We start from the raw sequence: 57,671 nt of genomic DNA, 5'->3' as shown, positions 1-57,671 counted from the left end.
CTTGAATAGCTAAAGAAGCACCTGGTCCAGGATAACTTTTTGGCAGAGTCGTTGCTCCTGTTTGATTAACAGTCCAGTTTCCTGATAAACCTGTTATTGTTATGCTTCCTAAAGTATTACATGCAGCATCGTTATTTTTTGCAATTGTTGGGGCTGTAGGTGTTGCATTAACTGACAATGTTACATCACTTGTAAATGCTGAGCTACAATTTGGAGTCGAACTTGTTGTTGTAATCTGAGTTATGCGTAAAGTTTGCCCATTATTCGCATAAGTCAATACTGGTGTGGTAAAGCTAGCCGTTCCTCCAGCAGTTGCTACAACAGAGGTAATTGGAGTTTGCGTTACACTATTTATCGAATATGAGATTGTTGATGTACTTCCTGCCAATAATCCAGTCAAATTGATTGTTGCTGCAGACCCTGTACACACTGAAAGTGGTTGACTAGCACCTGTTAATGTTGGTGTAGGATTAACTGATAATGTCACATTTGTTGAGAATGACAAGCTACAGTTCGGAGTTGAACTTGTAGTTGTTACTCCTGTTATCTGTAAAGTGTGTCCGTTATTTGCAGTAGTTAATGCTGGAGTAGTAAAACTAGCCGTTCCTCCAGAAGTTGCTACAAGAGAAGTAATTGGAGTTTGTGCTACACTATTTATCGAATATGAGATTGTTGATGTGCTTCCTGCCAATAATCCAGTCAAATTTATCGTTGCTGCAGATCCTGAACAAACTGAAGCTGATTGAGATGCACCTGTCAATGTTGGTGAAGGATTAACTTTTATCAAAACAACCGCAGAAACATTCGGGCATGTACCACCTGAAGTTACCGTTCTTCTGAACCAAGTATCTCTAGTCACTTGAACTGTTGGAATATAATTCTGAGTATTATTTGTTCCTGGAGCTGCACTAAATCCTGAAGTCGAACTTGTTGTGCTAATCTCCCATAAATAAGCATAAGTTCCGCCTCCTGTAGGTGCACTTCCTGAAATTTGTCCCGGTATTGTACCAGCACAAATTGGCTCTGAATATCTCGCAACAGCTTTGTAAGCTTTAAAAGTACCAACACATGGATCGTCAAAATTCTCGTTATTAGCTACAACATTAATGGTTCCTGTATTTCCTAAAAGACTACTTTCTGTGTAAGACTGACTTTTTACAGCAGAGTGACATACATAATTAATTTGAAATGCCCCACAAGATCCGGTCGGAGAACCATAACTCGCAAAACTTATTGTGTTAAAATAAGTTCCAGCAGGAGCTGTAAAGATGGCTGTTTGATTTTCATCTACAGCCACACAAACCGAATTAGAATTACCATTATTGTATGTTATGATATTATTGCCTATTCCAACAGTTATGGTTCCAGTTGTGGTTGCTGTTGTACAAGAATTACCTGTTGTGGTAACATTATAGTTGAATATGCCTATTGCAATTGGATTTCCGCTAATTGTTAAAGTATTTCCAGTAACTGAACTTGTTACTCCAGAAGGAAGACCAGTGACAACCGCATCTGTTGCGCCACCACTCAATGTCAATGCTATCGGTGTCATTGCATTATTTTGACAAACGCTTCGATTTGCTCCTGCAGAAATAGTGTGTACTGGATTTACTGTTAGCAGTTTAGAACTTGAATTAACTGCACATAAACCATTGTACACTACACATCTTACTCTATAACCATTCCAAGCAACTGGCGTATTGTTCAAGCTTAATACCCGAGTAGTATATCCGGACAAGTTAGCTGATAATGAAGCATCAATATTTGTCCAACTTGTACCATTTAACGAATACTGCCATTGATAACTAACTCCTGTAGTGTTAGATGTTACTGAAAAAGTACCTGATGTGTTTTCGCAAATTGTTAAATCATTAGGTTGTACTGTAATAGTAGGAGAAGTACAAGTATTATTTATAATTCCACTAGCCGTAGAAACAAAGTAAGTATCATTTTTATTTGCCGCAGCAGAACCTGTCGAACCCCAAGTCCCTGGAATCATTACTGCCCCTCCAAGTATAAGTGTTGCTGTACTATGAGTAAATGTATTCAAGTTAGCAATAGATCCTCCTAAAACTGAAAAATTCTTACTAACAGTTGTTGCTTGACTCAATGTTACTCCTGAAGAATGCGTATTGCTTATTGTAAGATTATTTACCGTTGAAGGTAAACCTGTGCTGGTCACCTGAAAAACTGTTCCATTAAAAGTATAGTCAGCTGCTGTACTAAAAGTACGTGTCATAGATCCAGAAACTGGCACTGCTCCATTTATACCATTAGCATTTGCTGTAATTAAGGTGGCGCCTGAATTTAACACAAATTTTGCTGTTCCTGAGCCGTTTCCTCTTCCTCCCGATGGTACAATTTTAAAAGTTCCTAAATCGATTGTTCCACTTACATTAAGCTCTCCCATCCAAGGGTCTGTATCACTAGTTAAAGCTGTATTTAATGTAAGGTCTGAAGCCAATTTTAAAGTACTTCCACTATTGACCTTATATTTAACCCAGATTGCAGCAGCATCAGTTGGCATATTTAATGTTTGTATACCTGTACCGTTAAAATTAAAAATTCCGTTTTGTACTGCTCCAATTGTTGTTATAGAACCTGCTCCTGTTGTATTTGTGAAATTACCTGCTATATTCACATTACTTACACCAGAAGTACCTCCGTTAAAATCAAAAACACCACCTGTCTGTGTGTAATTACCTAATATGGAATGCGTAAAACTTGTTGCATTATTAGCTACAAAAGTTCCACTAGTTAAAGTAAAATCATTATTAATTGTAAGGCTTCCTGTTGCTGTTTTTGATCCGCTTCCTGAGATAATAAGATTAGAATATGTCGCATTACGTACAGTCTGATTTCCACCATTATACTCAATCGTAAATCCTGACGGAAATGAAGCTGGTGCAAAAGAATAATTTCCACCCCAAGTTCCGGCACCAACTCGTAATGTTCCCGCTACCAAGTTGTTTGTTGTAGCCGTTAAAAGAAATGTTTTTGCATCAAATATTCCGGAGGTATTAGTAAATGTCCCTATAGTAATATTACTCCCAAGAGTAACAGATCCTCCTGTCTTATTAATTCTTAACTCTCCACCAGTAGTAGTTATTTTATTTGATAAAGTCTGATTATTTGTACCTGTAAAAACAGCTGTCGCACCGCTACCTGTAGATGTACCATTAAATGTCCAGTTTCCTGTAAGAGAAATAATCATTGAACCCGCCGCTGTTGTCCAATTCCCGTTTCCTGCGACATTTCCGTTGACAGTAAGGATTTCATTATTAACCATCGTAAGCCTCCCTGTAATTGTTAATCCTGCACATGTCTGATTTCCACTAGTAGAAACATTAGCTCCATTGGCAATAATAACAATATCTGTAGGCAAAGGAACAACGCCTCCAGACCAAGTTGATCCTAAATTCCAATTCCCTCCGGTTGAAGTACTTGTTATTGTCGCAGCATTTACAAAAGAAACAACAAAAAACATTCCAACACAAAGTAATCCTAAACTTGGTGTATTTAATCTTTTGAGCAAAGATTTAGAAGAAATGAAAAATAAAAACGAGTAAAGTAATTTTCTCATCATATAACAGTAGGTATTTGTTTTAAATTTGTTTTTGGTTGCTTAAAGCAAAAAGGCATTTCTTTCAAAAAGAACAATGTTCTTTAGGTAATTCACTGAACCCTAAAATGTTAAATTCTGGCATTTTAGGCCGAAACTTAAAATGTTAAAATTCCGTACAAAAATATTTAAATTAGCCTAATACGCAAGGTTATAATTTATTTCTTTTTATAAAATATTAACAAATTTCAGAATTATTTTATAACAAATCGAGCATTACTCAATTTAAACGTTAAAACGCATGAAAAACCCGACGAACAGCACTTTCACCATCAAGGAAGCTTTACAAAAGTTAGAGCACTTTTGTGCTTACCAAGAGCGCTGTCATGATGAAGTTGTGGCTAAATTATACAGCCTAAAAATGACTCGTGATGAAATTGATATTGTTGTGGTACAGCTAATTGAAGGGAATTTCTTGAACGAAACTCGCTTTGCTTGCAGTTTCGCAAGAGGCAAACACAGAATTAAACATTGGGGAAAAATCAGAATTACCAATGAATTGAAAGCAAGAAATATTTCTTCAACCAATATTACTTTAGCCCTGAAAGAAATTTCTTCTGAAGAATATTTTGAAACTTTTGAAAATCTTGCAGAAAGATGTTGGAATTCTATTTCCGAAACCAATCTGCTCAAAAAACGTAAAAAATTTTGCGACTATATGCTCCGAAGAGGTTATGAAAGTAATTTAGTTTACGAAAAAGCAAAAGAATTAGAAGAAAACTAAGTTCGTTTTCAGCACTACAAAAAAAGAATATCTGCAACTTTCTTAAAATTTCTCTACCTCTTTTAAAGGCTTAAAAACTCACATTCTCTTAAGTTATAAATTATTCCGTTTTTGAAGAATTTATACCAAATCTGACGTTTTTTAGTCAAAAAACTCAAAAAACAGTCTTTAAAAACCTCATATTTTGCGAATATTCTTATAATATTTTCCGTTATTTTATAAGAATATTTGCCGAACATTAAAATTTTTAATGTAGTTCATCGACTATTTTAACAATTCATCGATTAAATGAGGGTTCCCAAAACCCTATCAAATTGTAGCTCGTAGATGTGTATATCTTTGCGCGGTTCGAAAAGTCTTATGCCAGCATAACAAATTGATAGAAAACATTTAACATGAAAAAAACTTTACTTTTATTCTTATTATTGCCTTTTTTTGGATTTGCTCAAACTGCTTTAGTAAAATGGGATGCTTCAAATTCTGGAAATAGATACGCTCCAGTTTCAGCAGAAACAATCAATGGGGATGTATTATCAGGAACAGTATCTAATCAATACATATTTGAAAATACTACCGATACTTTTTTCAGCAGTTTAGACTGGCCAACTCCTCAAAGCAAAGGAGGCTTATATGACTCTACAAAGTATATTCAATTTGCATTATCGCCTAAAACAGGAAAAAAAGTAGATTTAAGCACTTTTACTTTCGAATGTCGCGGAGCTGATGCTCAAAAGTTCATAATTAAATACTCTAAAAAATCAGATTTTTCCTCTGGCGTGTTTGATCTTTTAACAGAAACATCAAATACAAGTAGTTTTAAACAACATATATTAAATTTTTCGGAAGAAATAAATCCTGTTTTACCTACTGAAACTGTATACGTTAGAATTTACGCATATTACACTAATAATGCATTTCAAATAAGAACAGGAAGCACGAATTATGTTCCAACTATCAATGGTACAGTTTCAAATTTTGATTCTACTAAAATCTTAGCGATTAATGATTATATTACAACTACAAAAGATTTAGCTGTCAACATAAATCCGCTAAGTAATGATGTTAACAAAGCCAATGTAAATTCTTTAGTTATTACCACACCTCCAAATGCTGCTCAGGGAAGCGTAATAATTAATCCTGATAATACCCTAACTTTTAATCCTACAGCAGGATTTACTGGCACTTCTTCTTTTAATTATTCAATTTCAAACGGAACAGAAACATCTACTGGAACTATAAAAGTAACTGTAAATGAAGACACCACTAATTTCCTATCACTTTGGAATGGGGCAGATCGTAGCTTTAATCCAGTCGTAAAACAATATGTAGATGCGAACTCTCCAATTACAAAGGCAGGTTCGAATATAGGACTAGTATACGTATTTGAGAATCCAGAAAATGCCTTTTTTCAAAGTACCGGTTGGCCTAATCCATCTTATAATCCAAGTATCCCAGATAAGGCAGATGAAACTAAATACATCCAATTTAAAATAGCCCCCGATTCTAAACATAAATTAAATCTTAAACAATTTAACTTTACTTATAGAGCAAATGGCCAAAAATTTTTAGTAAAATATTCTAAGAACTCAGATTTTAGCAGTGGCGCACAAACTTTAATTCCGGACAGCAATGTCGCTTCTTCATGGACACCGGTAACTAATAATATTGCATCTGGTCTAAACACACTGTCTCCTGGAGAAACGCTATATATTAGATTTTATGTTTACGCTAGTAACAATACCTTTGAAATAAAAAATGGAAATGGAAATAGCGAAGGACCAGTAATTACTGGAACAATTGACGATGTTTTCACTTTAAGAGCTAAAAATGATTTTGTTTCAACTCCGTCAAATAAAGCGGTAACCATTCCAATTTTAGATAACGATGTTATTGGTGGTTATCCGTTACAAACCATAACCGTAACTCAGCCAACGAATGGTACTGTAACAGTAAATGGTCTTAATAATATTACTTTTACACCATCCGCAAGTTTCACTGGATCTGCTACATTCACTTACACTCTTAGAAATACTAATTCCGATTATTCTTCTGCTACTGTTACCATTAATGCTACAGCTCCTCTTTGTACTCCAACTGGAGATCAAACTTCTTTTGGATCTAATGCTTGGATTGGCTATGTTTATAAAATGGCAAATAATGCTGCCATGCCTCCAAATGTTTCATATCCAGCTTTACCAAATACTAGTATTGCAACGTACATAGGAATTGTAACTGAAAACAAAAACTTTGATAGAAATATTGGAGGTGGTTCTGTTACTGGACAGACTTCAAATTTTGCTTGTGACGCTGCTCCTTCTGACCGATTCTTTGTGCGATATAAAATGCTTGCTGATATTACTGAAGCTGGCGTATATAGTTTTGATGTTGGAAGCGACGATGGAGTAAGACTTTACATCGATGATGCAGCTGTTCCAGTTATAACAAGATGGAATGGTCACGGTTTTACTATGGATTACGCTACACAAAATTTAACTGTAGGCCAACATAAATTTGTTCTAGAGTATTATGAAGACGGTGGAGATTCAAGAGTTTCTTTTTTCATTGGCATACAAAAAGGAAATCCTACTGAATATGGAGACAAAGTATGGAACGTTTATGGTTATGTTAACAACGATATAACCTTACAAAATGTTAGATATGCTGGCTATTATGTTGATCCTCATTTAAATCCTGATTCAACAAATTATTGGCCAAAAGACAAATCACCTTCGTCTGCAACCATCTGGCAAGGTTCTCAAGTACCAGACAACAATTTTACTGTGGTTTACAAACGCAAAGGTTTCGATTGTGGATTATATCAGTTAAAACATATGAACCATGATGATGCTGTTCAGCTTTATATCGATGATAAATTAATCTTTTCTAGAGATGGGTGGGACAATACAACTTATTTAATTAACGGAGGAGACCTTTACCCTTTAAACAGTGAGTCTAGAGTAGAAATACGTTTAAGAGAAGATGGTGGTGATGCTAATCTTGGAATTAATTTTACCAAAACGGATATTGTATACAATGGAACTGGCACTATTCCGAATGGTAGCTCTTTAGTGATAAGTGCAAATACAGAACTAAAGTCAGATATTACAGTTTGTTCTTGTACTGTAAATCCGAATATCACATTAACAGTTCCAAAAGATGTTACTTTAACTGTTGATGAAAATGTAAACGTTGGTACAGGAGGAAAGCTTTTAATTTTAGACGGAGGATCATTTCTTCAAACTTCTACAAGTAAAAATATGTTTACAGGAAGCAATACTGCTTTTGAAATTCAGAGAATAACCGAAATTCGTCGTTTTGATTTAACGTATTGGTCATCACCAGTAGACAATCCAGATTTTAAAATGAGTACTTTGTCTCCTGAAACTTTATTTGATAAATTTTTCTATTGGACTTCTGATTTCAAATGGGCAACGGATTTGTACGGGAAAAAGACAATGGAACCTGGAAAAGGATACAGCATTAGAGGTCCACAGTCTTTTGATACTCAAAATCCTTCTAACTTTACTGGAAAATTCTATGGAAAACCAAACAATGGAAATATTTTGATTCCGATTACGCCTGATAAATACCATTTTGTTGGAAACCCTTACCCATCTGCTATTGATGCTCGAAAATTCATTAGAGATAACGGAGAAGTTGGACCTTTATACTTTTGGACACACGTTTCGCCTCCAAAAAAAGAGAATGGCAGCAATACTTACACCTACAGCAGTCCAGATTATGCAGTACTAACATTACTGGGATCTACAAAAGCGACAACGGGAGGAGAAGAGCCTTCAGGATATATTGGAGTAGGACAAGGTTTCTTTATTAAACCAAGAGTTACTTCGGTAACCTTTACTAATGAGCAACGTGTAAAAGCACAAAACACACAATTTTATAAAACGACGGCTAAAGAAACTGAAGTTGAAGTAAATCGTTTGTGGTTAAATTTAAGTAATACCGAAGACGCCTTTAAACAACTTCTAGTGGGTTATGCAGAAGGAGCATCAAACAGTTATGATCATAACTATGATGCAACTACAATGTCAGGTAATTCTTTTATCGATTTTTACACCATAAATGAAGCTAAAAAACTTACTGTTCAAGCAAGAGCTTTACCTTTTGATAATACAGATACTGTTCCTCTTGGCTATAAAACAACTGTTAGTAGCGAACTTACAATCTCGATAGATCATGCAGATGGATTTTTTAACAAACAAGCGGTTTATCTAGAAGATAAAACAACAGGAACAATAACAGATCTTCGCGCTTCAAATTATACTTTCAAAACAGCTGCAGGAACTTTTACAGAGCGTTTTGTATTACGTTACACCAATAAAACATTAGGCACAGATGATTTTGAAAATGTAGAAAATGGAGTTTTAGTTTCGATAAAATCAAAAGTAATAAATGCCGTTAGCGGAACTGAAAACATTAAAGAAGTACAGATTTATACTATAGGCGGACAATTGCTTTACAACAAAAGCAAAATAGATGCAAAAGAATTAGAGATTACAAATTTACATTCTAGTAATCAAGTTTTACTAGTAAAAGTAATTCTAGAAAATGGTCATGTAGTCACAAAGAAAATCATATTTAATTAAAAAACAAGAAACCCATCAGTAATGATGGGTTTCTTGTTTTTATTCTTCTTTCAACTCGTCAATTACTTTCTTTATCTCTTTGGCGTATTTTCCATAAAACTTTTGGACCCACCATTCTAAAGAAATTCCCATAGAAAGTATCGTAAATACAATGATAGCAAAAAAACCAAATAATTGTCCGTTAGTAAATTCGTGATTTAATAAACCTGATTTTTCAGAAAGCCCATAAAAATAAAAGCCCAATAAGTAAACAACTATAAAAGGAGTCAAAGAGAAGCCAAATGTTTTGTACAATTCCATATTCAGTCTAATATCAAAATACGTCTCATACAAACTGTCTTTTGTTTTCAATGTTGTTGCGTTCAATCTTTTAAAAAAGAAATATAATTTTACTAAATAATAAACGCAAACAGCCAAAAACAAGCTATAGATTAAATAGTATAAAAAAATCATCTGTTCATTAAAGTGACAAATTATCGGAATTGCTGCCATAGAAATTATCGATAAAATTTGATAGACAAATTCATTTTTTAGATTTGTTCTGATTTTGTCTAAGGGCGTATTAGCAGATTGAATCTTTTCTAAGTTTGATGGCAGAACAACATTTTCAGTTTTTTCGTTATTCCATGCATTTTGTATATCGTTAAAATCCATATCCTTGTTTTTTAATAATTTCTTTTAATTTTTCTTTAGCTCTATTCAGTTTCACTCTAGCATTTCCTTCAGATATTCCTAGATTCTCTCCTATTTCTTTATGAGAGAAACCTTCCAGTTGGTAGAAAATGATAGCTTTATCTATTTTTTCGAGTTTCTGTACTGCTTTGTAAAAATGATCCAACTGACTTTCTTTTATATGAGAATCTCCTTCATCCTCTTTGACATTCTCTGAAGCGATTTCATATCTGTCTACCTTCCGTTTTTCTTTCCTCAAAAAGACAATTGCCGTATTTACTGCTACTCTGTACATCCATGTCGAAAACTGGCTTTCGTTCCGAAAAGATTCATATGATTTCCAGAGTTGGCATACAATCTCCTGAAACAAATCCTGCTGATCATCAGAATTATCCATATACATCTTAGAAACTTTATACAAAATTCCTTTATGGCTTTCTATTCGATTTAAAAACTCTTGTTCCTTCTCTCTCAAAGCAGATTTAGTTCATTACAGGTTTTACAGTATATCCTTCTTTTCTCAATAAATTAATAACTCCATACTCACCTCCTAAATGCGCTGCGCCAACAGCTATGAAAACACTATTTTGCTTCAGTAACTCCGGCATTTGTTTTACCCAGTTTAGATTTCTATCATCAAGAATCTGCTTTTTAGTTTTATCACTTGTAAATCGCTTATCTGTACTAAATGCATACATCGCTTCAAGGTTTTCTTTTTTGTAGGCATCTACTAATTCGACTGTTTCTTCAGGAGTTGATTCTTCCAAAAGCGCCAGCATCTCATCATTAGAATAAGCATTTTCAAGAATTTCGAATTGAGCTTTAACAGATTCTAATCCCGAAATAGAAACATTCTTTTTTTGGGCTGCATCTGAAAACTCCATTTCATAAAACTTCAAATCTGTACAACCAAAACTTTTCATAGAAATTAGGCTCAAAACAGTCAAAAGACTAAAACTGTCTACTTGCTGTATCGACATTCCGGTACTCTTTTTTAAAATAGAATCTAATTTTGTAAGTTGTTCTGGTGTTAGCTTTTTACTCAAAGGTTCTTTTCCCATTGCCAATTGCTGCATTTGGCTCATTTCGTTCGGATCTGTAAAGTTGATTTCTAAAAACAATTTGTCCGATTTCTCAAAAGCATTTTTGGCTTTTTCAGATAAAAAATAATCTTTTGAACAGATCATATGAATCGTTCCGTATAAATAAGAAGATTTTTGAAGTCCTTTTCCTGAAACTTCCCAAAGAAGAGAATTTTCCAGTTTTGAAGTTTTGCTTTGAGCTGAAATGTCATTACAAACAAAAAAGAAGAATATAAGTAAAGTTGCTATAAATTGAAATCTGGTTTTCATGATTTAATATCGTTTATTTGATTACAGTGTGTAAGTAATCGAAAAAACAAAACGTTACAAAAAACTTTACTCTTTTTTCAAATTTAAGTCTTGAAAAATCAGAATCTAAAAAACAAAATCTCTAACCAATTCCAAAACCTGATTAATTTCTTCCTGCGAATTATAACTGTGAATACAAAAACGAAGTCGTTCCTGATTTTCTGGAACAATTGGCGAAACAATTGACTGCACATCGAATCCTTTATTCTGAAGTTCTTCTGCCAATTTTTTGACATTTTCATTGCCTGGAACAATTGCAGAATGTATGGGTGATTTACTGTGAACGAACATTGGTTTTAAACCCAGCAAATTTTTCTGCTGATTAAAAAACACAATATTCTGGCGAAGCTTTTCGATAGTCTCTTTTTCGATTTCTAGTTGCTGATAAGCCATAAAAATTGCTGCCACAGCATGAGGAGACAAAGCGGTTGTAAAAATAAAACTGTGTGCAAAATTGATTAAATATTCTCTAAGATCAACACTTCCTAAAATTGCCGCTCCTTGAGATCCTAAACCTTTACCAAAAGTTACGATTCGAGCAAAAAATTTATCATGTAACTGCAGATACTGAGTTAGTCCTTCGCCTTTTTCTCCAAAAACACCCAAAGCGTGCGCTTCATCAACAATTAAATAACAATTGTATTTTTCTGAAAGCTGTATCAACTCTTCTAAATTCGGACTATCTCCATCCATAGAAAAAACAGTTTCGGTTACAATATAAATTGTGGCATCTGGAAATTTAAGAATGTAGTTTTCTAAATCTTCAAAATCATTGTGAATATAATGATGTGAATTTGCTCGAGACATCGCGATACCATCCTTTATAGAAGCGTGACATAATTCATCATACAAAACAACATCATTCTCTTGCGGTACAGCGCTAAAAAATCCTAAATTGGCATTGTATCCCGAATTGAAAATTAAAGACGCTTCTGCTTCATGAAATTGAGCTATAAAGCTTTCTGCAATTGGATAAAGAGAATGGTTTCCTGAAGTTAATCTAGAACCTGTAGCTCCATTTTGAAAAATCTCATTTTCTAGCAAATAAGCATGAATGTGTTTGAATAAAGTTTCCGATTTAGAAAATCCGATGTAATCATTAGAAGAAAAATCAATGAGATTATTAAACACAGGAAGTTTTCGAAAACTATTTTCCTGTTTACAATTTTCTAATTTACGATTAAGATTTTCTGGCAGCTTCATAAAACCAAAGTTAAGCAATTCATTTTAGAATTAACAAAACAGCGGATTATATGAAATCCGCTGTTTTTCTAAATTTAAATGGTACTAATAAAAGGCGATTGCCTACTATAGTTTGACTCGATCATTTCTTTTATCATAAATTTCGAAATATCAAAAGCAGAAATTTTTTCGCCCAAGCAATCTTCAAGATTTACACCGATTTCAGAACTGTCATCAGAAAAAACAATAAAAGGAACACGAACCTGTGTCCAATCTATCTTACTATCAACCAAAAGATCATAGGTTAATTGTCGGTCTTTTTGGATTTCAGGAAAATTCGTCTTCATCCAATCGGTTGCCATAATGGTCTTTAGGCTCTTCTTATCAAATGGAGTATCTATATTTAACCCCGCCAATAAAACATACCGCTCAATACCGTTACGTTTCATGACATTCAAAACATTCCTCGTTGCCTGACTGGCAACCATAGGCTCTCCTGGTCTTTGACCAATTGTGCTGAGCACTGCTTGACAATCTTTAAGCAATAAGTTTATTGATTCTTCATTAATAGCATCACCTTTAATGATTTCTATTTTTGAGTTTTTAATGGTAAAATCGTCCGGATTTCTCAATAGAAGTTTTACACTAAATCCGTTTTCTAATAACTGGTTTACAAGATATTTTCCAGTTCTTCCGCCGCCGCCAAGAACAGCAACTTTTAATATATTTTTCATATATATTCTTTATAAAATTTGACATAAGAAATGTTGCTTCATTGTCTAATTATGAAGCAAAACCGCAAAAGCTTACTGAGCTTTTACTATTGATCAAATATTTTATAAAGAGATTCTGATACTTCAAAAGTAATAAAATAAAAAAAGCCAGACAATACTGTCTGGCTTTTCTGCTTATTTTGAAAAAATTGTCTTAGTCAACTAAAACAATTATCTTATTGTTTTTCATTTCGATTGTTCCTGACTTAATCTCTAAAGTATAAGTTTGGTCATTAACTCTCGTAAATTTATCAGCAGCCTCTTTAGAAAAATTGAAGCTTGGAGCTGCAATTTTAATTGTTCCCTCTTCTAAGATAGAAACAATTGGCGCGTGATGATTTAAAATCTGAAAACTTCCATTAACTCCTGGCAAAGTAACCGATGTTACCTCCCCTGAAAATAATTTCGCTTCTGGTGATACTATTTCTAAAATCATATTTTTTAAGTTAGAAGTTATTTGTTAAAAGTTAAAAGTTACAAAACGTACAACCTTTAACTTCTAACTTTTAACTTTATTTTTATGCTTCAGCTAACATTTTCTCTCCAGCCTCGATTGCATCTTGAATAGAACCTTTCAAGTTGAAAGCTGCTTCTGGAAGGTGATCTAACTCACCATCGATAATCATGTTAAATCCTTTGATAGTATCTTTAATATCAACTAATACACCTGGGATACCTGTAAATTGCTCTGCTACGTGGAATGGCTGAGACAAGAAACGTTGTACACGACGTGCTCTTGCTACTGAAAGTTTATCCTCTTCAGATAACTCTTCCATACCAAGGATAGCAATGATATCTTGTAATTGTTTGTATTTTTGAAGAATCTCTTTAACTCTTTGCGCACAGTCGTAGTGCTCGTTTCCTAAAATTTGAGGAGTTAAGATTCTAGAAGTAGAATCTAACGGGTCAACCGCAGGGTAGATACCTAACTCAGCAATTTTACGTGACAATACCGTTGTTGCATCTAAGTGGGCGAAAGTTGTAGCTGGCGCCGGGTCAGTTAAGTCATCCGCAGGAACGTAAACCGCTTGTACAGATGTAATAGATCCTTTGTTTGTAGATGTAATACGCTCTTGCATTGCACCCATTTCAGTTGCCAATGTTGGTTGGTAACCTACCGCAGATGGCATACGACCTAAAAGTGCCGATACCTCAGAACCTGCTTGAGTAAAACGGAAGATATTATCAACGAAGAATAATACGTCTTTACCTTGGTCAGATCCAGCTCCATCACGGAAATACTCAGCGATAGATAATCCTGAAAGTGCTACACGTGCACGAGCTCCAGGTGGCTCATTCATTTGTCCAAAAACGAAAGTAGCTTTAGACTCTCTCATTCCTGGCATATCTACTTTAGATAAATCCCATCCTCCATTTTCCATAGAGTGCATGAAATCATCACCGTATTTAATAATTCCTGACTCTAACATCTCACGAAGCAAGTCATTTCCTTCACGTGTTCTTTCACCTACTCCTGCGAATACAGAAAGTCCACCGTGACCTTTTGCGATATTGTTGATCAACTCCTGAATCAATACTGTTTTACCAACACCAGCACCACCGAACAATCCAATTTTACCCCCTTTTGCGTAAGGCTCGATCAAATCGATTACTTTAATACCTGTGAATAAAACTTCAGATGAAGTTGATAAATCTTCGAATTTTGGAGCTTGTCTGTGAATTGGCAAACCGTTTTCTCCAGTTTTTGGCAAATCACCTAAACCATCAATTGCATCTCCAACAACATTAAATAATCTTCCATATACATCTGGACCGATTGGCATTTGGATTGGATTTCCAGTTCCAACTACTTCATATCCTCTAGACAAACCGTCTGTAGAGTCCATAGAGATTGTACGAACAGTGTTTTCCCCAATGTGAGATTGTACTTCTAGAACTAAGATAGTTCCGTCTTTTTTAGTGACTTCTAGTGAATCATAAATTTTTGGAAGTTCAACATCTTTACCGTTGAAAACTACGTCAACTACTGGTCCAATGATTTGAGCAACTTTTCCTATTACTTTTGACATTACTTATGTATTTATTAAATAGCTATTTAGGTTTATCGAAAATACCTCTTTTTTCAGAGCGCAAAGATAATTTTTTAAAATATAAAATCAATTTTTTTTTCATAAAAAATAGCATGATTTTGTTTGATTCATAAAACTTGGCTAAAAAATAACAAAAACAGCATTTTTTTATTAAATGAAAAAAACCGCTTCATTGGTAAAATGAGCGGTTTTAAGGTTAAAAATAGTTATACATTATAATGTAGCCGGAAATAGAACTTGATAATTACCAATATCTACACCTTTTAAGTTAGAACCATATTTAGCATTAATCGCTTGGATAAACTTATTAGCAATAAAAGCATATCCTCTTGGAGATGGATGAACGCCATCTAAAGAAAACATACCGCCAGTAACAAATGTCGCTTTTAATGTAAAGCTGTTCATTGTAACTCCGCTTGGTTTGTTTAGATCATCCATAATGTTTTTAGCATCAACCATTGCCAAGCCATTTGCTTCAGCCACTGCTTTAATTACAGAATTATATGCTGTAGTAGCCACTTCAATCTCTGTCACTTCAGAAGGCAATAAAACATATCTGTCTGGTAATGGAAAAGTAATTCCTAATTGAGAGAGTGAAGCAGAAGGAGAAGCGATTCCGTCAGCAGCTACCGATGGCGCTTTTCCAATTCTTGATGAAGCTCCTAAAACAATTAAATCTGTAGGAAGCGCTTGTCTTGCTCTTCCAAAAATCATTCCCATTGCCGTAGCAGTATTAACATCTAATCCGCCACCCATTAGCACTGCTTTTAAATTGGCCGACAAATCTGGTAACGTTTCATCTACTATTAGCAACGGATTATTTCCTGTTGCAGACAAAAGTTTAATCCTATCCCCTTGCCCTAAAAATTTCAATGCATTACTCAATGGCCCATACAATTGTGCATTTAAAGTACCAACCATACTCGCTCCTCCAACTGTTAAATTAGCCTGAGTAAGCTGATTGTATGCTATCACATGAAAATGAGGAAGAGTGGTAATATTTGGCAAATTAGCTATAACTCCTTTTCTTCCGCCTGCAACAAGCTGAGCGACTAAGCCTTTATAAGCTGCCTCAAAAGTCGCTGGGGGCGTTAATGGATTTACAGTAGGATCTCCACCTGCAGTAGCATACCCCAACTCATCATTCCCTCCAATCCATAAAGAAAAGAAAGTTGGATTTTGACTTAAAGCATCAGCCAAAACAGTTGTTGTCGCGCTAGATGCAAAACGAGCAAAATAAGGATTTGCCGTTCCTGTAGCAACACCTGCAACATTACCATAACCAGGAGCAAGCAAATGGAAGCTTTTTGCTCCAGGAACTCCTAAATTATTAAATGTTCCTGACAAATGAGCCGTAACCTCAGTTGTTGGCACTCCCGTAACCGGCACAGGTGTTCCATTAAAATACAAACGCGGTCCAGCAACAACATTTCCTCCTAAAAGCAAACCGCCGATATTATCATTTGCAAAAGGCGTTTTGAATTCGCCACCGCCCACTAGAGCGAATTGCTGCGCTAAAATATTCGGATAGGCTCCCTCTTGACCTTTAATAAACAAAGCATTATCACTAAATCCTGCCGCAAAAGAATCTCCTAAAGCAACATATTTGGCAAAATCAGCACTTCCAGAAGTCAAAGGCTTACCATCAGACGACTCTACTGGAGGAGTCACATCATCATCACTATTACAAGCCATAAAGGTTAACGAAACCAATAAAAGCCATTTGAAATTTTTTATCATAATTTGTAATTTTTTATAATTATCTGTTTCCAAATCTGCATCGAGAAACATAAATAATGAATTTGAATAAGAGTTAATAATCAATTACGGATTAATAGTCCAAGAAGCAAAATACTGCTGTCCGATTAATCCAGCTCCAATTACTTGATAGTATTCTTTACCACCAATATTAGCAGCTCCTAATTTTACTACCGATTTCAATTTCGGAATTCCATAATTAATCTGAGCATCAATTACAGTTGCCTCTTTAATTATACCATCAGCAAAACCAGCCTGCCATAAATATTCACTATTCCATCTTCCGCTAACATTAAATCCGAAATTCTTAAACAGCTTATCATTTCCAATTGACATTTTAATTCTATGTTTTGGCGTATTAAATCCAGGCTCAAAACTTGGATCTTTTGCTTGATCAAAATCAAACTGAGCATAGTTATAGTTCACTCCCAACTCAAAGTTTGAAATAATTTTTCTAGAAAGTCCAACTCCAAATCCCAATGAATTTATTTCTACATCTGAATTTGTATACAATTGATATGTTCTATATTCTCCATTTTGAAGCGCTCTAATTGACTGAACTCCTGGATCAGAAGTTCCCGCAGCAATGTTAGGATTATCTTGAGCAGTTCCGTAGAAAGGAGAAACTACATTTAAATTTCCAATAAAATTGTTGTAAATATTGTAGTATCCATTAATATCTATTGATGTACCTTCAAAAACAGAACGGTATCCTAACTCAAAAGCTTTTACTTCTTCTGGCTTAACATAATTAGCTCTAGATTTTTTCAACAGCGCAGCAGCACCTACTGGATCTGTTCCTGCCATTGCAGAAAATGCAGTTACCGAACTTGCTATATAAGAGTTCCCATAAGCATCATTACCATTCATAACTTTTGTTGGACTTCCAGTATAAAGCTGGCCTTCTGCACTTAAATTGAATGTTTCGTTAAATCTAGTTAAGTTATCAGGAGCAGAACCCAACAATACTGCATTTCCAATATTAAATCCTATGTATTGATCTTGAGTTGTTGGATTTCTAAAACCTGTTTGGAAAGATCCTCTGAAATTATGATTTCTTTTTTCACCTGCAGAATACACAAGAGATAAACGTGGAGAGAAATTGCCATCAAAGTTTTTAGATTTATCGTAACGAATAGATCCCGTAAACTTCAATCTGTCGTCCATAAATTTTTTCATCAATTGTGCATATGCACCATATTCATTATAATTTATCTGACTATTAGCATCTGTATAGATTCTTCCGTGAGAGTTTAATTCATACGCTCTAAAAGAACCTCCAACTTGAATTTCAGCAAATTTTATTACATCTCTAAAATTATAATTTGCATCTGAGTGATACATTTTTGAATTATCAACCAATCTTGATCCAGTTAAAACGTCTGGATCATTTATAACCTGATTGAACGCATTGTTAAACTGAGGCGTTCCTGGTAAAAAACGGCCTGTATCTGCTGTAGATCTAGCCGCTGCATGTGCTTGCTGCGGATTCATTCCTGCCAAAGTTCCTTGTATGAAAGCCCCAGCATATTGACCAAACCAAGTATTATCGTCTTTCCATTTTCTATTTACATTAATACCGGTAAAAATCATATCATAAGAATTTCCTCCATCCTCTCCAGTCATATAACCTCTTACAAAAAAGTTTTTCCCTTTAAGCTCTAATTTATTCTGATACATAAAAAAGTTATTCAAATAATACCTGTTTGCCCCTTGATAAACAGCATTACCAGTACCAATTTTACTCTGCCAGATAACTTCCAACCTTTCATCTCCAAAAGGTCTTGCATGCAAAGAGAAATCAACTTTCATATTCGCCGCTTTATTATCTGTCAAATCAATTTCATTATACCCTGTTCTACTAACCATAGAATTCGGCAAAAGATTAGATGCCCCAGCTGGAATCAAACCCATTGCTTCTAACTTCTGACCAACACCTTTAATATTTGTAGCCGCTTCATCTCCATACACGTTAATTCCATCATAACTAGGGTTCGTTCTATCAACACCTCCCCTAGTCTTGTCATTATAATTTGTAGCATACCAATCAGTAGCCTGCATGTAAGTAATGTTTGCTTTAGCCGCAATATATTTATTAAAAGCACGAGCAAATCGAACACCAAAATCATAATAGCCATTTGTGCCTGCAGCCTCTTGAGAAGTTACCCCATACTTTAAATAAGCCGAAACTCCCTGATCTACAAACGGGCTTTTACTAGTCATAAACAAAATCCCATTAAAAGCATTAGCCCCGTATAGAGCAGATGATGCTCCTGGAAGCAACTCCACACTTTGAACATCAATTTCCGAAACCCCAATCATGTTTCCTAAAACAAAATTCAATAACGGAGACGAATTATCCATTCCATCTACTAGCTGCATAAAACGAGTATTCGCTACAGTAGCAAACCCCCTAGTATTTATCGACTTGAACGACATACTACTTGTGTTCATCTGCACTTCTTTCATATTTTCTAAACCATCATAAAAAGAAGGAGAAGCTGTCTTTTTGATTTCCTGAACCCCCATTCTCTCAATGGTTACAGGAGACTCCAGAACTCTTTCTGGCGTTCTTGATGCAGAAACTACAATTTCATCCAATTTTGTTTCTTCATCTTTTAAAATCACATTTACTTTTTGATTTGCAGCTGTTACGCTTATCGTTTTAGTCTCAAATCCTACTGCCGAAACCTTTATCGAAAAAGGTGGCTTAGCATTAGTAGTCAATTTAAACGATCCATCGAAATCAGTAGAAGCACCACTATTTTCTCCGACAACAACAACATTAGCACCAGGGATAGATTGCTTATTAGCATCTGTAACCGAACCAGTAATTGTATTCTGCGCAAAGGACACTCCGCTGAATAACAACATAATTAGCAAGTAGACTCTCATTTTGGGTTAGTTTTTCGTTAGTATATATAGCCAAAATAAGAAAATATTTTAATATGTATAAAAAAACGTTAAATAAAATCAATATTTACCATCAAATTATACAATATTTTAACTATTTATTAATTCAATTTATTATAATAAAAACAAATAAAATGACAAGAAAAACCAATATACTATGCATACATATAAATTTTAATGAAAAAACTGAAAATTTCACAAAAATACATATGCCTAAAAAAATTATTGACAATAAAAAAAAGCGAGACCTAAATCTCGCTTTTTTAACATATTAATATTTAATAGAATTTTTATTCTACTGTAACCGACTTTGCTAAGTTACGTGGTTGGTCAACATTACAACCTCTCATTACAGCAATGTAATAAGAAAGTAATTGCAACGGAATTGTTGTAACTAACGGTGATAATGCATCTGAAGTTTCTGGAATTTCGATTACGTAATCTGCCAATTCGCGCACTTGAGTATCTCCTTTTGTAACCACAGCGATAATTTTACCACTTCTTGATTTAATTTCCTGAATGTTACTTACAATTTTATCGTAGTGCCCTTGTTTTGGAGCAATTACAATAACCGGCATAAATTCGTCAATTAAAGCAATCGGACCGTGCTTCATTTCTGCAGCTGGATATCCTTCTGCGTGGATGTATGAAATCTCTTTTAATTTTAATGCACCTTCTAAAGCAACAGGGAAATTATATCCTCTACCTAAATAAAGACAGTTTGGTGAATCTTTAAAAGCAGCGGCAATTTCTTTTGCTTTATCATTAGTTTCTAACGCTTCAGCAACTTTCTCAGGAATAATTTCTAATTCTTGAAGATACGTATGGAAATCTGTGTTTGACAATGTTCCTTTTGCTTTTCCTAAACGTAAAGCAATCATCGTCAGAACAGTAATTTGAGTAGTAAATGCTTTTGTAGAAGCTACTCCAATTTCTGGACCTGCGTGTGTATAAGCGCCTGCATGACTTTCTCTAGAAATAGAAGAACCCACTACGTTACAAACTCCAAATACAAATGCTCCGTTTTCTTTAGCTAATTTAATAGCCGCCATAGTATCTGCAGTTTCACCAGATTGCGAAATAGCGATAACTACATCATCTTTGTTGATGATTGGGTTTCTGTATCTAAATTCAGAAGCATATTCAACCTCTACAGGAATACGGGTAAATTCCTCAAAGATATATTCTGCCACTAAACCTGCATGCCAAGAAGTTCCGCACGCTACAATTAAAATACGTTTTGCGTTTAAGAATTTCTCTAAATTATCTTCAACACCAGCCATTTGAACAATTCCTTCATTGGCGTGAAGTCTTCCTCTGTAAGTATCTTTAATGACACTTGGCTGCTCGTAGATTTCTTTCAACATGAAATGATCATATCCTCCTTTTTCAATCTGCTCCAAATTCATTTGAAGTTCTTGAATATATGGATCTACTAAAGAGTCATCTTGGATTTTTCTAATTTTAATTGGCTTATGCAATCTAATATTTGCCATTTCGCCATCTTCTAAATAAACTGCATTAGAAGTATATTCAATAAATGGCGAAGCATCAGAAGCAATAAAATATTCTCCTTCTCCAACACCAATTGCTAACGGACTTCCTAATCTAGCCGCAACAAGTTCATTCGGATTTTTTTTATCAAAAACAGCAATTGCATACGCACCAACAACTTGGTTTAATGCAACTTGAACAGCTTTACCTAATTTAAGATTTTCTTTCTTTTGAACCTCTTCTATTAAATTAACTAAAACTTCAGTATCTGTATCTGACTTAAAAGTATAACCTCTTTTGATAAGCTCCTCTTTTAAAGGTGCATAATTCTCTATAATTCCGTTATGAATAATTGCTAAATCACCAGAATTAGAAAGATGAGGGTGCGAATTCACATCATTTGGAACCCCGTGAGTAGCCCAACGAGTGTGTCCAATTCCAATATTACCGTTTATAGTAAAACCTTCATCGGCTTTAGCTTCAAGATCTGAAACTTTACCTTTTGTTTTGCAAACTTTAATGCCCGACTCGTTGTCATACAACATAACGCCGGCACTATCATATCCTCTGTACTCCAGACGCTTTAATCCCTTTATTACAATAGGATAAGCATCTCGATGACCGATATATCCAACAATTCCACACATATATATTTATTAATTTGGTTTCGTATAGTACACCTCAAGTTTCAATCTTTTATCTTCTGGAGTAGAAGCAGAGACTTTTCCTCCATATATGATTGTCCCAAGAGGATTTAATAATGATGTCCTCGGCACTACCGGAGTAATAGCATTTTTCTCCTTAAGCGCATTAAACGCAACTGTAGTTGGGCTTAGAGAAACAACCAAGCCTAAATCAACATTTTTAACTGTAGCATCTTTTACTAAATTACGAATATGGCTCGTGATTCTAATTTTATAGCTTTTACCTCTTTTATCAGTACCTTTACTAATTACTCCACCATAAGCAGATACAGCATCTGTAGAGTAATCTGCCAAAATGGTATTATCTGTCAAATTGTACAAATACACTCTATTTGGCTCTTGTGCACCAGCCATTTTATCAGCATCGATATAGAAAACCAAATTAGCTTCGTTTACTTTCCAATTCTTAATAGTAACATTACTTCTAATTTCGTCCAATTGGTCAGAAACTCCATTCGCTCCATTTACTACCGCACCATTAGAATCATAACTTAAAACATCTGTTGGATTAAAAAGTTTTATCACCGCCAAAGAGCCTACTCCACCTTTTAAATAAAGCCTTTCATCTCCATCTGTTTTATTTACGTTTGTTGTTATAGCACTTTGGTAATCTGCATTTCTAGTATCTTGTAGAAAATTAGCCGTGGTTGTAGAAGTACCTTTCAAGTTCAAAAGAATCTCCTTGTCTTCGGTAGCTTCTGGATCATCTGTAGTTGAGCTAGTTTTTGCTTTATATTTAATTGTAATAACACCTTTAGAAAAATCCATCAGTGCCAAACTACTCGGATTAGATCCCGATTTCTCAACATTAAAGTACAAACCTCTAAAATATTCTTGAAAAACATCTTCTGCAGCAAGCTTTGAAGCATCTGCATTTAATATCCTATCTTGAAAAAACTGCTTGTCAAGCTGCAGTGTCATTTGAGGCGCTTTTCTTGTAGTTGTTTCTACTTTAGTAGTAGGATCTGTTGTTTTTATTACAATTTCTTTTGCATCAAAAAAGAATTCATCATTTTGCAAAACATCTCCATCATTCAATCTTGACCCAACTTTTTTACTCTCAAATTCACTGTTTTGATCTGTATAATAAAACTGTGGTAACTGGGTACCACCACTTAAATAACTGCTTCTCATCTGGATTCCAGACTCAAAAACACTTAATTTAATTTTTCCGTTTTTGTCTCCATAAATAGAATCTAATACATAAGTGGTATTTCCTTCATTATCTGTAGCTGTTGCATGACTGAAATATGGAATTTCAAGCACAACACTTTGAATTACTGGAGAATCCCCAACTTTTATAGGATAACTAGAAAGTCCTACCTGAGTTACAAAATTTGCCGTAGTGCTTGCAAAAAGCGGATTGTCTAAAATACCAAGAGCATTTGGTGTCATGGTATTGGACTGAATAGGGGTAACTTCTTGATTAAATGCTACAACATCGTATTTTTCAGCTTCAAGTCCAAAATGATCATCTCCAATCAAACCATCACCAATCGCATTAAAATCTTTGTCACAAGAATATAGAAAAACAGCCATTACAGCCAAAAGAGCTTTCTTAATAAAAGAAGTTTTATACATGTCAAAAAATAAAATTAAAATTTAAAGTCCAAATGTTCTATAGAAATTTGTATAAGCGTCAGCAAATGCATCTTTCGTGGCGAAAGGTAAAAAAGGTTTTCCTGAAGATTCTATAAATTTTGTTAAACTTGGAGAAACATTCTCTGATGCAATGATTACACCATCTGAATGTAAAATACTAGCTTTTAAAACATTCTCATAATTTGGCACTTCCAAATCTGACACTGCTTCATGAGGGACACCGTCAAATTTAACTTTATTTATCATTTCTAAATCTAGGTTCTCATCAAATGACTGCCCATAAACAGAAGTAATAATTTTCGTTTCAGAAAATAGGGCTTCGTGTTTATAATAATGCTTCATATAAATGGGTAGCATTGCCGCAAGCCAACCGTGAACATGTATGATATCTGGAACCCAGTTTAATTTTTTCACAGTCTCTACAACGCCTTTTGCAAAGAAAATTGCTCTTTCGTCATTATCTGGATATAAAGCGCCCTCTTCATCTGTAAAAGTGGCTTTACGTTTGAAATATTCATCGTTATCAATAAAATAAACCTGGATTCTTTCTTTCGGAATGGAAGCTACTTTAATAATCAACGGCATATCTAAGTCATTCACTACCAAATTCATCCCTGAAAGTCTAATCACTTCATGCAATTGGTGTCTTCTCTCATTGATATTTCCATATCTTGGCATGAAAATTCTTATCTGACCGCCTTGGTCATTAATCATTTTCGGAACGTCATAAGACATTAAAGAAACCTCATTTTCAGCCAAGTAAGGCACGACTTCAGATGATACATATAATATCCTCTTATCTTTCATAATAGTATTTTACTTAATTTTGGTAATAAAAACGTCGCAAAATTACAAAAATTTATGCAGTTTATAACTAATATATTATGTTTGCATAAATTTTAATAATACCTCAATGCATATTTTCTACAGTAAAGCAGCGTTGATAGCTTATCTTAAAACTATCAAAACCGCAAATTCTACTATCGGATTTGTACCCACAATGGGCGCTTTACACCAAGGACATTTGGCTTTAATGCAACGTTCGTTAAAAGAAAACAACGATACAGTAGTAAGTATTTTTGTCAACCCAACTCAATTTAACAACGCCGAAGATTTAGCAAAATATCCTAGGACACTAGAAGAAGATGTTAAGAAAATGCGTACATTAAGCGATAAAATTATTTTATATGCACCTTCAGTCGAAGATATTTACGAAGGAAATACTGTTTCGCAGACTTTTGATTTTGACGGATTAGAAAACCAGATGGAAGGAAAATTCAGACCTGGACATTTTAATGGTGTTGGAACAATTGTAAAACGTCTTTTTGAAATCGTCACTCCAACAAATGCGTATTTTGGAGAAAAAGATTTTCAGCAGCTTCAAATTGTAAAAAAATTAGTTGAAAAAACTGATTTACCAGTAAATATTGTTGGTTGTCCTATTTTTAGAGAAGAAAATGAACTTGCTATGAGTTCAAGAAACGAACGTCTAACTCCGCAAGAAAGAAAAGATGCTTCTATTATTTACAAAGTTTTGACCGAAGCAAAAGAGATTTTCCAAAATCACTCTCCGCAAGAAACAATTGAATTTGTAGAAAATTCCTTCAAAGACAACAAAGAGTTCGAACTGGAGTATTTTGTTATTGCTGACGAATCTACACTTTTGTCTATCGATAAGAAAGAGAATGATAAAAAATATCGCGCATTTATAGCGGTATTTGTTAATTCTATAAGACTGATTGACACCATTTCATTAAATTAATCTAACTTTGCAGCATGCAAATTCAAGTTATAAAATCAAAAATTCATCGAGTTAAAGTAACTGGAGCCGATTTAAATTACATTGGAAGTATTACTATTGATGAAACCCTACTAGAGGCTTCAAATATTATTGAAGGCGAAAAAGTATCTATTGTTAACATTAATAATGGCGAACGTTTTGAGACTTACGCTATTAAAGGTGAAAAAAATTCAGGAGAAATTACTTTAAATGGTCCTGCAGCTAGAAAAGTGCAAAAAGATGATATCATCATTATCATTTCTTATGCTACTTTGGATTTTGAAGAAGCAAAAACCTTCAAACCATGGATTATTTTCCCAAATGAAAACGACAATTCTTTAACCTAGGATTTTCTTTTTCTTACCGAATTCCCCTACTTTGTCAAAAGTCAATTTTGCACAAAAAAACTTTCTTTTGTCTTAATCCAAAATGATTTTGACGCTAAAATACTGTGCTTCAAATTTTAACCTCATTAACAAAGAAGCAAATAAAATAGTATATTGCTACACTATTTTCAATACTTTTTAATTTACTGAAATGCCACAAATCATGAAAAAAGTTTACCTACTATTTTTATTAATTTCGTTTTCGTCGTTTGCCCAAAAAACGTTCGATAACATTAAATCGGAAAAACTCGGAGAAGAGCGTAGAATTACAATTGGACTTCCTGCTTCTTACGAAACCAACAAAGACAAAAAATATCCTGTTCTTTATTTATTGGATGGCGATTATTTGTTTGATCCTTTTTCTGGAGCTGTAAGCTACGGAACTTATTGGGATGATATTCCAGAAATGATCATTATCGGAATTCATCAAAACAAAGATGAAGAACGTTATGACGACACAACTATTGATCAAAACGAAGGTCTTCCTTTTGAAAAAGGAGCAAAATTTTTTGAATTTATTGGAGCAGAATTAATTCCTTATATCGAAAAAAAATATCGCACTTCCCCTTTCAGACTTATTGCAGGTCATGATGTAACAGCAAGTTTTGCCAATTTTTATTTGTACAAAGAAATCCCGCTTTTTAATGCCTACATCTGTTTAAGTCCAGAGCTAGCCCCAAAAATGGAAGTGCGTATTGCAGAGAAATTTGCTAAAATAAAAAGCCCTATCTTCTATTATCTTTCTGCAGGAGAAGGAGATATTAAAAAAATTAAAGAGCCAATAGAAAAATTAAACAGTAATATTAAAATCGCCAATAATCCGTTAGTGAATTATAAATATGATGTATTTAAAGGCGCAACACATTATACAGAAGTATTACATTCTATACCAAGTGCATTATATCAGATTTTTGAAGTATACCGTCCTATAAATTCTGCCGAATACAACGACAAAATTGCGGTTCTTCAAACAGGTTATGCAGAATATTTAGAAAAAAAATACGCTACAATGTCTGAAGTTTTAGGAGTTCAAATTCCAGTTCGAATGAGCGATTTTAAAGTAATGGAAAACCTTATTCTAAAAAGAAACGCCTACGATGAATTAGGAAAAATGGCTGAAATTGGAAATGTAAATTACCCTAAAGCCATGTTGGGAGAATATGAATTAGGTTTGATGTACGAAAAAATGGGCGATCCTAAACATGCTTCAAAAAAATACCAAAACGCTTCACAAATGGAACCAATTGGTGATTTGAACAAAGACTTGATGTATGAGAAAATTGACGAAATGAATACACTTGCTAAAAAAAGTAAATAATGTCAAAAGTTAAAACTTCCTTTTTCTGCCAAAACTGCGGAACCCAATATGCTAAATGGCAAGGGCAATGCAACGCGTGCAAAGAATGGAATACGATTGCCGAAGAAATCATTCAAAAACAAGATAAGGTCGCTTGGAAAAGTGAACCTACTCCAACAAGCAAAGCACCAAAACCTTTAAAAATTAACGAAATTGATTCTACACAGGAAGTCCGAATGGACACTACTGATAGCGAATTGAATCGTGTTTTAGGTGGCGGACTTGTCCCTGGATCTTTGACTCTTTTGGGCGGTGAGCCTGGTATCGGAAAAAGTACACTTTTACTTCAAGTATCATTAAAGTTACCTTATAAAACATTATATGTTTCTGGAGAAGAAAGCCAGAAACAAATTAAAATGCGTGCCGAAAGAATTACGCCAAACAGCGACAACTGTTATATTTTTACTGAAACCAAAACGCAGAATATATTTAAGCAAATTGAAACCATTCAGCCTGAAGTAGTCATAATCGACTCGATTCAAACTTTACATACCGATTATATCGAATCTACTGCAGGAAGTATTTCTCAAATCCGCGAAACTACTGCCGAACTAATCAAATTTGCTAAAGAAAGTAATATTCCTGTAATCTTAATTGGCCATATTACCAAAGACGGAAACATCGCTGGACCAAAAATCTTAGAACACATGGTTGATACTGTTCTTCAATTTGAAGGCGATAGAAATCATATTTATCGAATTTTGCGTTCGCTTAAAAACCGTTTTGGATCTACATCAGAACTTGGAATTTATGAAATGTTGGGAAGCGGATTGCGAGAAGTTAGCAATCCTTCTGAAATTCTGATTTCTCATAAAGACGAAGAATTATCCGGAACTGCAATTGCGACAACTTTAGAAGGTATGCGTCCGTTGATGATCGAAATACAATCTTTGGTGAGTACCGCTGTTTATGGAACACCACAAAGAAGTACTACAGGTTACAACGCAAAAAGGCTAAACATGATTTTAGCTGTTTTAGAAAAAAGAGCTGGATTTCGCTTAGGTGCAAAAGACGTTTTCTTGAATGTAACTGGCGGAATTTCTGTTGATGATCCTGCAATTGACTTGGCCGTTGTCGCTGCGATTTTATCTTCTAATGAAGATATTCCTGTTGGAAAAGGATTCTGTTTTGCTGGCGAAGTTGGACTTTCTGGCGAAATTCGTCCTGTAAACCGTGTAGATCAACGCATTCAGGAAGCTGAAAAACTAGGTTTCGATACTATTTTTGTTTCTAAATACAACAAAATTGCTTTAAAAAATACCGGAATTAAGATTGAGCTTGTAGCAAAAATTGAAGATGTTGCTAGCATTCTTTTTGGATAATTTTTAGGGTATCAATATAAAAAATCCTGCTCGTGAGTATAATATACCTCATTTGCAGGATTTATTTATAGCATTTTTAAATTCTTACCATTTTATAATTCTAAAACTTCCTTCAGTAACTGTAAATGTTTTTCCTTTTGAAGTTCCTGAAAAATTAAAAGTCCCTTCAATTTTTTTATCATCATTGGCAGTGATATTTATAGTTCCAGATGTAGCCTCGGTATTGTTTATTTCTGGCATAAAACTAAAAGTAGCCTGATAAGTTGTTGTAAGATTTGACAAATCATAAACTATTGGATGATTTCCTGTCGTAATATTTAAAGGAGCCCATAAAGAGATTTTTTTATAATTGTCATCACTTCCCGAGCTTCCCATTATATTTACACTTCCTGAAGTAATTAAAGCCGGTTCAGAAAACGTATATTCTTTTTCATTATACTTAAATTTCATAAATCCTTCCTGACTGCTCGGAGTATCTGTATCATCAGACGAATTATCACTACTGCATGAAGACAACACTAATGCACCAATTGCAAAAGACAAAAACATAATTTTCTTTAAAATTTTCATTTTATTATTTTTTAATATTTAACTCGATAAATATATAAGATAAATACTATAAACCATTACGGTTTTCCATAAATTAAAAAAAAACTGCATTGAAAAACTTAAATCACTCTACAAAAAATACATTTACTTAATTTTACACAAGCCCTTTACATGCGTCACTCAAAAATTAAAAGAAAAATTGTACATGCTTATAATTTTAAATTTAAATTTATCCTAGATTTGAAAACTGAATAATTTCGACGCAAACTAATTTTATGAATTTCCCAAAACAAAAAATATACAAAGCATTAAAAATACTAGGAATAGTAATCGTAGTGCTTTGCATCGGACTTTACTACTTTCGTGATTCCCTTTTAAAACAAGCCATTGCAAAAGTTACCCATAAAATGGCTGTTCGGTATAACAGTAATTTTTCAGTAGAATCGGCTTCATTTGATGGTTTATCGACTATAAAATTGACAGATGTTGTTTTAGCTCCAATAAATGCTGACACGCTTGTCAAAATAAAGAATGTAGAAACTAGCATCAGTTTAAGTAATTTACTTATTGGAGACGTTCAGCTTGGAACTTTAAAAGTTGATAGCGGCTATATTCAATTAGTCAAAAAAGGCAAAAAACGAAATTTTGATGCCTTTTTAAAAAGAGACAAAGAAGAAACAGAATCGAACGAAAAACGTAAGTATGCTGCTTTTGCATACAGAATCATTTCAAAGGTCCTGAATTTGGTTCCAACCGATATGGATTTGAAAAACTTCAAATTCAAAATCGACGACAACGGAAAACAGACCAATATCGCGGTAGATAAATTAGTTTTAAGCAACAAACAGCTCGAGACCAATCTTCATGTCCAAGCCAAAGATTTTGATCAACGCTGGAACATTAAAGGATTTGCTGATCCTAGAAATAAAAAAGCAGATATTCGTTTTTTCAATTTAGATACTGGCGCGATTCGCGTTCCGTATTTAGATGAACGTTATAACTTAAAAGCAAGTTTTGATTCCATTCGATTGAATGTTCAAAACATTGATAAAAGCGGAAGCGAATTGCATATCGACGGTTACACTTCGATTGCCAATCTTAAAATCAATCACCCAAAAATTGCCAGCAAAGATGTCGTAATAAAAAATGCTCGTTTTGATTACCGATTTTTATTGGGAGATAGTTTTATTTCTATTGACAGTTCTTCGACTATGCAGTTGAATAAAATCAAAGTTCGCCCTTATATTTCTTACGACACTGAAAAAGATACAGTTTATACTTTGAAAGTTGATATTCCGAAAATGAAAGCGCAGGATTTTATCGTTTCGCTTCCTGATGGATTATTTACACATTTTCAAGGAATGCAGGCAACTGGGAATTTTGATTATAAACTGGATTTCAAATTCAATAAAAACAAACCGAATACACTTGTTTTTGACAGTAAGCTGAACAAAGAAGATTTACGAATTACCAAATACGGAGAAGCCGATTTAAATAAACTAAACGGCGAATTTGTATATCGTGCGATTATTCAAAATGTATTACAAAGACCTGTTTTGGTTGGAAACGCAAATCCGAATTATACGCCTTTAGATCAAATTTCTCCTTATTTGAGAAAATGTGTTTTAACGACCGAAGATCCTTCTTTCTTCTCGCATCGCGGATTCATCAATGAAGCTTTCAAACAGTCGATTCTAAAGAATATCAGAACTAAAAAATTCTCTCGCGGTGCCAGTACAATTAGCATGCAGTTGATTAAAAATGTTTTTTTAACTAGAGAAAAAACGCTTTCGCGAAAGCTTGAAGAAATTCTACTAGTTTACATTTTAGAAAACAACCGAATTGTAAGCAAAGAAAGAATGCTTGAGGTGTATTTCAACATCATTGAATGGGGACCAAATATATACGGAATTGGCGAAGCGAGTCATTTTTACTTCCAGAAAAGCCCTTCGGCTCTAAATGTTGATGAATGTTTGTACTTGGCAACGATTATTCCGAAACCAAGAAAATTCATGTATCAGTTTAATGATGAAGGTAATTTGAAAGACTACGCCATTAAAAACCAGAAATTCTTGAAGAATTTAATGTTTAGGAGAGGGCTTTTAGTTCCTGAAGATACAATCGGATTATTGCCGGTTTACATTTCTGGAAATGCGCGTTCTTTAATCAAAATTAAAGTCCCTGACTCGACAGCTATTAAAACTGATTCTTTGGCTGTCGATGATGAATTTGATTTATAGTTTTTTTTCTGCCACGAAGGCGGTAAGACACTAGGTTTTTTTGTTTTTAATCTCGCAAAGACGCAGAGTCGCAAAGTTTAATCTATTAAATTCAATAGCATCCAGCTTTAGCTGGATGAAAATATAAACGCAAAAAAAGGGCTTTAGCCAAACTTTATTAGTTTGGCTAAAGCCCTTTTCCATTTCGATCCTATTCCCCTAGCTTAAGCTAGGGGCTATTGAAAAACTTTGCGACTCCGCGTCTTTGCGAGATTAAAAAACCTTCGTGTCTTAGTGCCTTCGTGGCAAAAAAACTTAAGGCGCAGGATCTGGAATTATAGCCTGAACTGCATCAATTTCTGCTAAGATTTGTTTAGAAAGAACCACATCAATAGTAGCAATGTTTTCTTTTAATTGTTCCGTAGTTGTCGCTCCGATAATAGCGCTTGTCAAAAACGGCTGTTGCAAAACAAATCCCATTGCCAATTGTGTTAACGTTAAACCATGTTTTTTAGCGATTTCCAGATACAATTTAGTCGCTTCAGTACATTGCTCACTATTGTAACGTTTGTACTGCGGAAAAAGATTAATTCTCGCTTTTGGATGACTTTCTCCAGTTAAAAATTTTCCAGTCAAAACTCCAAATGCTAAAGGCGAATATCCTAATAAACCAACATTTTCATATTTTGAAACTTCTGCAGAATTCACTTCAAACAAACGGTTCAATAAAGAATACGGATTTTGAACTGTTTTGATTCTTGGCAGATTGTTGTATTTGCTTTCTTCCAAAAGACGCATCATTCCCCAGGCATTTTCATTAGAAACCCCAATGTGTTTGATCTTACCTTCTTTGATTAATCCATCAAAAGTTTCAAGGATTTCTCTAAAGTTATCTTCCCAAACATCATCATGTCCGTGAAAAGCGCGCTGTCCGAAATTATTCGTTTTTCTTTCTGGCCAGTGCATTTGGTACAAATCGATATAATCAGTTTGGAGTCTTTTCAAACTGTTTTCAACTGCATACTTAATACTTGCAGGAGAAAAATCCAATTTCTCACGCATATATCCAAAATTCGGATTCGGACCTGCAATTTTAGATGCTAAAACCACTTTGTCTCTATTTCCTGATTTTTTAAACCAAGTTCCAATAATTTTTTCTGTACTTCCGTAAGTCGCTTCACTCGCAGGAACCGAGTACATTTCGGCAGTATCAAAGAAATTAACTCCTCTTTCAAGAGCATAATCCATTTGTTCGTGCCCTTCTGCTTCTGTATTCTGCTGCCCGAAAGTCATTGTTCCAAGGCATATTTTACTAACTTTTATATCGGTGTTGGGTAATGTAGTGTATTTCATTTTTCTTAAAGATACTGAGTTGCTAAGATTCTAAGGTTCTAAGTTTTTTCCCTTTTTTAATAATAAGTCTTCAAAGATACGAACCGATTTTTCAAATCTAAAAACGAGAAAGGTTAAAAAAAGTACAAGATTTATTTTGAGAGCCTAAGGTTCTAAGGAAATAAGATACTAAGTTTAGATTTCAATTAATAAAAAAAGGTTGAAGTAAAACTTCAACCCTTTTTAAAATCTTAGAAACTTAGTATCTCAGAACCTTAGCCTCTTAATTTATACTATTAAGCATCTCCGCAATCTCATCTAATCTTGGAGTTAAGATAATTTCGATTCTACGGTTTTTCGCTTTTCCTTCTGGAGTTGCGTTGCTTGCCAAAGGGGAAAACTCGCTTCTTCCTGCTGCTGTTAGTTTTTGTTTATTGATTTTTGGATTTTCGGTTAAAATCGCTACGATTGCTGTTGCTCTTTTAGTAGATAAATCCCAATTGTTTGCGATTGCCCCCGAACCAGCGTACGGATCGTCGTCTGTATGTCCTTCAATTAAAACAGAAAGATCTGGATTATCACCTAAAACTTTTCCAAGTTCAACAACCGCTTTTCTACCTTCTGTTCCAACAGCCCAACTTCCTGAATTGAAAAGCAATTTGTTTTCCATAGAAACATAAACTTTTCCGTTTTTATGTTCTACTGTCAAACCTTTACCTTCAAAACCAGTCAAGGCTTTAGACAAAGTTTCTTTTAACTTACGCATTGCTTCTTCTTTCGCCGCAATCATATCTTCCAATTCTTTTAGACGATTAGCTGTTTTGTCCAGACGAGCTTGTTCCTCTGCAAGAGCTTTACCTTTTGCTTCCAATTGCGCCAACAATTCGCGGTTTTTAGCCATGTTTTTCTCTAGTGCATCGTTGCTGTTTTTCTCCAATGCATTATATGAGTCTTGTAAAACTTTGTATTTATTTTGAGCCGCCGCTAAATCTGCTTTTTGTTTTGCCAAATCATCATTAGCAGTTGCTAAATCTTTAACAAGTTTATCACGATCGGTTTCCAATTGATTCTTTGCTTTCTTCAAATTTTCATTTTCATCAGCAATAGAACGATTTTCTTTTTTCAAATCTGAATATTTTGTTTCTAGATCATTGTAAATTTTCTTAGAAACACACGACGTTGTGGACAAAGCTAATGCTAGTAATCCGATGGAGGCTTTTTTAATCATCTTTAATCAGTTTTTATTTTAGGCATTTACTAATTTAATTTCAAAATTCAATGCCAATTGCAATATCAATTTTAAAATTTAAATCTTTTTCAGCAAGAACAATACCAAAAATTAATCAATCTCAACTAAAATCGGACAATGATCTGAATGCATAGCATCTGGAAGTATAACCGCTCTTTTTAATCTGTCTTCTAATGCGTTACTTACCAAATTATAATCGATACGCCAACCCTTATTGTTTCCTCTTGCTCCTGCACGGTAACTCCACCAAGAATAATGATGCGGTTCTTTATTGAAATGACGGAAACTATCTATAAATCCAGATTTCATAAAAGTATCCAACCAAGCGCGCTCTGCCGGAAGAAATCCAGAAACTGTTTTGTTACGAACTGGATCGTGAATGTCAATTGCTTCGTGACAGATATTATAATCTCCGCAGATGATCAGATTCGGAATCGTAAGTTTTAATTCATTGACATAATTCTGAAAATCATCCATAAACATAAACTTATGATCCAGCCTTTCAATGTTTGTTCCAGATGGAAGATACAAGCTCATTACAGAAACATCATCAAAATCTGCACGAAGATTTCTACCCTCAAAATCCATATGATGAATTCCCGTACCGTAAACAATATTGTTTGGTTTAGTTTTAGAAAGAATAGCTACTCCGCTATACCCTTTTTTGGTTGCAGGATAGTAGTATTGAAACGGATAACCTGCTGCTGTTATATCATCTACCGGAATTTGATCTTGTGTTGCTTTTATTTCCTGAAGGCATATTACATCAGGATTTGCTTGTTGCAACCACTCAATAAACCCTTTGTTTATTGCTGCTCTAATTCCGTTTACATTATAAGAAATAATTTTCATCAGTGATTTTTTTAGGATTTCAAATGTAATAAAAAAGTGCAAAGTTTGTCTTGGAAACAACGAAAAGTAGACTTTTTTGTTATCTTTGTTCGCTGTTCTAATAAATTAAAAGTAGTACATGGGGTTAGTTACCGCGAAAGAAGTTGCAAAGGCAATAAATGTTGAAAAGTACGGAGTTTTCGGTACCTTTTCTGGCTGGATTCTTATGAAGGTTCTTAAGATCTCGACCCTTAATAAAATTTACGATCGTAATAAACATTTGGAAGACCTTGCATTTTTGAATGGAATTTTGGACGAAATGGAAATTAAGTTCGAAATCCCAGAAGAAGATTTAAAACGTCTACCAAAAGATGGTGCGTATATTACCATTTCAAATCATCCGCTTGGCGGAATTGACGGAATTTTGCTTTTGAAATTAATGCTTGAAAGAGAGCCAAATTTCAAAATCATTGCCAATTTCTTATTACACAGAATTGTTCCGATGAAAAAATACATTATGCCGGTTAATCCTTTTGAAAACCATAAGGATGCAAAATCGAGCGTAATTGGAATTAAAGAAACGTTACGTCATTTAAGCGACGGAAAACCACTGGGTATTTTTCCTGCCGGTGAAGTTTCAACTTATAAAGATGGCAAATTAGTAGTGGATAAACCTTGGGAAGAAGGCGCGCTGAAATTAATCAGAAAAGCAAAAGTTCCTGTAGTTCCGATTTATTTTCATGCCAAAAACAGTAAATTATTCTACTGGCTTTCTAAAATTGACGATACTTTACGTACTGCAAAATTACCTTCAGAATTGCTTACGCAAAAAGATCGTGTAATTAAAGTTCGTATTGGAAAACCAATTTCTGTATCTGAACAAAACGAAATTGAATCTTTTGAAGAATACTCAGAATTCTTGAGAAAGAAAACCTATATGCTAGCCAATCCGTTTGAAAAAGACACCAAACTGATTGATACAGCAAGTCTTAAAATACCAAAAGCACCTAAAAAAATTGTAACAGCTGCAAGCGAATCAAAATTGATTGATGAAGTTCAGGCATTGCGTGATAATGACAGCAGATTTTTACAAAGCAAAAACTATGAGGTTTTCTTTGCAAGTGCAAAAGAGATTCCGAACATTTTACATGAAATAGGGCGTCTTCGTGAAATTACTTTTCGTGAAGTAGGAGAAGGAACAAATGAATCTATTGACTTAGATGAATATGACCAATATTATCACCATATGTTTTTATGGGATGATGAAACCAAAAAAATCGCTGGTGCTTACCGTATGGGATTAGGTTCTGAAATCTATCCTAAATACGGAATTGAAGGTTTCTACTTAACGGATCTTTTCAGGTTTGAACCAGAACTTCATGATATGATGCACAAATCGATCGAAATGGGTCGTGCATTTATTGTAAAAGATTATCAGCAAAAACCAATGCCTTTGTTCTTATTGTGGAAAGGTATTATTCACACCACTTTGCGCCATCCAGAACACAAATATTTAGTTGGAGGTGTAAGTATCAGTAATCAGTTTTCAGATTTCTCTAAATCATTGATGATTGAGTTCATGAAATCGAACTATTACGATCCGTATATCGCACAATACATTCACCCGAAAAAAGCGTACAAAGTAAAACTAAAAGACGCCGATAAAGATTTCATTTTCGACGAAGCAGAATCTGACTTGAATAAGTTTGATAAAATCATTGACGAATTGGAACCAGGGAACTTACGTTTGCCCGTTTTAATCAAAAAATACATCAAACAAAATGCAAGAGTTGTAGCTTTTAACGTTGACCCATTATTCAACAATGCAATTGATGGTTTAATGTACATTAGAATTGCAGATATTCCAGAAAGCACAATGAAACCTGTTATTGAAGAGTTTCAGATTGAATTGGAACGTAAATTATCTGAGAAGGAAGATTAAGTTTTCTCTTTTGATATAAAATAGAAAATCCCATTTGCTTAAAATAAGTAAATGGGATTTTTTTTAATTTAACTCAACTAAAATTATTTGTTTTTCTCTTATAACTGCAATTATATAAGTTTCACCAACTTCATTACCGTAAGCTATTTGAATATTAGGAATATCACATTTCTCCTCAAAAAACAGGGAAAATGAGATTATGTAAAGATTTTTAAAGACAATAATATCAGCATCAATAGGCAACTTATCTTGGATACCTAGCTTGATATTATCTACGTTTTGTTCAAGCCATGATAAATTTTCTTGGATGGAGAAAAATACTTGGGTAAAATATTCATTACTACATTTTTCTTTAAAAAAAACACCAGATCTATATGTAACATCTTTTAATGCATAATTAAACCCAAAAAAATTATCATAAAGTCTATCAAAATCCTCTATTGTTATCATATCTAATTGTATTACTTTATTTTGAGTTCGACAGCGCGGATTTGCAATCCGTGCCCGCAAAGAGTGTCACAATAAATTGGAACGGGAACGGATTGCAAATCCGCGTGTGTTTTACATCAATATTCCTTAAACCACTTCATTTCGCTCTAAATTGAATATTTCCTCTCCTATACTGTCAAGTTTACTTAGTACAGCTGGTGAGCCAGATTCTTTCATTACCTCCAGTTCTCTTTCCGAAACTGGCACAATCCATAAAAAAGATATATTTGATTTGGCATAACTAGTTAAGTTCATTTGAGGCAAAACTTTTAATTTATTAGTAAGTACCGCATACTTAAATTTTTCGCTAATACTTGTTTGAAATTCTACCGTATGTCCTTCAGCTAAAAATGTAATATAGTCCCATGGAATCATTGTAATTCCACTTACTAGACCCGCAATGTCATTTACTTGCTCATTTGTCATTCCTGACTTTAAAATAACTCCAAGTTCAATCCTATTCACTTCATTAGGATTTTCACAATACATTTCTACTTTTGGCTGTGGACGTAATGATACTGCTACAGTTGCAAAAACAGTCTTTTCTTTTCCTTCAAACACATACAAACCTTTTGGAGGTCCTTCTGGTCCATCAATTGCGAAATATTTTTCACTTTTACCGAATATTTCATCGTAGTAATTTAAGATTTCTGGCTGTACCAATTGAAAAGGATTAGGCTGTTTATCCCATGATTCAAAAAATTCAATGGCATTCTCGATACGTTTGCGCATTTCATTATCTTCTGAAAACTCCCATGCAAAATCCCCTGTACCGTTGCAATCACGTGCATATCCATAAAATCCTCCATCGCCACCCCAACTAGGAATTACGCATAAAATCTCTCCATTTTCCAATAATGCTGCCCCATCCCCTTCTTCCAACCAAACAATTTCCAAATTATCAGAACTAAGTGCCTCTTGACCTTTCGGGAATTTGCAAAACTCTTTGGTTAACATAGGAGGAACACCTTTTTCCATCAGTTTTGTTTCTATTTTTTCTGGTGCTTCAGTTAAATTTCGAATCCAGCAGCTTTTCATACCAAAATCTTCGTTATCACCAAACAAATAAAAATAAGCTGTTCTATTGTCTTGTTCTACAACCGCTGTTATTGGACAATTTGGACTTCGAAGTTCAAGAAGAACTTCAGGCTTTTCAATCTTATTGTTTCTACTAAATAATACCATATTTTACATTAAAATTTAATTACAATGAAGTAACGTTTTTTATTTAGTAAAAGAAAATTTTTATTCTAATGTCTTACGTTAAAATCATTCTTCGGGAGAAAATTCAAAAAAAATCCCATTTTCATTTAATAAATGAAATGGGATTTACTTTTAATTACAATTTAAACCGGAAAAGCTATTCTTTCCCAATTTCATTGATTTCCTCTAACTGATTCTTAGGATCTGCACCATATTGATTAGGTCCTTTTTCACCATCGATACAGCACAGGTATAGATTATAATATGGAATAAGGCTATACCAGCCGCTTTTACCAACATCATGCATTCTTCTAATTGTTACCGCAATGGTAGGAATTAAAATTGCAATTAAAAAAACAACGAGTAATAATCCCCCAATCATTTCTGGCAATAAAGATCCAATAAAAACCAATGCAAATATTATTAAATAATACGCTAAAATAAACATCCAATATTCCTTTCTTCTTGCTCTTCCATCAAAATTCGCATAATTTTCAAAAACTACTTTTTTAAACATTTCAATCATAATAAATTCATTTAGATTCCCTACTCTTTATGGATTTTCAGTTACTCCATTACTCTCTTCTATCAGAGTGCAAGATTAGTCACTTTAAAAATCTTCTAAAGCCATTAAAAGTTTTTAAAATATCACGAAAAGACATTTCTTAGACATGAAAAAATCCCATTCATTTCTGAATGGGATTCCTAATATTATATGTGTTTTTCTCTTAAAACCAGCCTTTTTTACCAACTTGGTATGTTTGGTAAAAATCTTCATCTGATTTTGTCAAGTAGATGATTCCTTCAATAAATCCAATTATACTACCAACTCCGCAAGTTACGATTGTAATTACAATTTGGATGATTCCTTCTTGAGTGTATCCTAAGATAAATTTATGAATACCTAAGTATCCAAAAATAATTCCCATAATTCCTGCTAATACTTTTTTATTCTCTTGTCTAGGTTGAGATGGTGTATTCCAGCTTTCTGGTTTTGTAGTTTCCATTTTTATATTATTTAGTTAATTATTAATTCCGATTTCATCAATTTCTTCAATGGTGCTTTTAGGATCTGGACCATAATAGTTTTCGCCATGCTCCCCTTCTGTTATTAACAAAACTAATATCCAGATAGGCCCTGCTAAGGGAATTAAAGATACCAAAACTGTCCAGCCACTTTTGCCAATATCATGCATTCTTCTAACTGTAACAGCTAAAGATGGAATGATAGAAGCTATCGCATAAAGGCAAAACAATCCTACTGCAATTGAAAAACCTGCTATTGTACCTAAAACTGCAGTTAGTATCCCTCCTAAAAAAATAAACACAAAAAATAAAAGTGCTGTTGTGAGACGAAAATACCAGTATTCACTTCTTCTAGCTCTTCCGCTAAAATTCGAATAGTTCTGGAACATGGCAATTTTATACCATTCAATCATACTTAGGATAATTTGTTTTTGAACCTACTCTTGGGATTTTCGGTTTTCTCCGAACTTAAAAAAAGAATCTATTTAGACTCATTCTTTTAAATTCGGAAACAATATTATTAAAAATTAACAAATAAAACTAATCTTGCCAAATAAAATTTACAAGAAAAACCTCGTTATTAAAATCTAAAGCCTGTGTGCTATTTTTTACCATAAACTGCTTTGATTTTATCAACAATTACCTGAGCCAAACGTTCGTGACTTTCAAAAGTCCAACCGGCAATATGAGGCGTTAGCAATACATTTTTTGCCTCCATAAGATATTGAAGTGCTTCTGGTGTATTATTTTCTTGGAATAAAGTTTCAAACGAAAGTTTTTCATATTCCAAAACATCCAAACCTGCACCTAAAACTTTTTTAGACTTCATAGCTTCAACCAAATCGGCTGTAACAATATTTTTACCGCGAGAAGTATTGATGATCCAAAAAGGCTTTTTAAAGGCATTTATAAAGTCGCTATCAACCATTTTATCTGTTTCTGGTGTCCAAGGAAGGTGAAGGCTTAAAACGTCTGTTTTTTCACGTAATTCTTCCAACGAAACTTGTTTGGCATTTTCATCACCAACGTTATCCAAAATATCATAACATAAAACTTCTGCATCAAAACCTCTCAGTTTTTTAGCAAAAGCTTTTCCCATATTTCCGTACCCGATAATTCCGACTGTTTTTAAATCCAATTCATGGCCGCGATTGCTTTCGCGATTCCATTGTCCGGCCTTTACTTCTGCATCAGCTTGGTTTAGATTGTTAAATAAAGATAAAATTACACCAAGCGAATGTTCTGCAACAGCGTTGCGGTTTCCTTCTGGAGCGGCGATAAGATGAATTTCTTTTGAAGAAGCATACTCACAGTCAATACTTTCCAGACCTGCGCCTACTCTTGCAATAAATTGCAACTTTGTTGCAGCATCTAAAAAAGTCTTATCAATCTTGAAACGGCTACGAATTACGATTCCGTTATAGTCTTGGATTTTCGCTTCAATTTCTTCTTTTGAAGATTTAAAATCGGCGTGATTTTCGAAACCCGCTTCTTCCAATTGATTCCATAAAATTGGATTATTGCTGTCGATATGAAGAATTTTTATACTCATTTTTTCTGAATTTTATAAAAAACAAAAATACGGTTAATTTGATCTCGTAAAGTCACAAAGCCCCAAAGTTTTTCCTATTACAAAAAACTTTGAACCTCTGAATCTTTGCGCCTTTGCTCCTAAACTTTTTATTGGTCAGATTTTTTTTTTAACTTTGAAAGAATAAAGATTTTACAATCTATCATATAAATCTTCAGAAAATCTTCCCAATGAAATTAACCAAGACTTTTAAAGCCTTTTTTGAAAACGAAAAATCAGGGGGAATTATCTTGCTCGTGGTCACGATTTTATCTCTTTTTCTCGCTAACTCTTCGATTCAAATTCCGTATGTTTCTTTTTGGGAAAAAGAATTTTCAGGGCATTCTGTAACCGATTGGATCAATGACGGATTGATGACCATCTTCTTTCTTTTGATTGGTTTAGAACTGGAACGCGAGATTTATCATGGTGAATTATCCAATATTAAAAATGCTTCTTTGCCGATAATGGCTGCTTTTGGCGGAATGCTGGTTCCTGCAGCAATCTTTTTGGTTTTAAATTACGGAACAACAACACAAAACGGAGCAGGTATTCCAATGGCGACCGATATTGCTTTTGCGATCGGAATTTTATCGCTTCTAGGAAAAAGGGTTCCCACATCTTTGAAAGTTTTTTTAACTGCTTTAGCTGTTATTGATGATTTAGGCGCTATTATCGTTATTGCCGTTTTTTATACCACATCAATCTCTTTTCTAAATCTCGGAATTGCACTAGGAATTTGGGGCTTATTATTCATCTTAAATCGAATGAAAATCCATAATCTTATTCCGTATCTCATTGGCGGAGTCATAATGTGGTATTTTATGCTTAATTCTGGAGTTCATGCCACAATAACGGGTGTAATTTTAGCATTTGTGATTCCGTTTGGAGATGGTGGCGAAAAAACGTCTTCATACAGGTTACAGCATTTTTTACACCAGCCTGTTGCTTTTTTCATTTTACCTTTGTTTGCCATTGCCAATACTGCTCTAACGATTACCGAAAACTGGCACGAAGGCTTAAATCACGCCAACACTTACGGAATCATTCTCGGACTAGTAGTCGGAAAACCACTTGGAATTTTACTTTTCTCTTCTGTTGGTGTAACGGCAGGTTTGTGCACTTTGCCGAAAAATTTAAAATGGGCGCATATTTTAGGCGCAGGAATGCTCGGCGGAATCGGTTTTACCATGTCGATTTTCATTACCGTTCTTGCTTTTAAAAATCCTGAAATTATTGTTTTTTCTAAAATAGCGATTCTAATTGCTTCTTTCTTAGCGGGACTTATGGGATTTGTTTATTTGAAATACACGCTAAACAGATTGAAGTAAAATTCCAATTTCCTTAAGCTTCCTAAATGAAAAGAATCAGGCAGATACTTGCGATATCAATATCACTCATACTATTGCTTGTTGGTATTATTATTTATCAAATAAAATATACTCCTCCAAACCCTAACTTAAATCCTCAAATACCCGTTTCGTTTTGCGGAACCCAAGCTTTTGAATTAACAGGAAATCTATACAAAGGAAAAGAGATTTTTAATTCGAATTGTGCTGCCTGTCACAAATTAGACTCCAAAAGCACTGGACCTGCACTTCGTGATGTAGATTCTTTAATTCTTGTAAAATGGATGCTTAGAAAAAATCACAAAATCGACAGTACAAAAATCGAGAACTTAGGAATCGATTACCATCGAACAATGTTTAAAGATGTTTTGAATGAAGACAATCTTCCTTTCTTATTTGAGTACTGCTCAGAAAGACGTTATTAAATATTAAAGGCAAAAATCACAAATTCCAATCTAAACAATAAAATCTAGTATTCTGTTTGTCTTCCTGAGCGAAGTCGAAGGACTTTACAGCATATAAGGTCTTCGACTTCGCTCAGACTGACAATCGTTGCTCGTGAAAAAATTCTAAATCTCAAATTTCAATCTAAACAATAACAATCTTGTATCCTGTTTGTCTTCCTGAGCGAAGTCGAAGGATTTTACAGCGTGTAAGGTCTTCGACTTCGCTCAGACTGAAAATAGTTATCAATAAAAAAAATTCCAAACCCCAACAAAAATTGGAATTTGGAATTTAAAACTATTTGGAATTTCTTTAAAAACCTAACCTTTGATTTGTTTCAAAGAAGTCTTAATCCCTTTAATTAATGATGAACTGAAACCATTATGCTCCATTTCATTTAAACCTACAATTGTACAACCTTGTGGTGTTGTCACACGGTCGATTAATTGTTCTGGATGCACTTTTTCTTCTAAAAGCATTTTTGCTGCTCCTTTTACGGTTTGCGCCGCAATTGCTAAGGCGGTATTAGAATCAAAACCAATTTCGATTCCTGCCTGCATAGACGCGCGAATATAACGCAATGCATACGCAGTTCCACAAGCACCTAAAACGGTTGCTGCATCCATCAATTTTTCGTCGATTACAGGAGCAGTTCCTAAATCTTGGAATAAATCAACAATTGGCGAAGCATTTGCTGCATATTTTTCTGGAAAAGAAATACAAGTTGCCGACTCTCCAAACTGTGCTGCAATATTTGGCATAATGCGAACAACTGGATATTCGTAGTTTGTTTTGGTTTGAAGCACATCCAAAGACAATCCGCTTACTGCTGAAGCAATTGTTTTGTTTTGAATAACGGGCAAAATTTCGGCCAAAACAGTATCTACCTGATACGGTTTTATAGTTAGAATTACAACATCGGCATCTTGAATGTTGTGTTTATTATCGTTAGAAACAGCAATTCCATATTCAGATAAATATTGAATGCTTGCTATGTTCCTTCTTGTGACAGTAACTTGGTTGTTTTTCGAGAATTTAGCAATTCCCAAGGCAATAGAAACCCCAAGGTTTCCTCCTCCAATTATGTGTACTTTCATTCTGGTTGGCTTTAATTATTTGTAGCTGATAAACAGCATTTTTTCCGCCTGTAAATTACGTAGATTTTGGAGATCTTAAATCACTGTAATCTACTAATTTGTGGCAAAAATCTAAAATCCAAGAATTAAGTTTGCTACTCCAAAGTAGAGCATAATTCCGAATACGTCGTTGGTCGTTGTGATAAACGGACCAGTCGCAATTGCGGGATCAATTTTATTTTTATTTAAGAAAAGAGGGACTAAAGTTCCTAAAGTCGCCGCAAACAAAATCACAACAATCATTGAAATTGAAATCGCAAATCCTACTAAATACTGCTGATACATGATAGAATGATAGCATAACAAAAGAAACGAAATGATACTTCCGGAAATCATTGAAACGGTAATTTCTTTAGTAAAATAAGCACGGCTGAAATCTTTAAGTGTTCCGTTTGCCAAACCTTGTACTACGATTGCCGAAGCCTGAACTCCGATATTTCCAGCAGTTGCCGAAAGTAAAGGAACAAAAATGATTAGTGTAGAATATTTCTGAAAAGTTGCTTCATTGCCTTTCAAAACAAAAGACGCTACAATTTCGATCACCATTCCGATCAAAAGCCATGGCAAACGCGCTTTGGTTAATTCGTAAACGCTGTCATTCGATTCAACGTCTTGGGTAATACCGGCAGCTAACTGGTAATCTTTATCGGCTTCTTCCTTTATTACGTCTACGATATCGTCAATGGTAATTCTTCCCACCAAACGGCCTAATTCGTCAACAACCGGAATTGCCTCTAAATCGTATTTCTGCATGATACGAGCGACCTCTACGTCTTCTGTATCAACATTTACAAAATTTAATTTTCGGATATAGACTTCACCAATCTGAGTTTTGGTAGAAGAAGTCAGTAAATCTTTCAGCGATAATCTTCCTTTTAATCGGTTTTCATCATCGACTACGTAAATAGAATGTACTCGAGATACATTTTCAGCCTGAATTCTCATCTCTTTAACGCAGGTCAAAACGTTCCAATTTTCATTCACTTTTACAAGCTCTTTACCCATCAAACCACCTGCAGTGTTTTCGTCGTAACGCAAAAGATCAACAATATCTTTGGCGTGTTCAACGTCTAATATTTCAGAGATTACTTCCGCTTTGATTTCCTGCGAAAGTTCTGCGATAATATCGGCAGCATCATTGGTTTCAAGCTCGTCAAGCTCTTCTGCGATTTCCTTTGGTGAAAGTCGGCTTAAGATATTTTCACGCAGATCCTCTTCCAATTCAAGAAGAATCTCGGCTGTTTTATCACTATCTAAAACCTTAAAGATATAAGTTGCCTCGTCGAAATCTAATTCGTCTAAAATTTCGGCAATATCAGCGTGGTGCAGATCATTAAGTAAAACTTCTAATTCATTGTCGTTTTTCTTATTGATCAGCTCCTCTAGCTGGTGTATAAATTCTTTACTAACTTTGAACTCCATCGGTTTCTATTTTTAGAGTTAGTTCAATAAATTCATCGACGCTAAGCTGCTCCGGACGTTTATCAAAGATAGTGTCTTCTCGCAAATGGTCTGATAAATTTAATGTTTTCAAACTGTTACGTAATGTTTTTCGTCTCTGCTGAAAAGCGGTTTTTACAACTGTAAAAAATAACTTTTCGCTGCAAGGAAGACTGTAATCTTCCTTTCGGGTCATTCTCATCACACCCGATTTCACCTTGGGCGGAGGAATAAAAACGTTTTCATCAACCGTAAACAGATACTCTGTAGTATAGAAAGCCTGGGCTAAAACGGATAGTATTCCGTAGGTTTTCGAGCCTTTCTTTTCGCAGATGCGCTCGGCTACTTCTTTCTGGAACATTCCTGAAAATTCAGGAATCTGATGTTTAAGATCTAATGTCCTAAAAACAATCTGAGAAGAAATATTGTACGGAAAGTTTCCAATTATGGCAAACTGTTTGTCTTGGTAAACTTCATTTATATTATACTTCAGGAAATCCTGAGAAATAATCTTGTCTTTTAATTTTGGATAATGTGCATCCAAATACGCTACAGATTCGGTATCGATTTCTATAACATGTGTAGTAATTGGCTTTTCAAGCAAATACTTAGTAAGCACACCCATTCCTGGTCCTATTTCTAAAACCTCATCGTACCCTTTCAGACTTAAAGTGTCTGCAATAGCTTTTGCTACGCTTTCGTCTTTAAGAAAGTGCTGTCCTAAATGTTTTTTGGCTTTTACTTTTTCCATTTCATTTCTTGTTTGCCACGAGGGCGCAAAAGTATTCTTTTTTTTGCCACAAAGGCTCAAAGACACAAAGATTTAATTTCTTTTGACTGAATACTAATTACTAAAAACTGAACACTAAATATTAGTGTTCCGAAATAACTTCCAATTCTGTTCTAAAAGAAAGCATTTTATCTGCAAATAAACCTAATGCTTCTCTATGAAATTCTGGTTCGTCTTCGATATAAAACTTCTCTAGCGTTTCCTTGCTGTCTGTTATGTATTGCACAGAATACGTAATTCCGCCCATTTCTTCTTCAACCAAAACTTTTACAATTCGCGCCGAAGAGAATTTATTAGTAGCCAGAATTTCTGGTATGTGCTTTTCTTGCATCCATTTTAACCATTGGTCATGAACGCTTTCGTGTATGTTTGTGGTAACGTTGTAAATAATCATTTTTTCTAAGGTTCTGAGATGCTTAGATTCTAAGGTTCTGAGTTTTTCCTCTTGCCTCTTAAATCTTTTCAAATCATCATTTTACTAATTTTTATTCTTGGAATTTGGAATTTAAAATATTGGAATTTATAAATTCTTATCCCCTCTTAACTCGCGGTATTTTTTTCTGGCATCGACAAAGTAAATACTGTCTTGATGATTAAAAATTACCTTTTCATATAAAGGCTTTGCCTTTTCTGGATCTTTTAGTTCGTCGTTGTAAATTTCGGCTGAGAAAAATAGCGCTTCATCAACATAAATTCCGTCGCTGTGATTGTCTATAATCTGCTGGTATTGACTTAAAGCCGAAGCAAAATCTTTCTGGCTTTCGTAAACTTTTCCTAAACGCAATAATGTTACGGCTTCTATTTCCTGACCTTTATAGGTTTTTAAAATATTCTGAAACTGTGCAATCGCTTCTTGTTTTTTATTCTGATAAATTAAAAAATCTCCTTTTGCAAATTGTTTCAGTGCCACTTGAGTCGAATCTGCTGCGGTATTATCATTAATTAAAAGAAAATATTCTAAAGCATCGTTTGCAATTAACTGCGTATTGGCTGCTTTTAATTCTTTAAACTGTTTATTCGCCCATTCGAAATCGCCTTTGTAATAACTTGTTTTAGCCGCTTTCAAACTCGCTTCGTGCGCCATTACATCATTCTTTAAATCCAATTGAATCTGCGAATAGTAAATAAGTGCCTGATTGTACTTTTCTTCTAAAAGCAGAATATCAGCGAGCTCCATTTTAGCGTCTGCCTTTTGATATTCATTTAAATTTAATTCTAAAGCTTTTTTGACAACTGCCTTTCCTTCTTCTGTCTTTTTCAAATTAAAGGCCAGAAAATGGGCTTGAATGATTTGCAAAGATAAGGTAAAAGGACTGATTTCGTAAGTTGCCAATAATTGCTGCAATTCTTGATTGATGGCTGGATAATCTTTTTCCTGCGCTTTATCGATCTTAATTTGCATTAAATAGGCATTACACTGAATCAGTAAATCACGATCTTTTGTGTTTTGGAGAATAAAATTCAGAATTTCCTCAGCCGTATCGGTGTCTCCTTCATTCATCGCAAACTGACTCAAATTGACGATACTCATCAACGATTCTGGTTCGCGTTTGTAAATGGCTTTTTCCTGAATAAAGGCTTTTCCAAATTCCTTTTGCTGCACATAAAACCAGCTCAAATAATGATTCCAAAAAACATCCTGATCTTTCTGGGTTTTCAAGATTAAGGCTTTTCGCATTGCATCTTTAAAAGCCGTATTATCGGTTTCGCCATTCATGAATCGCGACAGTTGCGTCTGAATCAAATTGGTATTCTGTGGATTTGTAAAAGATTCTGTCAATAACAAATCAATCATTAAATCGGTTTTACCTAACTGTCCATACAACATTCCGATCTGAAAATTGAAATTGAAGTTTGGCTGAATCTGCATTGCAGTCTGATACGCTTTTAAAGCATATTCTAATAATACTTTTTTCTCAAACGAACTCGCAACTCCATACACATCGTTTGGATTTACCTTTATTTTTTCGATCGCCTGTTCGTAGTAATTTTTAGCTTTCGAATCATTTTTCTGTAACTGAAAATTATATCCCAATTCAACCAAAAACACACCTTGTTTGTAACGATTGTAACGATCTTGAATAGCTTTTTCGGCGTTAGCAAACTGTTGCAATTGCTGATAGCAATCTACAGTTCGTAAAAAATACTGCGTATTGGATGGCGCGCTTCTTAAAAGCTCTTCATAACTGATCTTAGCTTTATCAAAATCACCTTTGTCATAATAATACTGAGCCAGCTGCTCGTTTTGACCAAACGCCAAACCAGAACATAATAAAACGATTCCGATCAATATGTTTCTCATACTGCCTTTTTATTTAGTTTTTCAGTCGCAGTCGCGGTTTTCAGTCATACCTAAACTGCAAACCGGAACTTTTTTAGTTTTTAGGTAACTGTAAACTGTCACTGTATACTGAGACTTTCTTAGTTTTCCAAAAAATCAATCCTAAACCAATTAAAATAAACGGGATGCTTAAAATTTGTCCCATATTAATCAGCATATTGTTCTCAAAAGCTTCTTGATTTTCCTTGAAAAATTCAATTATAAAACGAGCTGTGAATAATAAAGTTAAGAAAGTTCCAAAGATTAATCCTTGTGCATTTCTAATTTTTTCTGATTTGTACATATAAAACAGAATTCCAAAAATCAACAAATAAGCAAAAGCTTCATATAATTGTGTTGGATGTCTCGGGATTAGATCGTCTCTTTCAAAAACAACTCCCCAATTTCCGTTGGTTGGTTTTCCGTAGATTTCAGAATTCATAAAATTCCCCATTCTGATAAAAGTACCCGTTACAGGAACAGCAACTGCCATTTTATCTAAAAGTCCTAAAAACTGAACTTTATATTTTCGGCAGTACAAAATCATTGCCGTTATAACTCCGATCGATCCTCCGTGACTTGCCAAACCTTGGTAACCCACAAATTGATAAACTCCTTTTATTTTCTGAATCGGTAAAAGAATTTCTATCGGATGTTTCAAGAAATACTCCGGTTCGTAAAAGAAACAATGTCCAAGTCTAGCGCCTAAAACGGTTCCGACAATTACATAAATCAATAAAGTATCGAGATTATCTAGCGAAAGATTTTCTTTCTTATAAATATTTCTAACAATGTAGAAACCTAAAAGAATTCCGCAGGCAAAAAGAGCTCCGTAATATTTTAAAGGAAAACTATCTGTAATCCAGAAAATAACAGGATCTACGTTCCAGTTTAAAATTCCATTCATCATGCTCCGTTTTTTAATTTCTATAAATTAAGAAAACCTAACAGGTTTTAAAACCTGTTAGGTTTGTATCTTAAAAACTATCTTTTTTTAGTTTATAATATCAAATCCGCAGTAAGGACGTAAAACTTCTGGTATTACAATTCCTTCTGGAGTTTGGTAATTTTCTATAATTCCAGCCAAAACTCTAGGAAGCGCTAATGAACTTCCGTTAAGTGTGTGCGCCAATTGATTTTTTCCGTCTTTGTCTTTAAAACGTAGTTTCAAGCGATTTGCCTGGAACGTTTCAAAGTTAGAAACAGAACTGATTTCTAACCAACGATCTTGCGCTGTAGAAAATACTTCAAAATCGTAAGTCAAAGCCGATGTGAATCCCATATCTCCTCCGCAAAGACGTAAAACTCTGTAAGGCAATTTTAATTCTTTTAAAATATCTTTTACATGTTCTACCATTCCGTCTAAAGCTGCGTAAGAATTATCAGGATGCTCCACACGCACAATTTCAACTTTATCAAATTGGTGCAAACGGTTTAAACCGCGAACGTGTGCTCCGTAAGAACCAGCTTCACGACGAAAACATGGCGTATAGGCCGTATGCAAAACTGGCAAATCACTTTCGTTTAAAATAACATCGCGGAATAAATTCGTAACTGGAACCTCAGCCGTTGGAATCAAATATAAATCATCGATTGTAGAATGATACATTTGTCCTTCTTTGTCTGGTAATTGTCCCGTTCCAAAACCTGAAGCTTCGTTTACCAAATGAGGCACCTGGACTTCGTTGTATCCTGCAGCTGTATTCTTGTCTAAGAAATAATTGATCAAAGCACGTTGCAGCTTTGCTCCTTTTCCTTTGTAAACAGGGAATCCTGCTCCAGTAATTTTTACACCCAATTCAAAATCGATAATATCGTATTTCTTTACCAATTCCCAGTGCGGTTGTGCGCCTTCATGCAAAACTGGAATATCTCCTTCTTGAAAAACATTCAAATTGTCATCTGGCGTTTTTCCTTCAGGAACAATATCTGCCGGAAGGTTGGGTAAAGTGTATAATTTATTGGTTAACTCAACAGCCAAAGCTTCTGCTTTTTCGCTCAGTTCTTTACTTTTCTCTTTTAGTGAAACTGTTTTTTCTTTTAAGATTGCGGCTTTCGCTTTCTCTCCAGCTTTCATCAATTCACCAATATCTTTGGACAATTTATTAGATTCTGATAAAGTATTGTCTAATTCCACCTGTGCAGCACGACGATTTTCGTCTAATTGAACCACCTCTTCAACAACGCTTTTAGCATCGATATTTCGCTTTGCTAAAGCCTTGATTACTTTCTCTTGATTTTCTCTAATAAATGCAATTTGTAACATAGCTTGATTTTTATAACTATTGTATTTTTTATAACGGAAGCAAATTTAAGGAAATGTTTGTTAACAATAGGTCAAAGTTTTGCAGTAAAACCGAAATCTCCTATAAACAACAAAAGCACTATAAAAGTGCCCTTGATGTTATTTCGCTTTTTTTGAATTTTACTCCAGAAAACGATGTCTGTCGTCTCTGTGAAAAGCGTATTCTCTTCCGTTATACTTAATCTTCTCTAATTCTTTTTTAATTTTCAGATCACTTTTTTCTGCGATTCCGTTTTCAGCATCACTTTCGAACGCTTCTTCATAAGAAAAGTTTTTGGTTATGATCAAATCAAAATAACCATTCGTTTTATGATCCGAAAAGCTCATACCGGTTTCTAGAGTTTCTACTTGAAAAGTCCCGCTTCCGTTAGAATCGCCATTCGTTAATCGAATTGGATATTCGTATAAGACCTTTTTAATTTCATTGTCAGCCAAAGTAACCAATGTGAATTTCTTCTCCGAATACAAAACAATTCTACTGCTTGCACTCGCTTCTGTATAAAAGGCAATTGCTGGAGTATTTTCGTTTAAAAAAACAAGTTCTTTCAAAATATGCGATTTTGAAAACTGAATGGCTTCATTATCATAATAACCTAGATTCTCATCAAATTCTTCGGCAATTATGCTTCCGTCTTCCCGATTCACAAATAAGTATTTACGCTGAAAATAATTTCCCATTTCTTCTTCATCTGGAGATTTCAACACTTTTTTATCGTGCGCAACAGTTGTCAGGACAAAAAAAGTGGTTTGATTATCAAAATTGATGGAACTCGATTCGGCAATTTTAATATCTGAATATTTGATTTTTAAGTTTGATGCTACTATGGAGAGCAACTTCAGATTCATTTCTTTAGAATCTTCGATCTCATCCAGATTTTTAAAAATGAGTTTTTTTATTGGTTTTTTATTAAGACCAAGATGAGCTTGTGTTTCCGAAAGGAGTTCCTGATACTCAACCTCGGCATCGTTTGGAACCTTTTCATTTTTCCCGCAAGAAAACAAAAACATCAAAACGGTGCTTAAAAGAATCGTTTTTTTCATAGACTTAGGTTTGTTAGAAATTTTAGGGCATTTCAAATATATAATTTTCTTACAAACCACCGCAAAAAAAATAAAAACTTAATCTCTCTTAATTTCGTGTCCTATAAACTCTTCCAGTGTTGCAAACATTTCTTCTACCGAAAGCACTTCTGTATCGGGATGCGATTTTAAGAATGCAGCATTCAATTCAACCAAATTTTCATCCAATTCAAAATAAGCATTGTTGTTTAGTAAATCTTTGAAAGCATTTAGAGTATCGTATTTCTCTTTTAGAAATTTCCCTAATTTGATCGTACTCTGCAAACGCAGCTTACGGCATTGCTCTTTAAACAATTCCAAATGTTTTTCTGCTCCAATTAAAGCTAAACCTTCTTCTATTAATTCGTTCAATTCTTTATTCCACCCCGAATCATAAACGAACTTAGAAAAATTTCCTTCCGTATATTTTGAAGCGTAAAAATCTAAATAATAACTCATTAAAGCATCTTCGTGAATTAAATCGTCGTCTATCTTTTCTTCGCGCATTAAATTGATTACTGAAATATTCGAATTGACAACGTCTTGCGGATTTTCACTATTCGCTGCAGTTTCTGAAATTATGATTTTACCGAATTCCATTTGAGTTTTTGTTTAAAAGATTGTGATGCAAAGTTGGGAGAAATAATAATATAAATTACATTTTTTTGCATGTTTCTAGCTCATTGAGCTTTAATTTCGTCATTCCTAAATAGAAAAACTGTATTTTAGCATTATCTAAAGCTCTTCCGCCAATTAAAAACTTCCAAATAAATACATCGCAAAAATGTATCATTTAGACCACTCCATAGATTTGAAATGAAAAAGATAATATCGACTCTTATTAGTTCTTTTGGAAATGATGACAGAACTAATTTTAATAAAACATTTACTTATCTGGAAGAAGTTGGAAAAATACTGCCTCAGTCCAAAATTTGTTTCGATCTTTTAAAAAAGTTGAATTTTCAAACTACAGATTCAGAATCATACTCTTTAATAACAGCTTTACATAAAATACAATATCCATCAAACCCCACCGATCATTTTTATTTCTTTTTTCCAATAGTAAGCCATATTCTTTACTATAAACCTTTATATGAAAAAGAAATTTTAAAATATTTAATAGGTCCAAACTTTGCGAACGGCACATCGGAAGTCGAAGAAATGATAGAGGTCATTAATGGCGCCATGAAGTATAAATTAAACGAAAATCAAAACTACCTCAGCAAAGAAAGCCAAGATTGGATTACCAACGAATTGCCAAAATTGAAAAATGAAGTACAACGCGAAATAGATATTTGCTGGAAAGAACTTGAAGACTAAATTTTATGGCGATAAACTTGGATCAGAATGATGGTAAAGTCGTTGAATTTTGGCATGAAAGCGGAGAACTTTATTACACAAATAAGTCGTTTCAAACTTATATAAGAAAACAAATGCTAATAGATGAGAACGGTATGAAGTAAAATAAAACCTTTTGCATCACATTTATTTGTTATTGAGCACAATCTTTCTTCAAATTTAGCGTTATCTTTATCTAATAAAAGATGCAGATAAAACTAAACACCTTTTACGCAACTATTTGAACAAAAATGCATCTGTTTATATAGAGAAGGCTTAATACAAAAAGTCTTTGCAACCAAAACCAAAACCATGAAAAGGATTATCCTAATATTTAGCATATTGCTAGCTTTAACGAGTTGCGAGAACGATGATTTGCCAAATTCTGATGTGCAATATTCGTTGATTGCTAAAGGAGATTCTTTTCCAAATGATGAAAGTCTTGCGCCAATACATTTAATTATTAAAGACCAAAAAGCTTGGGATAAACTAATTGCAGAAATGAATGTTTCTACCAATTTGTCTAAAGATTTTAAAGAAATTAATATTGATTTTAGCAAATATCAAGTTATTGCTGTTATAGATAAAACTCAAAATACAGAAGGCCATTCGATCGATATTGTTGAAATTACCGAAAATCGAAATACCATAATTGTAAAAGTAGAAAGACTAAAAAGCGGCAATAGCACTTTAAAACTATCAAGACCTTACGACATTATCAAAACAGATAAGACAGACAAAAAGGTTATTTTTGAGCAATAATCTTTATTAAATTCCCTTATTCTCTACCAGCAAATTTTTCAATTCATTGGTTTTTAAATAAGCGGCAAAACGTCCAGATAGCAATAGCATTTCTTTTTCTTCTGGGGTTGTTTTTAGTTTGGTTTCAACATGCGAAGCATATTCATAAAGCATTAAAAGTTTACCTGCGTCAAAATCTTTAAATTTTTCCTTATCCAAGCTAGAAAGAATAGGTTCGCCGTATTTATCTTTCTTAAAACTACCTGCACCAAATTTTGCAATCAATTCTGCTTTAAAATTACCATAAAGTTTCAGCCAATTTCCAGCATCATCATCGGTTTCTTTTAATTGCGCGACTAAATCTTCATAAACTTGATCTTTTTTTAAGGTTAATAAATAATCACGCAAAGTCGTAAAACCAATAACTTGATAATTTGAAGTCGGAATTTTATATTTTTCCAGCACATTTTCGACATCTTTTTCAAAAGTCATGTATCTGGTTTGAACCGTATATAAAGAAGCTGTTTCCAGCAAAGAAAGCAATCCGATTTTACCATCGTTTATAAAAGGCGCTTTCTTTCCTTGCCCTAAACAATCGATAAAAAGTGCTTTTTTGTTTTTGTCTTTAACTTTAGAATCATTGTGAAGCAGTTCTATCAAAGTTTCGTAACCCATATTATCAGAAGCGCCACCATCAATCACACATAAAATTTTATCTTGATTTTTGATTCCGAATTTCGTTTTAGGAAGAACTCCAGGAAAAGCCGAACTAGCCGTAATCGCATAAGTTAGTGGAAAATCATATCCATTATTGATATGATTTTCGTCAAGCGAAAGTGAAGCTTTATTTGGAGCCAAAGACGAATTGATTTTTAAGGCTCGAATAATATGTGGCATAAACGGAAAGCGTTCTCCATTGTTATAAGCCGTTCCATTGGCCACCATAATGGGCAACTGCGGATTGAGTTTGCTATCTTTCGGAATAAAGAAATCCGACAAAAGCATTTGAGTCTTAAACTTATTCTGATTTTCTGGATTGGCGCTATCGTATTGCAAAACTTCCAGATCAAGACGCTGCGCCATCGAGACTTTTTCTCCTTTTTCGTTTCTGCCATTATTTAAAAGAGAAAAAATAGTAGCCGATTTATTGACATCCGATTTGAAAGCATCGGCTTTTGAAAAATAAAATTCGTTAAAGGAACAATTATCATATTGCAATCTATTTTTCAGAATTGTCAAGTAATATCCCGCCGAATAGCATCCGCCAGAAACAGTCGAAAAATAATCGATTTCATTTAGAAAATTACGACTCGAATTGCCTTCTTGAATTTCTTCTAGCCCCAAAAGAATACCCATGCTAAAAAAACTGCGCTCTTGATCCACCGCCAGATATAGCAACTCCCAAAGCAATATTAGGATTTTGGATTCGGTTGTCGCGATCTTGAACCGATTTGTATTCGTTTAAATTGACTGCAGGAATCGAATTGTAGTTAATCTCAGAAAAAAGATTAATCTTATTTTGAGCCATCCCTTCATTTATTAGAAAAAGAAAAAAGAATCCTATCGAAAGCTTTTTAAATATCATAAAAACGAAAATATTGTTTGGAAGGTTTAAAATTAACTGAATTAATTCAAAATGAAATCTTTGCCTAGTATTTTTTAACTTTTCCCTTATTTTTATTTTGACGATATTGCTCAAATAAATTTCAAACTATAAAAATCATGGAATTAGAAAAGGGACCAATTTTTCAGGATAATAACTTTGTTTTTACCGAATTTAATGGTTTAAAATTACTAGAACTAGTAGTTTGTGAAATTCCAGAAACAAAAGAACCTCTAATTGTTTATATAAAAATCGAAAATCATAATTTTTATCAATATTTTCTTGATGCTGGAATAGGATTCTGGCAAAACTGGAACATAATTGACAAAGATGAAGATGACTCCTATAATTATATTGACAAAACCCATGAATTTGATCTTTTTGGAAAGATAATTTCTAAAATCTGGTGTGAACCTCAAAAAAATAATAGTCAAATAATTATTGCTTTTGAAGAAGGGAAAAAACTAATATTAAGAACAGTAAACCCTGATATTTTTGATTCAGAGTGCGAACTTATTTTAATAAAATAAAAAAGCTATATCATAAAGAAATATAGCATCTTACTTTTAAGTTCTTGTCTATTCTTTTGATTTCGAAAGCAAATTATTAATCAAAAAGTAATGCTAAAATAACCATGAAAAACAAAACGTGTCTATGAAATACAAGAATAAACCGTAATTTTATTCCATTAAGAATCGGTTTAGATTCAAAATAGGAAAATATGAGCGGAAGAAAAGCATTAGAATATTACGTTTTAGACGTATTCTCAAACGAAAGCTACAAAGGAAATCCACTTTCGGTTGTTTTTACAGATGGAAATTTAAAATTAGAAACTTATCAAGATATTTCTAGAGAATTTCGCTATTCTGAAACCTCATTTGTCTATTATTCTACAAGAGAAAAAGCACTTGTAGTTCGTTCATTTACGCCAACCGGAATTGAAATCGATGGCGCAGGGCACAATTTATTGGGCGCAGTGTGCGGAGCTCTTCTAAAAGGAATTCCCATTTTTGAGGAGCAAAATGAAAGCGAACCGTTTGTAATTATGAACCATTCGGCAATTCCAGTATCAGTAAGTTTCGATTTGGATAATTATTCACCAGTTGTTCAAATGCATCAAAAATCGGCAGTTATAAAAAGCGAAATTCCAACTTATAGAATTGCGGTGGCACTGGGCTTAAAGATTGAAGATTTGGATGTAAATTCTTTTGTTCCAACAATAGTTAAAACAGAAGTTGCGCATACAATGGTTCCTATAAAAAACAGTCAGATATTGAACAGCTTTGTTCCAGACAACCAGCTTTTAATTCAGATCTCAAAAGAATATAATTTTGAAGGCTTTTATTGTTTCGCTCCAGCAGAGGAAGGTCAGGAACATATAGTTGAAACAAGGTTTTTTAATCCGATAATCGGAATAAATGAAGACCCAGCAACGGGAACAGCCGCTGGCCCTTTAATTGGTTTTTTAACGCAAAAGAAATTTACTAAACCCGATAAAGAGTATAAAATTCTTCAAGGTGTTAAACTAAAGCAGCCCTCAATGATTGAAGTCATGAATCGTGACGAAGATATTTTGGTGGGAGGTTCTTCGATTATTACTATGAAAGGAGAACTTTATATATAATTATTTAAAAACCACAAAACGTAATCTTTTTATTACTTTTGCGGTTTACAGAATATTTTATATCATGAATCCAAAAGATCTCATAACTACAAGTATCGAAAAAACTTTACTCGAGCCTTTAACTCAAACTGGATTTACTTTTTCAAAAAGTACTTTAACTTTTAAAAGAAAGGTTGATGAATTTGTCCAAACGATTCATTTTCAGCCAAACAGACATAACCAAGAAAATGTGTCTGCAGAGTTTTGGATCTTTTTTGGAGTTTCGTCGAAGAAATATTTAAAATGGCATCTAAATGAATTTGGAGAAAATGCCATAAATGACAATTTAGGAGGAGCAATGGATTGGAATATTAGAGATTGGGAATTTCCAGTCATCAATGGTAAAAAAGAATCTCATTTTGAAATCATAAATGAAAAAGAAAGAGAGAATGTACTTCAAAAACTAAAAAATAATGTTTTAAATATAGGAGTTCCATTTTTAGATAATCTTTCAAATTGGGAAAATGCTGCATATAAATTGATTGAAGAAAAATGGTTTCATTATAAGGCTTGTGATTTTTTCTTAATTGCAGGAAATAAGGAAAAAGCACTGCGGGTATTACATCAAGGAATTGATTATTGGGATAAAAATCCAAAAGCATCTTTTCCAGACGATAAAGAGAAAATTCAAATTCGGTTAGATAAGTTTTTTAGAAAATTGTCTAGTCCTGAAAAAGTGATACAGGATTAATAAAAAATAAAAATACAATTTTAGACAGTAGTAAACTCATGTTT

48 protein-coding genes and 1 pseudogene (1 of these 49 running past the window's edge) are annotated in these 57,671 nt (G+C 34.0%); 15 read left to right on the top strand and 34 right to left on the bottom strand.

All coding sequences use genetic code 11. The features are described from left to right. A protein-coding gene (locus AC3Y25_RS16245; RefSeq protein ID WP_489903450.1) for a DUF8693 domain-containing protein crosses the window boundary here: on the bottom strand, positions 1-3,586 show its 5' portion. Its footprint begins 1,712 nt before the window's first position; 3,586 of the gene's 5,298 nt are visible here — the first part of the coding sequence; it begins with the start codon at positions 3,584-3,586; its stop codon lies beyond the left edge, outside the window. A gap of 277 nt (positions 3,587-3,863) precedes the next feature. On the opposite strand from AC3Y25_RS16245, the gene AC3Y25_RS16240 reads away from it, so the two are divergent. Together AC3Y25_RS16240 and AC3Y25_RS16235 are read left to right on the top strand one after the other, a co-directional pair. After that, entirely contained in the window at positions 3,864-4,346 is a 483-nt protein-coding gene (locus AC3Y25_RS16240) for a regulatory protein RecX (RefSeq protein ID WP_489903449.1), read from the top strand. A gap of 395 nt (positions 4,347-4,741) precedes the next feature. After that, on the top strand, positions 4,742-8,953 hold the full coding sequence (locus AC3Y25_RS16235) for a DUF8693 domain-containing protein (protein WP_489903448.1): 4,212 nt from the start codon (positions 4,742-4,744) through the stop codon (positions 8,951-8,953). A gap of 39 nt (positions 8,954-8,992) precedes the next feature. On the opposite strand, the gene AC3Y25_RS16230 is transcribed toward AC3Y25_RS16235, so the two are convergent. The 12 genes from AC3Y25_RS16230 to AC3Y25_RS16175 form a co-directional block, all read right to left on the bottom strand. After that, a complete protein-coding gene (locus AC3Y25_RS16230; RefSeq protein WP_489903447.1) occupies positions 8,993-9,607 on the bottom strand; it encodes a hypothetical protein in 615 nt (204 codons plus the stop codon). Then, a complete protein-coding gene (locus AC3Y25_RS16225) occupies positions 9,597-10,100 on the bottom strand; it encodes an RNA polymerase sigma factor (RefSeq protein WP_379798558.1) in 504 nt (167 codons plus the stop codon). The genes AC3Y25_RS16230 and AC3Y25_RS16225 overlap by 11 nt, the downstream gene beginning before the upstream one ends. Before the next feature lie 7 nt (positions 10,101-10,107). Continuing rightward, on the bottom strand, positions 10,108-10,977 hold the full coding sequence (locus AC3Y25_RS16220; protein WP_489903446.1) for a TraB/GumN family protein: 870 nt from the start codon (positions 10,975-10,977) through the stop codon (positions 10,108-10,110). A 105-nt stretch (positions 10,978-11,082) separates the two neighbouring features. Further along, entirely contained in the window at positions 11,083-12,219 is a 1,137-nt protein-coding gene (locus AC3Y25_RS16215; RefSeq protein ID WP_489903445.1) for an aminotransferase class I/II-fold pyridoxal phosphate-dependent enzyme, read from the bottom strand. 74 nt (positions 12,220-12,293) lie between these two features. Further along, positions 12,294-12,932, bottom strand: a complete 639-nt coding sequence (locus AC3Y25_RS16210) for an NAD(P)-dependent oxidoreductase (RefSeq protein ID WP_489903444.1) — start codon at positions 12,930-12,932, stop codon at positions 12,294-12,296. 193 nt (positions 12,933-13,125) lie between these two features. Beyond that, on the bottom strand, positions 13,126-13,407 hold the full coding sequence (locus AC3Y25_RS16205; RefSeq protein ID WP_095928500.1) for a FoF1 ATP synthase subunit delta/epsilon: 282 nt from the start codon (positions 13,405-13,407) through the stop codon (positions 13,126-13,128). An 82-nt stretch (positions 13,408-13,489) separates the two neighbouring features. Next, entirely contained in the window at positions 13,490-15,001 is a 1,512-nt protein-coding gene (gene atpD / locus AC3Y25_RS16200) for a F0F1 ATP synthase subunit beta (RefSeq protein WP_379798566.1), read from the bottom strand. Between the two features lie 234 nt (positions 15,002-15,235). Continuing rightward, positions 15,236-16,762 (bottom strand): G-D-S-L family lipolytic protein, encoded by a 1,527-nt coding sequence (locus tag AC3Y25_RS16195; protein ID WP_489903443.1) that lies wholly within the window; start codon positions 16,760-16,762, stop codon positions 15,236-15,238. Positions 16,763-16,846: 84 nt separating this feature from the next. After that, entirely contained in the window at positions 16,847-19,675 is a 2,829-nt protein-coding gene (locus AC3Y25_RS16190) for a TonB-dependent receptor (protein ID WP_489903442.1), read from the bottom strand. Positions 19,676-19,983: 308 nt separating this feature from the next. Next, on the bottom strand, positions 19,984-21,834 hold the full coding sequence (gene glmS, locus AC3Y25_RS16185) for a glutamine--fructose-6-phosphate transaminase (isomerizing) (RefSeq protein ID WP_489903441.1): 1,851 nt from the start codon (positions 21,832-21,834) through the stop codon (positions 19,984-19,986). 9 nt (positions 21,835-21,843) lie between these two features. Then, a complete protein-coding gene (gene bamH / locus AC3Y25_RS16180; protein WP_489903440.1) occupies positions 21,844-23,472 on the bottom strand; it encodes a BamH family beta-barrel-assembly machinery protein in 1,629 nt (542 codons plus the stop codon). Between the two features lie 21 nt (positions 23,473-23,493). After that, positions 23,494-24,300, bottom strand: coding sequence for a glycogen/starch synthase (locus AC3Y25_RS16175; RefSeq protein WP_095930313.1), 807 nt, complete (start codon positions 24,298-24,300; stop codon positions 23,494-23,496). Between the two features lie 106 nt (positions 24,301-24,406). Between AC3Y25_RS16175 and panC the strand changes: the two genes are divergently transcribed. The 4 genes from panC (at position 24,407) to radA (ending at position 28,338) form a co-directional block, all read left to right on the top strand. After that, a complete protein-coding gene (gene panC / locus AC3Y25_RS16170) occupies positions 24,407-25,255 on the top strand; it encodes a pantoate--beta-alanine ligase (protein ID WP_095930312.1) in 849 nt (282 codons plus the stop codon). A 14-nt stretch (positions 25,256-25,269) separates the two neighbouring features. Continuing rightward, entirely contained in the window at positions 25,270-25,620 is a 351-nt protein-coding gene (gene panD, locus AC3Y25_RS16165) for an aspartate 1-decarboxylase (protein WP_008465481.1), read from the top strand. A 202-nt stretch (positions 25,621-25,822) separates the two neighbouring features. Continuing rightward, positions 25,823-26,977 (top strand): alpha/beta hydrolase, encoded by a 1,155-nt coding sequence (locus AC3Y25_RS16160; RefSeq protein ID WP_489903439.1) that lies wholly within the window; start codon positions 25,823-25,825, stop codon positions 26,975-26,977. Beyond that, a complete protein-coding gene (radA, locus tag AC3Y25_RS16155; RefSeq protein WP_489903438.1) occupies positions 26,977-28,338 on the top strand; it encodes a DNA repair protein RadA in 1,362 nt (453 codons plus the stop codon). The genes AC3Y25_RS16160 and radA overlap by 1 nt, the downstream gene beginning before the upstream one ends. 84 nt (positions 28,339-28,422) lie before the next feature. Here radA and AC3Y25_RS16150 read toward each other — a convergent pair whose 3' ends face one another. After that, on the bottom strand, positions 28,423-28,908 hold the full coding sequence (locus AC3Y25_RS16150) for a DUF6252 domain-containing protein (protein ID WP_489903437.1): 486 nt from the start codon (positions 28,906-28,908) through the stop codon (positions 28,423-28,425). 254 nt (positions 28,909-29,162) lie between these two features. Here AC3Y25_RS16150 and AC3Y25_RS16145 point away from each other — a divergent pair, with 254 nt between their 5' ends. Next, positions 29,163-31,127, top strand: coding sequence for a transglycosylase domain-containing protein (locus AC3Y25_RS16145; protein WP_489903436.1), 1,965 nt, complete (start codon positions 29,163-29,165; stop codon positions 31,125-31,127). Positions 31,128-31,421: 294 nt separating this feature from the next. On the opposite strand, the gene AC3Y25_RS16140 is transcribed toward AC3Y25_RS16145, so the two are convergent. From AC3Y25_RS16140 to AC3Y25_RS16130, 3 genes are all read right to left on the bottom strand, one after another. Next, positions 31,422-32,459 carry an aldo/keto reductase gene (locus AC3Y25_RS16140; protein WP_489903435.1) on the bottom strand — a complete coding sequence of 346 codons (1,038 nt, stop codon included), beginning with the start codon at positions 32,457-32,459 and terminating at the stop codon, positions 31,422-31,424. A 262-nt stretch (positions 32,460-32,721) separates the two neighbouring features. Further along, positions 32,722-33,666 carry an OmpA/MotB family protein gene (locus AC3Y25_RS16135; protein ID WP_489903434.1) on the bottom strand — a complete coding sequence of 315 codons (945 nt, stop codon included), beginning with the start codon at positions 33,664-33,666 and terminating at the stop codon, positions 32,722-32,724. Positions 33,667-33,777: 111 nt separating this feature from the next. Further along, on the bottom strand, positions 33,778-34,539 hold the full coding sequence (locus tag AC3Y25_RS16130) for an exodeoxyribonuclease III (RefSeq protein ID WP_250834796.1): 762 nt from the start codon (positions 34,537-34,539) through the stop codon (positions 33,778-33,780). Between the two features lie 118 nt (positions 34,540-34,657). Between AC3Y25_RS16130 and AC3Y25_RS16125 the strand changes: the two genes are divergently transcribed. After that, complete coding sequence (locus AC3Y25_RS16125; protein ID WP_427875558.1) at positions 34,658-36,460, top strand: GNAT family N-acyltransferase; 1,803 nt, start codon at positions 34,658-34,660, stop codon at positions 36,458-36,460. Between the two features lie 63 nt (positions 36,461-36,523). Here AC3Y25_RS16125 and AC3Y25_RS16120 read toward each other — a convergent pair whose 3' ends face one another. The 6 genes from AC3Y25_RS16120 to AC3Y25_RS16095 all read right to left on the bottom strand — a co-directional run bounded on the left by AC3Y25_RS16120 (position 36,524) and on the right by AC3Y25_RS16095 (position 40,730). After that, a complete protein-coding gene (locus AC3Y25_RS16120) occupies positions 36,524-36,910 on the bottom strand; it encodes a hypothetical protein (protein WP_489903433.1) in 387 nt (128 codons plus the stop codon). Positions 36,911-37,036: 126 nt separating this feature from the next. Beyond that, a complete protein-coding gene (locus AC3Y25_RS16115; protein WP_489903432.1) occupies positions 37,037-38,134 on the bottom strand; it encodes a suppressor of fused domain protein in 1,098 nt (365 codons plus the stop codon). A gap of 175 nt (positions 38,135-38,309) precedes the next feature. Then, positions 38,310-38,678, bottom strand: coding sequence for a DUF805 domain-containing protein (locus AC3Y25_RS16110; protein ID WP_489903431.1), 369 nt, complete (start codon positions 38,676-38,678; stop codon positions 38,310-38,312). Positions 38,679-38,880: 202 nt separating this feature from the next. Further along, positions 38,881-39,159 carry a TM2 domain-containing protein gene (locus AC3Y25_RS16105; protein ID WP_095930301.1) on the bottom strand — a complete coding sequence of 93 codons (279 nt, stop codon included), beginning with the start codon at positions 39,157-39,159 and terminating at the stop codon, positions 38,881-38,883. Between the two features lie 15 nt (positions 39,160-39,174). Further along, on the bottom strand, positions 39,175-39,591 hold the full coding sequence (locus tag AC3Y25_RS16100; RefSeq protein ID WP_489903430.1) for a DUF805 domain-containing protein: 417 nt from the start codon (positions 39,589-39,591) through the stop codon (positions 39,175-39,177). A 188-nt stretch (positions 39,592-39,779) separates the two neighbouring features. Continuing rightward, entirely contained in the window at positions 39,780-40,730 is a 951-nt protein-coding gene (locus AC3Y25_RS16095; RefSeq protein WP_489903429.1) for a 2-hydroxyacid dehydrogenase, read from the bottom strand. A 209-nt stretch (positions 40,731-40,939) separates the two neighbouring features. On the opposite strand from AC3Y25_RS16095, the gene nhaA reads away from it, so the two are divergent. Then, positions 40,940-42,079: a Na+/H+ antiporter NhaA gene (gene nhaA / locus AC3Y25_RS16090; protein WP_489903428.1), complete on the top strand. Its 1,140-nt coding sequence runs from the start codon at positions 40,940-40,942 to the stop codon at positions 42,077-42,079. A gap of 194 nt (positions 42,080-42,273) precedes the next feature. Next, a pseudogene (locus AC3Y25_RS16085) lies at positions 42,274-42,351 on the top strand (c-type cytochrome); the annotation flags it as partial. A gap of 510 nt (positions 42,352-42,861) precedes the next feature. On the opposite strand, the gene proC reads toward AC3Y25_RS16085, so the two are convergent. The 9 genes from proC to AC3Y25_RS16040 all read right to left on the bottom strand — a co-directional run bounded on the left by proC (position 42,862) and on the right by AC3Y25_RS16040 (position 52,191). Beyond that, positions 42,862-43,638 (bottom strand): pyrroline-5-carboxylate reductase, encoded by a 777-nt coding sequence (gene proC, locus AC3Y25_RS16080; RefSeq protein ID WP_427875567.1) that lies wholly within the window; start codon positions 43,636-43,638, stop codon positions 42,862-42,864. Between the two features lie 111 nt (positions 43,639-43,749). After that, a complete protein-coding gene (gene mgtE, locus AC3Y25_RS16075) occupies positions 43,750-45,099 on the bottom strand; it encodes a magnesium transporter (RefSeq protein ID WP_489903427.1) in 1,350 nt (449 codons plus the stop codon). After that, complete coding sequence (gene rsmA, locus AC3Y25_RS16070; RefSeq protein WP_095930325.1) at positions 45,083-45,868, bottom strand: 16S rRNA (adenine(1518)-N(6)/adenine(1519)-N(6))-dimethyltransferase RsmA; 786 nt, start codon at positions 45,866-45,868, stop codon at positions 45,083-45,085. Before rsmA ends, mgtE begins: the two co-directional genes overlap by 17 nt. Before the next feature lie 121 nt (positions 45,869-45,989). Continuing rightward, positions 45,990-46,301 (bottom strand): DUF4286 family protein, encoded by a 312-nt coding sequence (locus AC3Y25_RS16065; protein WP_008465514.1) that lies wholly within the window; start codon positions 46,299-46,301, stop codon positions 45,990-45,992. Positions 46,302-46,427: 126 nt separating this feature from the next. Beyond that, positions 46,428-48,209, bottom strand: coding sequence for a tetratricopeptide repeat protein (locus AC3Y25_RS16060; protein WP_427875568.1), 1,782 nt, complete (start codon positions 48,207-48,209; stop codon positions 46,428-46,430). A gap of 73 nt (positions 48,210-48,282) precedes the next feature. Further along, positions 48,283-49,137 carry a prolipoprotein diacylglyceryl transferase gene (gene lgt, locus AC3Y25_RS16055; RefSeq protein ID WP_489903426.1) on the bottom strand — a complete coding sequence of 285 codons (855 nt, stop codon included), beginning with the start codon at positions 49,135-49,137 and terminating at the stop codon, positions 48,283-48,285. Positions 49,138-49,221: 84 nt separating this feature from the next. Further along, positions 49,222-50,493, bottom strand: a complete 1,272-nt coding sequence (gene serS, locus AC3Y25_RS16050) for a serine--tRNA ligase (protein WP_427875570.1) — start codon at positions 50,491-50,493, stop codon at positions 49,222-49,224. A 159-nt stretch (positions 50,494-50,652) separates the two neighbouring features. Further along, complete coding sequence (locus AC3Y25_RS16045; RefSeq protein WP_427875571.1) at positions 50,653-51,573, bottom strand: hypothetical protein; 921 nt, start codon at positions 51,571-51,573, stop codon at positions 50,653-50,655. A 78-nt stretch (positions 51,574-51,651) separates the two neighbouring features. Then, positions 51,652-52,191, bottom strand: a complete 540-nt coding sequence (locus AC3Y25_RS16040) for a DMP19 family protein (protein ID WP_427875572.1) — start codon at positions 52,189-52,191, stop codon at positions 51,652-51,654. Between the two features lie 216 nt (positions 52,192-52,407). Here AC3Y25_RS16040 and AC3Y25_RS16035 point away from each other — a divergent pair, with 216 nt between their 5' ends. After that, on the top strand, positions 52,408-52,911 hold the full coding sequence (locus tag AC3Y25_RS16035; RefSeq protein ID WP_489903425.1) for a hypothetical protein: 504 nt from the start codon (positions 52,408-52,410) through the stop codon (positions 52,909-52,911). A 330-nt stretch (positions 52,912-53,241) separates the two neighbouring features. Next, positions 53,242-53,691 carry a protease complex subunit PrcB family protein gene (locus AC3Y25_RS16030; RefSeq protein ID WP_095930289.1) on the top strand — a complete coding sequence of 150 codons (450 nt, stop codon included), beginning with the start codon at positions 53,242-53,244 and terminating at the stop codon, positions 53,689-53,691. Between the two features lie 6 nt (positions 53,692-53,697). Here AC3Y25_RS16030 and AC3Y25_RS16025 read toward each other — a convergent pair whose 3' ends face one another. Together AC3Y25_RS16025 and AC3Y25_RS16020 are read right to left on the bottom strand one after the other, a co-directional pair. Beyond that, positions 53,698-55,014, bottom strand: coding sequence for a hypothetical protein (locus AC3Y25_RS16025; protein WP_489903424.1), 1,317 nt, complete (start codon positions 55,012-55,014; stop codon positions 53,698-53,700). Between the two features lie 13 nt (positions 55,015-55,027). Continuing rightward, on the bottom strand, positions 55,028-55,198 hold the full coding sequence (locus AC3Y25_RS16020; protein WP_489903423.1) for a hypothetical protein: 171 nt from the start codon (positions 55,196-55,198) through the stop codon (positions 55,028-55,030). A 194-nt stretch (positions 55,199-55,392) separates the two neighbouring features. Between AC3Y25_RS16020 and AC3Y25_RS16015 the strand changes: the two genes are divergently transcribed. The 3 genes from AC3Y25_RS16015 (at position 55,393) to AC3Y25_RS16005 (ending at position 57,627) form a co-directional block, all read left to right on the top strand. Next, the gene (locus AC3Y25_RS16015; protein WP_489903422.1) at positions 55,393-55,803 is read left to right on the top strand and encodes a hypothetical protein; all 411 of its coding nucleotides are present in this window, start codon (positions 55,393-55,395) and stop codon (positions 55,801-55,803) included. A 191-nt stretch (positions 55,804-55,994) separates the two neighbouring features. Next, positions 55,995-56,897: a PhzF family phenazine biosynthesis protein gene (locus AC3Y25_RS16010; RefSeq protein WP_489903421.1), complete on the top strand. Its 903-nt coding sequence runs from the start codon at positions 55,995-55,997 to the stop codon at positions 56,895-56,897. Positions 56,898-56,961: 64 nt separating this feature from the next. Further along, positions 56,962-57,627 (top strand): DUF4304 domain-containing protein, encoded by a 666-nt coding sequence (locus AC3Y25_RS16005; RefSeq protein WP_489903420.1) that lies wholly within the window; start codon positions 56,962-56,964, stop codon positions 57,625-57,627. The last annotated feature ends 44 nt before the right edge of the window (positions 57,628-57,671 follow it).

It is taken from the genome of Flavobacterium sp. LK-23 (assembly GCF_058135255.1).
Note: the sequence above shows the minus strand (reverse complement) of the source record. Positions and strands in the feature narration are given on the sequence as shown.

Excerpts from the sequence above, each read along its gene's own strand:
- mgtE (WP_489903427.1), bottom strand. The coding sequence starts at position 45,099 with ATGGAGTTCAAAGTTAGTAAAGAATTTATACACCAGCTAGAGGAGCTG.
- lgt (WP_489903426.1), bottom strand. The coding sequence starts at position 49,137 with ATGATGAATGGAATTTTAAACTGGAACGTAGATCCTGTTATTTTCTGG.
- AC3Y25_RS16235 (WP_489903448.1), top strand. The coding sequence starts at position 4,742 with ATGAAAAAAACTTTACTTTTATTCTTATTATTGCCTTTTTTTGGATTT.
- AC3Y25_RS16230 (WP_489903447.1), bottom strand. The coding sequence starts at position 9,607 with ATGGATTTTAACGATATACAAAATGCATGGAATAACGAAAAAACTGAA.
- AC3Y25_RS16135 (WP_489903434.1), bottom strand. The coding sequence starts at position 33,666 with ATGATTAAAAAAGCCTCCATCGGATTACTAGCATTAGCTTTGTCCACA.
- AC3Y25_RS16240 (WP_489903449.1), top strand. The coding sequence starts at position 3,864 with ATGAAAAACCCGACGAACAGCACTTTCACCATCAAGGAAGCTTTACAA.
- AC3Y25_RS16005 (WP_489903420.1), top strand. The coding sequence starts at position 56,962 with ATGAATCCAAAAGATCTCATAACTACAAGTATCGAAAAAACTTTACTC.
- AC3Y25_RS16100 (WP_489903430.1), bottom strand. The coding sequence starts at position 39,591 with ATGATTGAATGGTATAAAATTGCCATGTTCCAGAACTATTCGAATTTT.
- AC3Y25_RS16160 (WP_489903439.1), top strand. The coding sequence starts at position 25,823 with ATGAAAAAAGTTTACCTACTATTTTTATTAATTTCGTTTTCGTCGTTT.
- nhaA (WP_489903428.1), top strand. The coding sequence starts at position 40,940 with ATGAAATTAACCAAGACTTTTAAAGCCTTTTTTGAAAACGAAAAATCA.
- AC3Y25_RS16190 (WP_489903442.1), bottom strand. The coding sequence starts at position 19,675 with ATGAGAGTCTACTTGCTAATTATGTTGTTATTCAGCGGAGTGTCCTTT.
- AC3Y25_RS16205 (WP_095928500.1), bottom strand. The coding sequence starts at position 13,407 with ATGATTTTAGAAATAGTATCACCAGAAGCGAAATTATTTTCAGGGGAG.
- AC3Y25_RS16020 (WP_489903423.1), bottom strand. The coding sequence starts at position 55,198 with ATGGCTCAAAATAAGATTAATCTTTTTTCTGAGATTAACTACAATTCG.
- glmS (WP_489903441.1), bottom strand. The coding sequence starts at position 21,834 with ATGTGTGGAATTGTTGGATATATCGGTCATCGAGATGCTTATCCTATT.
- AC3Y25_RS16175 (WP_095930313.1), bottom strand. The coding sequence starts at position 24,300 with ATGAAAGATAAGAGGATATTATATGTATCATCTGAAGTCGTGCCTTAC.
- AC3Y25_RS16115 (WP_489903432.1), bottom strand. The coding sequence starts at position 38,134 with ATGGTATTATTTAGTAGAAACAATAAGATTGAAAAGCCTGAAGTTCTT.
- AC3Y25_RS16015 (WP_489903422.1), top strand. The coding sequence starts at position 55,393 with ATGGAATTAGAAAAGGGACCAATTTTTCAGGATAATAACTTTGTTTTT.
- AC3Y25_RS16215 (WP_489903445.1), bottom strand. The coding sequence starts at position 12,219 with ATGAAGCTGCCAGAAAATCTTAATCGTAAATTAGAAAATTGTAAACAG.
- panC (WP_095930312.1), top strand. The coding sequence starts at position 24,407 with ATGCATATTTTCTACAGTAAAGCAGCGTTGATAGCTTATCTTAAAACT.
- AC3Y25_RS16150 (WP_489903437.1), bottom strand. The coding sequence starts at position 28,908 with ATGAAAATTTTAAAGAAAATTATGTTTTTGTCTTTTGCAATTGGTGCA.
- AC3Y25_RS16125 (WP_427875558.1), top strand. The coding sequence starts at position 34,658 with ATGGGGTTAGTTACCGCGAAAGAAGTTGCAAAGGCAATAAATGTTGAA.
- AC3Y25_RS16210 (WP_489903444.1), bottom strand. The coding sequence starts at position 12,932 with ATGAAAAATATATTAAAAGTTGCTGTTCTTGGCGGCGGCGGAAGAACT.
- AC3Y25_RS16060 (WP_427875568.1), bottom strand. The coding sequence starts at position 48,209 with ATGAGAAACATATTGATCGGAATCGTTTTATTATGTTCTGGTTTGGCG.
- AC3Y25_RS16220 (WP_489903446.1), bottom strand. The coding sequence starts at position 10,977 with ATGAAAACCAGATTTCAATTTATAGCAACTTTACTTATATTCTTCTTT.
- AC3Y25_RS16030 (WP_095930289.1), top strand. The coding sequence starts at position 53,242 with ATGAAAAGGATTATCCTAATATTTAGCATATTGCTAGCTTTAACGAGT.
- AC3Y25_RS16095 (WP_489903429.1), bottom strand. The coding sequence starts at position 40,730 with ATGAGTATAAAAATTCTTCATATCGACAGCAATAATCCAATTTTATGG.
- AC3Y25_RS16010 (WP_489903421.1), top strand. The coding sequence starts at position 55,995 with ATGAGCGGAAGAAAAGCATTAGAATATTACGTTTTAGACGTATTCTCA.
- AC3Y25_RS16045 (WP_427875571.1), bottom strand. The coding sequence starts at position 51,573 with ATGAAAAAAACGATTCTTTTAAGCACCGTTTTGATGTTTTTGTTTTCT.
- AC3Y25_RS16110 (WP_489903431.1), bottom strand. The coding sequence starts at position 38,678 with ATGATTGAAATGTTTAAAAAAGTAGTTTTTGAAAATTATGCGAATTTT.
- AC3Y25_RS16105 (WP_095930301.1), bottom strand. The coding sequence starts at position 39,159 with ATGGAAACTACAAAACCAGAAAGCTGGAATACACCATCTCAACCTAGA.
- AC3Y25_RS16065 (WP_008465514.1), bottom strand. The coding sequence starts at position 46,301 with ATGATTATTTACAACGTTACCACAAACATACACGAAAGCGTTCATGAC.
- proC (WP_427875567.1), bottom strand. The coding sequence starts at position 43,638 with ATGAAAGTACACATAATTGGAGGAGGAAACCTTGGGGTTTCTATTGCC.
- AC3Y25_RS16145 (WP_489903436.1), top strand. The coding sequence starts at position 29,163 with ATGAATTTCCCAAAACAAAAAATATACAAAGCATTAAAAATACTAGGA.
- radA (WP_489903438.1), top strand. The coding sequence starts at position 26,977 with ATGTCAAAAGTTAAAACTTCCTTTTTCTGCCAAAACTGCGGAACCCAA.
- AC3Y25_RS16195 (WP_489903443.1), bottom strand. The coding sequence starts at position 16,762 with ATGATAAAAAATTTCAAATGGCTTTTATTGGTTTCGTTAACCTTTATG.
- rsmA (WP_095930325.1), bottom strand. The coding sequence starts at position 45,868 with ATGGAAAAAGTAAAAGCCAAAAAACATTTAGGACAGCACTTTCTTAAA.
- serS (WP_427875570.1), bottom strand. The coding sequence starts at position 50,493 with ATGTTACAAATTGCATTTATTAGAGAAAATCAAGAGAAAGTAATCAAG.
- panD (WP_008465481.1), top strand. The coding sequence starts at position 25,270 with ATGCAAATTCAAGTTATAAAATCAAAAATTCATCGAGTTAAAGTAACT.
- AC3Y25_RS16120 (WP_489903433.1), bottom strand. The coding sequence starts at position 36,910 with ATGATAACAATAGAGGATTTTGATAGACTTTATGATAATTTTTTTGGG.
- AC3Y25_RS16035 (WP_489903425.1), top strand. The coding sequence starts at position 52,408 with ATGAAAAAGATAATATCGACTCTTATTAGTTCTTTTGGAAATGATGAC.
- atpD (WP_379798566.1), bottom strand. The coding sequence starts at position 15,001 with ATGTCAAAAGTAATAGGAAAAGTTGCTCAAATCATTGGACCAGTAGTT.
- AC3Y25_RS16040 (WP_427875572.1), bottom strand. The coding sequence starts at position 52,191 with ATGGAATTCGGTAAAATCATAATTTCAGAAACTGCAGCGAATAGTGAA.
- AC3Y25_RS16140 (WP_489903435.1), bottom strand. The coding sequence starts at position 32,459 with ATGAAATACACTACATTACCCAACACCGATATAAAAGTTAGTAAAATA.
- bamH (WP_489903440.1), bottom strand. The coding sequence starts at position 23,472 with ATGTATAAAACTTCTTTTATTAAGAAAGCTCTTTTGGCTGTAATGGCT.
- AC3Y25_RS16130 (WP_250834796.1), bottom strand. The coding sequence starts at position 34,539 with ATGAAAATTATTTCTTATAATGTAAACGGAATTAGAGCAGCAATAAAC.